At 72.5% G+C, this 56,321-nt stretch carries 48 protein-coding genes and 1 pseudogene (1 of these 49 running past the window's edge); 16 read left to right on the forward strand and 33 right to left on the reverse strand.

Features of this window, described 5'->3' with window-relative positions; translation table 11 throughout:
- Positions 1-123 precede the first annotated feature (123 nt).
- From AC07BF_RS12885 to AC07BF_RS12905, 5 genes are all read right to left on the reverse strand, one after another.
- Positions 124-474, reverse strand: coding sequence for a hypothetical protein (locus tag AC07BF_RS12885; protein ID WP_363629543.1), 351 nt, complete (start codon positions 472-474; stop codon positions 124-126).
- A 14-nt stretch (positions 475-488) separates the two neighbouring features.
- Positions 489-1,751: a sensor histidine kinase gene (locus AC07BF_RS12890; RefSeq protein WP_363629545.1), complete on the reverse strand. Its 1,263-nt coding sequence runs from the start codon at positions 1,749-1,751 to the stop codon at positions 489-491.
- Between the two features lie 8 nt (positions 1,752-1,759).
- Positions 1,760-2,482, reverse strand: coding sequence for an ABC transporter permease (locus AC07BF_RS12895; RefSeq protein ID WP_363585413.1), 723 nt, complete (start codon positions 2,480-2,482; stop codon positions 1,760-1,762).
- Positions 2,479-3,426, reverse strand: a complete 948-nt coding sequence (locus AC07BF_RS12900; protein WP_478333357.1) for an ABC transporter ATP-binding protein — start codon at positions 3,424-3,426, stop codon at positions 2,479-2,481. The genes AC07BF_RS12895 and AC07BF_RS12900 overlap by 4 nt, the downstream gene beginning before the upstream one ends.
- A gap of 205 nt (positions 3,427-3,631) precedes the next feature.
- Positions 3,632-5,785: a S9 family peptidase gene (locus tag AC07BF_RS12905; RefSeq protein WP_363585415.1), complete on the reverse strand. Its 2,154-nt coding sequence runs from the start codon at positions 5,783-5,785 to the stop codon at positions 3,632-3,634.
- Between the two features lie 311 nt (positions 5,786-6,096).
- On the opposite strand from AC07BF_RS12905, the gene AC07BF_RS12910 reads away from it, so the two are divergent.
- The 5 genes from AC07BF_RS12910 to AC07BF_RS12930 all read left to right on the forward strand — a co-directional run bounded on the left by AC07BF_RS12910 (position 6,097) and on the right by AC07BF_RS12930 (position 12,094).
- A complete protein-coding gene (locus AC07BF_RS12910; protein WP_063347949.1) occupies positions 6,097-6,291 on the forward strand; it encodes a DUF2304 family protein in 195 nt (64 codons plus the stop codon).
- 31 nt (positions 6,292-6,322) lie between these two features.
- Complete coding sequence (gene mshB, locus AC07BF_RS12915; protein WP_478333358.1) at positions 6,323-7,264, forward strand: N-acetyl-1-D-myo-inositol-2-amino-2-deoxy-alpha-D-glucopyranoside deacetylase; 942 nt, start codon at positions 6,323-6,325, stop codon at positions 7,262-7,264.
- Complete coding sequence (locus AC07BF_RS12920) at positions 7,261-7,722, forward strand: DUF6113 family protein (protein ID WP_363585417.1); 462 nt, start codon at positions 7,261-7,263, stop codon at positions 7,720-7,722. Before mshB ends, AC07BF_RS12920 begins: the two co-directional genes overlap by 4 nt.
- A gap of 237 nt (positions 7,723-7,959) precedes the next feature.
- Positions 7,960-10,260 carry a peptidoglycan binding domain-containing protein gene (locus AC07BF_RS12925; protein ID WP_478333359.1) on the forward strand — a complete coding sequence of 767 codons (2,301 nt, stop codon included), beginning with the start codon at positions 7,960-7,962 and terminating at the stop codon, positions 10,258-10,260.
- A gap of 121 nt (positions 10,261-10,381) precedes the next feature.
- Complete coding sequence (locus tag AC07BF_RS12930) at positions 10,382-12,094, forward strand: ABC transporter family substrate-binding protein (RefSeq protein ID WP_371517235.1); 1,713 nt, start codon at positions 10,382-10,384, stop codon at positions 12,092-12,094.
- 23 nt (positions 12,095-12,117) lie between these two features.
- Here AC07BF_RS12930 and AC07BF_RS12935 read toward each other — a convergent pair whose 3' ends face one another.
- From AC07BF_RS12935 to AC07BF_RS13025, 19 genes are all read right to left on the reverse strand, one after another.
- Entirely contained in the window at positions 12,118-13,167 is a 1,050-nt protein-coding gene (locus AC07BF_RS12935; protein ID WP_478333360.1) for an ABC transporter ATP-binding protein, read from the reverse strand.
- Positions 13,168-13,325: 158 nt separating this feature from the next.
- On the reverse strand, positions 13,326-14,510 hold the full coding sequence (locus tag AC07BF_RS12940) for an ABC transporter ATP-binding protein (RefSeq protein WP_478333361.1): 1,185 nt from the start codon (positions 14,508-14,510) through the stop codon (positions 13,326-13,328).
- The gene (locus AC07BF_RS12945) at positions 14,500-15,552 is read right to left on the reverse strand and encodes an ABC transporter ATP-binding protein (RefSeq protein WP_363621425.1); all 1,053 of its coding nucleotides are present in this window, start codon (positions 15,550-15,552) and stop codon (positions 14,500-14,502) included. Before AC07BF_RS12945 ends, AC07BF_RS12940 begins: the two co-directional genes overlap by 11 nt.
- A 16-nt stretch (positions 15,553-15,568) precedes the next feature.
- Positions 15,569-16,483, reverse strand: coding sequence for an ABC transporter permease (locus AC07BF_RS12950; protein WP_363585478.1), 915 nt, complete (start codon positions 16,481-16,483; stop codon positions 15,569-15,571).
- A gap of 76 nt (positions 16,484-16,559) precedes the next feature.
- On the reverse strand, positions 16,560-17,486 hold the full coding sequence (locus AC07BF_RS12955; RefSeq protein WP_363585423.1) for an ABC transporter permease: 927 nt from the start codon (positions 17,484-17,486) through the stop codon (positions 16,560-16,562).
- 117 nt (positions 17,487-17,603) lie between these two features.
- The gene (locus AC07BF_RS12960) at positions 17,604-19,229 is read right to left on the reverse strand and encodes a peptide ABC transporter substrate-binding protein (RefSeq protein ID WP_363621423.1); all 1,626 of its coding nucleotides are present in this window, start codon (positions 19,227-19,229) and stop codon (positions 17,604-17,606) included.
- 172 nt (positions 19,230-19,401) lie between these two features.
- Positions 19,402-20,418: an ABC transporter ATP-binding protein gene (locus AC07BF_RS12965; RefSeq protein ID WP_478317338.1), complete on the reverse strand. Its 1,017-nt coding sequence runs from the start codon at positions 20,416-20,418 to the stop codon at positions 19,402-19,404.
- Complete coding sequence (locus tag AC07BF_RS12970) at positions 20,411-21,463, reverse strand: ABC transporter ATP-binding protein (RefSeq protein ID WP_478317339.1); 1,053 nt, start codon at positions 21,461-21,463, stop codon at positions 20,411-20,413. The genes AC07BF_RS12965 and AC07BF_RS12970 overlap by 8 nt, the downstream gene beginning before the upstream one ends.
- Before the next feature lie 19 nt (positions 21,464-21,482).
- Positions 21,483-22,427 (reverse strand): ABC transporter permease, encoded by a 945-nt coding sequence (locus AC07BF_RS12975; RefSeq protein WP_478317340.1) that lies wholly within the window; start codon positions 22,425-22,427, stop codon positions 21,483-21,485.
- Positions 22,420-23,346 carry an ABC transporter permease gene (locus tag AC07BF_RS12980; protein ID WP_478317341.1) on the reverse strand — a complete coding sequence of 309 codons (927 nt, stop codon included), beginning with the start codon at positions 23,344-23,346 and terminating at the stop codon, positions 22,420-22,422. Before AC07BF_RS12980 ends, AC07BF_RS12975 begins: the two co-directional genes overlap by 8 nt.
- A 140-nt stretch (positions 23,347-23,486) precedes the next feature.
- A complete protein-coding gene (locus AC07BF_RS12985) occupies positions 23,487-25,124 on the reverse strand; it encodes a peptide ABC transporter substrate-binding protein (protein WP_478317342.1) in 1,638 nt (545 codons plus the stop codon).
- A gap of 429 nt (positions 25,125-25,553) precedes the next feature.
- Positions 25,554-27,458 carry a translational GTPase TypA gene (gene typA, locus AC07BF_RS12990; protein ID WP_063347962.1) on the reverse strand — a complete coding sequence of 635 codons (1,905 nt, stop codon included), beginning with the start codon at positions 27,456-27,458 and terminating at the stop codon, positions 25,554-25,556.
- 273 nt (positions 27,459-27,731) lie between these two features.
- Positions 27,732-29,579, reverse strand: a complete 1,848-nt coding sequence (locus AC07BF_RS12995; RefSeq protein WP_363629560.1) for an ABC transporter family substrate-binding protein — start codon at positions 29,577-29,579, stop codon at positions 27,732-27,734.
- Positions 29,580-29,671: 92 nt separating this feature from the next.
- Positions 29,672-32,281 (reverse strand): SpoIIE family protein phosphatase, encoded by a 2,610-nt coding sequence (locus AC07BF_RS13000; RefSeq protein WP_400328365.1) that lies wholly within the window; start codon positions 32,279-32,281, stop codon positions 29,672-29,674.
- Between the two features lie 254 nt (positions 32,282-32,535).
- Complete coding sequence (locus tag AC07BF_RS13005; RefSeq protein WP_478333362.1) at positions 32,536-35,289, reverse strand: SpoIIE family protein phosphatase; 2,754 nt, start codon at positions 35,287-35,289, stop codon at positions 32,536-32,538.
- A gap of 179 nt (positions 35,290-35,468) precedes the next feature.
- The gene (locus AC07BF_RS13010; RefSeq protein WP_400988991.1) at positions 35,469-35,885 is read right to left on the reverse strand and encodes an NUDIX domain-containing protein; all 417 of its coding nucleotides are present in this window, start codon (positions 35,883-35,885) and stop codon (positions 35,469-35,471) included.
- A gap of 10 nt (positions 35,886-35,895) precedes the next feature.
- Positions 35,896-36,078, reverse strand: a complete 183-nt coding sequence (locus AC07BF_RS13015; protein WP_363585430.1) for an SPOR domain-containing protein — start codon at positions 36,076-36,078, stop codon at positions 35,896-35,898.
- Positions 36,079-36,223: 145 nt separating this feature from the next.
- A complete protein-coding gene (locus tag AC07BF_RS13020; protein ID WP_400988989.1) occupies positions 36,224-37,660 on the reverse strand; it encodes a DUF4190 domain-containing protein in 1,437 nt (478 codons plus the stop codon).
- Between the two features lie 220 nt (positions 37,661-37,880).
- A complete protein-coding gene (locus AC07BF_RS13025) occupies positions 37,881-38,699 on the reverse strand; it encodes a methyltransferase domain-containing protein (RefSeq protein ID WP_363621405.1) in 819 nt (272 codons plus the stop codon).
- Between the two features lie 159 nt (positions 38,700-38,858).
- Between AC07BF_RS13025 and AC07BF_RS13030 the strand changes: the two are divergent.
- The 3 genes and pseudogenes from AC07BF_RS13030 (at position 38,859) to AC07BF_RS13040 (ending at position 41,063) form a co-directional block, all read left to right on the forward strand.
- Positions 38,859-40,006, forward strand: a pseudogene (locus AC07BF_RS13030) (dihydrofolate reductase family protein).
- Positions 40,007-40,063: 57 nt separating this feature from the next.
- Positions 40,064-40,729 carry an HAD-IA family hydrolase gene (locus tag AC07BF_RS13035; protein ID WP_363629566.1) on the forward strand — a complete coding sequence of 222 codons (666 nt, stop codon included), beginning with the start codon at positions 40,064-40,066 and terminating at the stop codon, positions 40,727-40,729.
- Positions 40,730-40,787: 58 nt separating this feature from the next.
- A complete protein-coding gene (locus AC07BF_RS13040; RefSeq protein ID WP_478333363.1) occupies positions 40,788-41,063 on the forward strand; it encodes a type II toxin-antitoxin system Phd/YefM family antitoxin in 276 nt (91 codons plus the stop codon).
- On the opposite strand, the gene ychF is transcribed toward AC07BF_RS13040, so the two are convergent.
- Positions 41,053-42,126: a redox-regulated ATPase YchF gene (gene ychF, locus AC07BF_RS13045; protein ID WP_363621373.1), complete on the reverse strand. Its 1,074-nt coding sequence runs from the start codon at positions 42,124-42,126 to the stop codon at positions 41,053-41,055. The two genes, AC07BF_RS13040 and ychF, sit on opposite strands and share 11 nt — an antisense overlap.
- Before the next feature lie 254 nt (positions 42,127-42,380).
- Here ychF and AC07BF_RS13050 point away from each other — a divergent pair, with 254 nt between their 5' ends.
- Positions 42,381-43,016 (forward strand): DUF6542 domain-containing protein, encoded by a 636-nt coding sequence (locus AC07BF_RS13050; RefSeq protein WP_363621372.1) that lies wholly within the window; start codon positions 42,381-42,383, stop codon positions 43,014-43,016.
- A 22-nt stretch (positions 43,017-43,038) separates the two neighbouring features.
- On the opposite strand, the gene ppgK is transcribed toward AC07BF_RS13050, so the two are convergent.
- A complete protein-coding gene (ppgK, locus tag AC07BF_RS13055) occupies positions 43,039-43,785 on the reverse strand; it encodes a polyphosphate--glucose phosphotransferase (protein ID WP_400809815.1) in 747 nt (248 codons plus the stop codon).
- 156 nt (positions 43,786-43,941) lie between these two features.
- Complete coding sequence (locus AC07BF_RS13060; protein ID WP_363585438.1) at positions 43,942-44,916, reverse strand: 4-hydroxy-3-methylbut-2-enyl diphosphate reductase; 975 nt, start codon at positions 44,914-44,916, stop codon at positions 43,942-43,944.
- A gap of 87 nt (positions 44,917-45,003) precedes the next feature.
- Here AC07BF_RS13060 and AC07BF_RS13065 point away from each other — a divergent pair, with 87 nt between their 5' ends.
- On the forward strand, positions 45,004-46,368 hold the full coding sequence (locus AC07BF_RS13065) for an APC family permease (protein ID WP_478333364.1): 1,365 nt from the start codon (positions 45,004-45,006) through the stop codon (positions 46,366-46,368).
- Positions 46,369-46,421: 53 nt separating this feature from the next.
- Positions 46,422-47,642: an exodeoxyribonuclease VII large subunit gene (gene xseA / locus AC07BF_RS13070; RefSeq protein ID WP_363629572.1), complete on the forward strand. Its 1,221-nt coding sequence runs from the start codon at positions 46,422-46,424 to the stop codon at positions 47,640-47,642.
- Positions 47,643-47,711: 69 nt separating this feature from the next.
- Here xseA and AC07BF_RS13075 read toward each other — a convergent pair whose 3' ends face one another.
- Complete coding sequence (locus tag AC07BF_RS13075) at positions 47,712-48,206, reverse strand: GNAT family N-acetyltransferase (RefSeq protein WP_363585441.1); 495 nt, start codon at positions 48,204-48,206, stop codon at positions 47,712-47,714.
- Between the two features lie 163 nt (positions 48,207-48,369).
- On the opposite strand from AC07BF_RS13075, the gene AC07BF_RS13080 reads away from it, so the two are divergent.
- Together AC07BF_RS13080 and AC07BF_RS13085 are read left to right on the forward strand one after the other, a co-directional pair.
- Entirely contained in the window at positions 48,370-48,627 is a 258-nt protein-coding gene (locus AC07BF_RS13080; protein ID WP_363585442.1) for an exodeoxyribonuclease VII small subunit, read from the forward strand.
- 113 nt (positions 48,628-48,740) lie between these two features.
- Positions 48,741-49,343, forward strand: a complete 603-nt coding sequence (locus AC07BF_RS13085; protein ID WP_363585443.1) for a malonic semialdehyde reductase — start codon at positions 48,741-48,743, stop codon at positions 49,341-49,343.
- 153 nt (positions 49,344-49,496) lie between these two features.
- Here the strand turns inward: AC07BF_RS13085 and AC07BF_RS13090 are convergent, their stop codons facing one another.
- Positions 49,497-50,051, reverse strand: coding sequence for a DUF4245 domain-containing protein (locus AC07BF_RS13090; protein WP_363629574.1), 555 nt, complete (start codon positions 50,049-50,051; stop codon positions 49,497-49,499).
- 197 nt (positions 50,052-50,248) lie between these two features.
- Between AC07BF_RS13090 and glpX the strand changes: the two genes are divergently transcribed.
- Positions 50,249-51,289 (forward strand): class II fructose-bisphosphatase, encoded by a 1,041-nt coding sequence (gene glpX, locus AC07BF_RS13095; protein WP_063347979.1) that lies wholly within the window; start codon positions 50,249-50,251, stop codon positions 51,287-51,289.
- A gap of 87 nt (positions 51,290-51,376) precedes the next feature.
- On the opposite strand, the gene AC07BF_RS13100 is transcribed toward glpX, so the two are convergent.
- Positions 51,377-51,760, reverse strand: coding sequence for a WhiB family transcriptional regulator (locus AC07BF_RS13100; RefSeq protein ID WP_371522692.1), 384 nt, complete (start codon positions 51,758-51,760; stop codon positions 51,377-51,379).
- Positions 51,761-52,073: 313 nt separating this feature from the next.
- Positions 52,074-52,799: a DUF1707 SHOCT-like domain-containing protein gene (locus AC07BF_RS13105; RefSeq protein WP_400809888.1), complete on the reverse strand. Its 726-nt coding sequence runs from the start codon at positions 52,797-52,799 to the stop codon at positions 52,074-52,076.
- Between the two features lie 205 nt (positions 52,800-53,004).
- Between AC07BF_RS13105 and AC07BF_RS13110 the strand changes: the two genes are divergently transcribed.
- The gene (locus AC07BF_RS13110; RefSeq protein ID WP_063347981.1) at positions 53,005-54,672 is read left to right on the forward strand and encodes a fumarate hydratase; all 1,668 of its coding nucleotides are present in this window, start codon (positions 53,005-53,007) and stop codon (positions 54,670-54,672) included.
- A gap of 66 nt (positions 54,673-54,738) precedes the next feature.
- On the opposite strand, the gene AC07BF_RS13115 is transcribed toward AC07BF_RS13110, so the two are convergent.
- Positions 54,739-55,497: a GntR family transcriptional regulator gene (locus AC07BF_RS13115; protein ID WP_363585445.1), complete on the reverse strand. Its 759-nt coding sequence runs from the start codon at positions 55,495-55,497 to the stop codon at positions 54,739-54,741.
- Positions 55,498-55,694: 197 nt separating this feature from the next.
- Here AC07BF_RS13115 and AC07BF_RS13120 point away from each other — a divergent pair, with 197 nt between their 5' ends.
- Positions 55,695-55,913 (forward strand): hypothetical protein, encoded by a 219-nt coding sequence (locus AC07BF_RS13120; protein ID WP_350879954.1) that lies wholly within the window; start codon positions 55,695-55,697, stop codon positions 55,911-55,913.
- Positions 55,914-56,159: 246 nt separating this feature from the next.
- On the opposite strand, the gene AC07BF_RS13125 is transcribed toward AC07BF_RS13120, so the two are convergent.
- A protein-coding gene (locus AC07BF_RS13125; RefSeq protein WP_478333365.1) for a hypothetical protein crosses the window boundary here: on the reverse strand, positions 56,160-56,321 show its 3' portion. Its footprint extends 123 nt past the window's final position; 162 of the gene's 285 nt are visible here — the last part of the coding sequence; its start codon lies off the right edge, out of view; its stop codon occupies positions 56,160-56,162.

Genomic DNA, 56,321 nt, shown 5'->3' on the forward strand with positions numbered 1-56,321 from the left:
GCCGGGCGGACTTCGGAGTCATGTCGCCCCACTCCTCCTCGATCCTGCGCACGCACCCCTCCCGCCACCCCCCCCCCCCCCCCCCCCCCCCCCCCCCCCCCCCCCCCCCCCCCCGGACGCGGGTCAGAGCCAGCGCTGCGCGGCCTCGACACTGTCGGAGCCACTGGTGTTGAAGGCGATGGCGGCCTGCGGGGCGTGGCGGCGGACGAGGTTGACGACGAGCTCGAAGAAGGGCAGGGCGGGTTCGGGCTTGCGGATGCCGCCGCCGATGACGACGACGTCCCAGTCCCGGTCGGCGAGGGCGGCGGTGATCGCGGGCCCGGCCGTCTCGTCGGGCGCGACCAGGGCCATCTCCGCGTCGATGCCGTGGTCGGCGAAGCGGGCGAGTTCGGCGTCGAGGACGGCCCGCAGGCCGTCGCCGTCCATGCCGGGGACGGTGTGCGGGTCGAAACCGAGGATGAGTGCGGTAGCCATGCCGGGGAGGACGGTCAACCCGACCGGCCGGGTTCCGTGCCGGCCGGCGCGGTGACCGTCCGCAGCGGGACGAAGGCCCGGAGCCGGAAGCCCCGGCCCCGCTCGCCCGGCCCGGCCTCCAGCCGCCCGCCGACCAGGGCCAGCCGCTCCTCCAGGCCCGAAAGCCCGTTGCCCGGCTGGGACTTGCCCGGTCCGCGCCCGTTGTCGGCGATCTCCAGGACGGCGTAGCGCTCGCCGCCGCCCTCCCAGCTCTCGTCGGCCGTGACGGTGCAGACGGTGGCGCCCTCGCCGTGCCGGACGATGTTGGTGACGGCCTCGCGCAGTGCCCAGGCCAGCGCGCCCGCCTCCTCGTCGGCAAGCCCCGGCCAGGTGTCGGCCAGTTCCGGCGCGGCCTCCAGCCTGACCTGTGCGGCGGCCAGCGCGGTGCGGGCGGCGGCGAGTTCGACCGGCAGGGTGGGGCGGCGGAAACCGGTCACCGCCTCCCGGACGTCGATCAGCGACTGCCGGGCGACCTGCTCGATGTCGGCGACCTGCGCCCGCGCCGCCTCGTCCTTGCCGGCGTCCATGAACCGCCCGGCCAGTTCGCTCTTCAGCGTGATCAGCGACAGCGAGTGCCCGAGCAGGTCGTGCAGGTCGCGGGAGAGGCGCAGCCGTTCCTCGGAGGCGGCCAGGTGGGCGACGGCGGCGCGGGCCTCGCGCAGTTCCTTCATGGTGGCGACCAGCCGCTGCATGCCGGTCATCGCGGCGCCGGCGAGGAAGGAGGTGAGGGCCAGGGTGGGGATGGTGTCGCCGCCGGCGTGGCTCAGCACGCCGACGGTGGCGGTGAGCGCGGCCATGGCGGCGACACCGGGCAGCGCGTAGCGCACCGGCAGGATCACGGCGACGCACACCGAGGCGTAGGTGAAGAGGGTCAGGAAGGCCTCACCGAGGACGAAGGCCGAGACGCTCGCGAGCACGACCATCATCGCGACGATCAGCCGACAGGCCCGGGGCCGCATCCCGACCATCGAGCGGAAGATCACCAGCAGGACGTAGCTGCCGACGAAGACCGCCAGGCAGAGCCAGCCGAACACCCGGGCGGCCGTCCCGTGCCCGCCGTGCAGCAGGTTGCCCACCGGGTAGGCCAGGTAGATCGTCCACAGCAGCATCCAGCTGACCTTGACCAGCAGCTGCCGCCTGGTCTCGATCGGCGAGCCCGGGACGGTCATGAACGACGTGCGCGCCGGACCCGCCTCCGGCTGCTCGTCGGATCGGCGGGTCTGGCGCGGCTCGGTCATGCCGGTCATCATGCCTGGCGGGTGTCGCGGCGGTACAGCGCCGCCGCGGCGACGACGAACACCGCGAGGAAGGCGGCCAGCCCGGCGACCGCGCCGGTGTCCAGGGAGTGCCCGGGCTGGGTGAACGCGGCCAGCTGGTTGTACAGGTATACCGGGTTGAACCGGGCGAACTTCTCCAGCGAGCCGCTCACCGGGAACCACGTCCCGCCGAACAGCGCCATCACCATGTAGGTGATCATCACGATGGTCTGCACCGAGTCCGGCGCCGCCGCGTACCCGAGCGCGACCCCGAGCGCCGCGAACACGAAGCTGCCCAGCCACAGCGCCGCCGCCAGACCGGCCCACTGCGCCGCACCGAGCGACACGCCCTGGACCGCGCCGAGCGCGAAGACCACCAGGATCGCCGGCAGCGTGGTCACCGAGCTCGCGGCGATCTTGCCGAGGGTGTACGCCCGGCCGGGCAGCGCGGTGAGCCGCAGCTGGCGCACCCAGCCGCTCTTGCGCTCCAGCGAGATCCGCTGCGCGCTGCCGGTGAGCACCGCGCCGACCGCGCCGAAGGTGGCCATCGAGACCATGAAGTAGGTCTTCGCCGACAGGCCGCCGGCCAGTGGGGAGGAGCCGTAGGCGTGGGTGAAGAAGAAGTACATCAGCGCCGGGAAGGCGATGGTGAAGACCAGGTAGCGCCGGTTGCGGAAGGTCCGCAGGATCTCCAGCCGGATCAGGGTGGTCATCGCACGGTCTCCTTCGCGTCCTCGCGCTGGTCCTGCGCGCCGGTGATGGTCAGGAAGGCCTGTTCCAGGCCGAGGCCGGTGACTTCCAGCCCGCGCGGGTACAGGCCCGCCCGGTAGAGCCCGGCGACGCTGGCGTCGGCGTCCGCGGTGCGGATCCGGACGGTCCGCACGCCCGGCACCCGGGCGGTGACGTCCAGGGACTGCACGCCCGGCAGCAGGCGCAGCACGCCTTCGTCGAACTCCCCGTCCGCGTCGTGGAGTTCGAAGGCGACCCGACGGGCTCCGGCGCGCGCCTTGATCTCGGCGGAGCTGCCGTCGGCGATCAGCCGGCCCCGGTGCAGGACGAGGACGCGGTCGGCGATCGAGTCCGCCTCCTCCAGGTAGTGGGTGGCGAACAGCACCGTGCGCCCGGCGTCGGCCTGCGCCCGCATGCTCGCCCAGAACGCCTGCCGGACGGTGACGTCCATGCCGGTGGTGGGCTCGTCCAGCACGATCAGGTCGCTGTCTCCCGCGATCGCGAGCGCGAAGCGGACCCGCTGTTCCTGGCCGCCGGACAGCTTGTCCGCCCGGCGCTCGGCCAGTTCGGTGATCCCGGCGTCGGCCAGCACCTCCTCGACCGACCGGCCGCGCGGGTGCACGTCGCGGGCGAGCTCGACCAGTTCGCGGACCTTGACGTCGGCCATCAGCCCGCCGCTCTGCAGCATCGCGCCGACCCGGCCGGCCGCGATCGCCTCCCGCGGGGTGCCGCCGAACAGCGTGACGCTGCCCTGGTCGGGCTGGCGCAGGCCGAGCAGCAGGTCAAGGCTGCTGGACTTGCCGGCGCCGTTCGGGCCGAGCAGGGCGACGGTCTCGCCCGGGCGCAGCACGAGGTTGAGGTCGTCCACGGCGCACACCCGCCCGTAGCTCTTGCCGACGCCGCGGAAGGCGGCCACTTCGGTGCTCATCGTCCCGTTCTTCTCCCCTGGTGGTGTCGCGCCCGTGGTCGCGATCGGTGTCGCGATCGGTGTCGTTCGCACCACCTCAGAGTCCCGTGCGGGCGGGGTGCGGCGGCAGTGTCCGCCGTCGTGCCTTCGGTATGACGGATGTCATGGCTGCGGGCGGTGCCCGGGTCAGGGGTACCGGCCGCACGACCGCAGGTCAGGCTGGGTGTCAGAGGCCCAGCGCGCGCTTCACGAAGTCGACCTGGAGCAGCAGCAGGTTCTCCGCGACCTCCTCCTGCGGCGTCATGTGCGTGACACCGGACAGCGGCAGCACGGTGTGCGGGCGGCCGGCCGCGAGCAGCGCGGAGGACAGCCGCAGGGTGTGCGCGGCGACCACGTTGTCGTCCGCCAGGCCGTGGATGATCATCAGCGGCCGCTCCAGCCCGGCGGCGTAGCCGGTCAGCGAGTTGGCCGCGTACACCTCGGGCCGCTCGGCCGGGTGGCCGAGGTAGCGCTCGGTGTAGTGGGTGTCGTACAGCTCCCAGTCGGTCACCGGCGCGCCGGCGACGGCCGCGTGGAAGACGTCGGGGCGGCGCAGCACGGCGAGCGCGGAGAGGTAGCCGCCGTACGACCAGCCGCGGATGGCGACCCGGCCGAGGTCCAGCGGGAACTCCTCGGCGAGCGCCTGCAACGCGTCGGCCTGGTCGTCGAGGGTGGCCCCGGCGAAGTCGAAGGCGATGGACTTCTCCCAGGCCGGGCTGCGGCCGGGGGTGCCGCGCCCGTCGGCGACGACCACGGCGAAGCCCTGGTCGGCGAACCACTGCGAGTTGAGGTGCGGGTTGTGCGCCTGGACGACGCGCTGGCCGTGCGGGCCGCCGTACGGGTCCATCAGGACGGGCAGCAGGCCGTCCCGCTCGCGGTCGTAGCCGGTGGGCAGGAAGACCGCGGCCGGGATGCGGCGCTCGCCGGCGAAGCGGAACACCGGGCGGGCGGTGATGACCGGGGTCTCGGCGTAGGAGGCGATGGTGGCGACGTCGTCGACGACCACGCCTTCGGGCAGGTCGCGGGCGACCTGGACGAGGGTGCCGGGCAGGTCGGGCTCGGCGGTGGCGCGCACGGTGATCCCGCCCGCGTGCACGGCGCTGGTGACGGAGGTGAACGGACGGCCGTTGGCGGACTCCCAGCCGAGCCGCTTGCCGTCGTGGCTGATCCGGCCGACGGCGATCCAGCCGGGCTCGGGGTCGGTCTCCGCGGCGCCGCCGGAGGCGGTGAACAGCACCTCGGCGTCGGTGACGGCGACCACCGAGCGCAGGTGCAGGTCGGCCCCGGTGACGGCCTGGTCGCCGATCACCAGCGCCCGCACGCCGCCCTCGTCGGAGATCCGGACCAGCTTGCCGTCCGGGGTCCAGGCCGGGACGCCCTGGAACAGCTCCAGCCAGGCGTCGTCGCGCTCCTCGAACAGCACCTCGGTGGCGCCGGTGGCCACGTCGAGGCCGAGGACCAGCTGGCTGCGCTGGTCGCGGGCCTGGACGAGCAGCAGCGGCACGCCGCCCGCGGACCAGTGCACCCGGGCGAGGTACGGGAAGGCCGTGCGGTCCCAGACCACCTCGGTGCGGCCGCCGTCCAGGTCGAGCACCCAGAGGCCGACCTCGGCGTCGGCGGTGCCGGCGGCCGGGTAGGCGACCTCGGCGGGCTCGCGCTGCGGGTTGGCCGGGTCGGCGATCCACCAGCGGCGCACCGGGGTGTCGTCGGCGCGCTCGACCAGCAGCCGGTCGCCGTCGGGGGACCACCAGAAGCCCCGGTCGCGGCTCATCTCCTCCTGGGCGATGAACTCGGCCTGCCCCCAGGTGACGTTCGGGCCGTCGGGCTCGGCGAGCACCCGGTCGGCGGTGCCGTCGGCGCGGGTGAGGCGCAGTTCGCCGGCGGTGTTGGCGTAGGCGACGTGGCTGCCGTCCGGGGAGACCCGCGGGTCCAGCAGCGGGCCCTGGGCGGGCAGTTCAGCGGTGGCGCCGGTGGCCAGGTCGGCGGTGAACAGCCGGCCGGAGAGGGCGAAGGCGGCCAGCCGGCCGGCCGCGTCCAGGGCGTAGCCGACGATGCCGGCCGAGCCTTCGCGGCTGCGCTCGCGGCGGGCCTTCTCGGCGGGCGAGAGGTCCTCCTCGCCGCCGCCGAGCAGCACGGCCGGGTCGGCGGCGATCCGCTCCTCGCCGGTGGCGGTGTCGAGGGTCCAGAGCAGGTTGGCCCGGTCGCCGCCCGATCGGGAGCGCAGGAAGACGACCCGCGAGCCGTCCGGTGCGACGGAGAAGGAGCGGGGCGCGCCGACGGTGTAGCGCAGGGTCCGCGCGTACTGCCGGGGGAAGGTGTCCGCAGGGGTGTGGGAGGTCATGGCACCAGACCCTACGACGCCGTACTCCCGCTGCCGGGCGCCGGTGATCACTCGTTCGGAGCATCGTTCCCGAGTACGCCCCAAAGGCGCCCATACCCCCTCCGACCGGCCCATGCGCCCTACGAGTGCCTCCGTACCCCGGCGTGTGGAGACTCACCGAATGTAATGCTCCCCTTACTCATCGGGTATGACTGGTCGGGCGAGTGATCGTCGGGCCCGTCCCGGCCACGGTCGCCCGACCGCAAGTCCCGTACGGTCCCACCGTCACCCTCCCCAGGGGGTGGCGCACCCGAGAAGGGGTGTGAGCCGACATGGCTTTGTCCGTCTCCGCAGCCATGCTGATGCTGGTCATCGTGGTGGTACTGATCCGCCGCTCCGGGCTGAAGCTCGCGCACGCGATCATCTGCGCGCTGCTCGGCTTCTACCTGGCGTCCAGCTCGATCGCGCCGTCGATCAGCCAGGTCACCAGCAACCTCGCCGGGATGATCAACGGCCTGAAGCTCTGACCCCGCCACGGCGGTCGTTAGGCTTCCTCCCATGACCGCGACTACCGGCCGCCGCCTGCTCCTGGTGCACGCCCACCCCGACGACGAGTCGATCGGCAACGGCGCCACCATGGCCCGGTACGCCGCCGAGGGCGCCCAGGTCACCCTGGTGACCTGCACCCTCGGCGAGGGCGGCGAGGTGATCCCGCCCGGGCTGGCCCATCTGACGGCCGATCGGGAAGGCACCCTCGGCGCGTACCGGATCGGCGAGCTGACCGCGGCGATGCGCGCGCTCGGCGTCACCGACCTCCGCTTCCTCGGCGGCCCTGGCCGCTACCGCGACTCCGGGATGATGGGCCTGCCCGACAACGACGTGCCCGGCTGCTTCTGGCGGGCCGACCTCGACGAGGCGGCCGGCCACCTGGTCGCGGTGGTCCGCGAGGTCCGGCCGCAGGTGCTGGTCACCTACGACGAGAACGGCGGCTACGGGCACCCGGACCACATCCAGGCGCACCGGGTCGCGATGCGCGCGTACGAGCTGGCGGCCGATCCGGCGCACCGCCCGGAGCTGGGCCCGGCCTGGCGGATCGCCAAGGTGTACTGGAACCGGATGCCCCGCTCGGTGATCGAGGCCGGGCTCGCCGAGACCGCCGCCCGGGCGTCCTTCCCCGGGACGGCCCGGCCCGCCGACGTTCCCGGGGTGGTGGCCGACGAGGTGGTCACCACCGTGCTGGACGGCTCCGCGTACGCCGGGCGCAAGGCCGCCGCGATGGCCGCGCACGCCACTCAGATCACCGTGGACGGCGCCTTCTTCGCGCTCTCCAACGACCTCGGCCAGCCGCTGGTCGCCACCGAGTACTACCAGCTGGTACGCGGCCAGGCCGGGCCGGAGCGGCCCGAGGACGACCTGTTCGCGGGGCTGTCGCCCGCCGCCGACCCGCTGCCCACCGCCACCGCCACCGCCACCGCCACCGCCGAGGAGAGCGTCCGATGACCGAGCCCGCCGCCGCCCGGCCGCCGCGCCGCTCGTTCCCGGCGGCCGTCCTCGGCACCCGCGGGGAACGGCTGGCCGAGCCTCAGCCCCCGCGCGCCGCCCGGATCGCGGCCTACGTCCTGTTCTTCCTGCTGGGTGTCGCGGTGTCGGTCTGCGGATCCTTCGTGCAGGCCTTGTGGCCGCCCGTGGGGGTCCTGCTGGCGCTCGCGGCGACCGGCGCCACCTTCTACGGCGGCCTACGGGTCACCGGCACCCGGCTGGGCGCGGCACTGCCCGCGGCCGGCTGGTTCATGGCGATGCTGCTGGTGATCGTGCCCCGGCCGGAGGGCGACAACGTGCTGTGGTCCAACGCCACCTCGCTCGGCTGGCTGTTCGGCGGCTCGGTCCTGGGCGTGATCTGCGCCACCCTGCCGACCCGCGGCAGCTGGTTCCCGGGCGTGCCCGGCCCGCCGCGCTGAACCCGCCCGCGGGGCACGTACGCACCGCGCACGACGCGCAGTCAGGAGCGCGCGGCCGTACTCTCATACCGGAGGAACCGGACGTATCAGGATCTGTCCGAAGCCGTTCGCCGCTCTGTTCTTCCCAGTATGGTGGTCCCGCAGAACGCCGTACCCGACCGCCGCCCGCCCAGGCCCGGCGACCACGAACCGCGGTCGCGCCGCACGGCCCGCCCGCGAACCCGGAGCAGAGCAGCATTGAGCAGCCGCGAATCTGACAACGCCCACCCGACGCCCCGGCGTACGGGTCCGGACGCCTACCCGTCGGGCACCCCGCCCTACGGCACACCGGGGCTCCCGGGCGGCGACCGGGCCGGTGCCGCCCAGGGCGCCGCGTCGGGCGGCGAGGACGACGGCCCGAAGACCGAGACCACCCTGACGACCCGGGTCCGGATCAACATCCCCGGGTCGCGCCCGATCCCGCCGGTCGTGGTCCGCAGCACCGTCAAGAACGAGGACGGCCCAGGCGAGGAGGCCCCGGCGGCCGTCCCCGAGCCGGGCGGCCCGCGGCACCGGTCCGCGCCCTCCTCCCCCGTCCTCGGGGTGATGGAGGGCGGCGCCCGCACGGCCACCCCGCCGGAACTGCCGCCGGAGTGGCAGGTCCCGCCGATCCCGCCGGCGACGTCCGAGGCCGAGTCCACCGGCGCCTGGTTCCGGCCCCGGCAGAAGAAGGCCGAGCCGGCGCCGACCGCCGTACCGGCCGGTGCCCCGAACACCCCGGGCGCGCCGGAGGCCCCGGCCGCGCCCGCCGCCGCCGAGCCCCGGCCGACGGCCGCCCCGGCCCCCGGCGCCCGCCCGAACGGTGCCCGCCCCGCCCAGGGCGCGGCCCGTCCGAACGGCCGACCGGTGCCCGCCCAGGCCCAGGCCCCGAACCCGGCCCCGAATCCGAACGGTGCGCAGGCCCCGGCGGAGGAGCCCGGCGTGTACGAGGCCGCCTCCCCCTTCGCGCCGCCCACCGCCGACCCGTTCGCCCCGATGGCGCCCCCGGCCGGAGCCCGCGGCCGGCGCGACGACCGCCCGCAGCAGGACGCCCAGCAGAACGGCGGCCGGCGCAACGGCCGGCAGTCCGACGGACGGCCGCAGCAGGGCCCGCGCCCGGGCGCCCGCCCGCAGGGCCCGGCGGCCGGCGCGACGGACCCGGAGGACACCTCGGTCGACGGCTTCGAGCCGATCCGCGAGGGCACCCCGCCGCCCGCCGCCATACCGGGCCTGCCGCAGAACGGCGCCGCGCACGGCGGCGAAGCCCGCCCGCAGCCCGGCCTGTTCGCCTCGGCCCCGGCCGGTGCCGACCCGTTCGCCGCCCAGCGCCCCGCCGCACCGGGCCAGGACGCCTTCGCCCACCCGGCCCCCGGCGGGCTCTTCCCCGGCGCCCCCGGTACCGCCCCCGGGCACCCGCAGCAGCCCGGACCGGACCCGGAGGCCACCGAGTTCACCCCGCTGCCGACCCCCGCCCCGGGCCCCCGGCCCGCACCGCAGCCGGCCAGGACCGAGTCCGCGCCCGCGCCCGCGCCCGCCAAGACCAAGGGCAAGGCCAAGCCGAAGGCCAGCGCCGGCAAGAAGCTGGTCAAGCTGGGCGTGTACGGCGTCGGCTTCGTGCTGTTCCTCGGCGCCGCCGCGTACGGCACCGGCCTGATGCTCAACCAGTCCGACATCCCCAAGGGCACCGTGGTGCTCGGCACCGACATCGGCGGCAACAGCCGCGACCAGGCGATCCACCAGCTCGACGAGACCGTCGGCAAGACCGGCCAGCAGCCGCTCAAGCTGAAGGTCGGCGACCAGGCGCTGAACCTCGACCCGACCGTCGCCGGGCTGAGCTTCGACACCACGGGCACCGTGGACGGCCTCGCCCAGCACAGCTACAGCCCGGTCGACGTCATCAAGTCGCTGAAGGGCGGCACCAAGGCGGTCGCACCGGACGTCAAGGTGGACCGGGCCAAGCTCAAGGCCGCCCTGGACACCCTGGCCTCCGGCTCGGGCCAGGGCCTTCAGGAGGGCTACGTCAAGTTCGCCGACAACGGCGACCCGGTCGTGGTGCCCGGCCGGGCCGGCCAGGCCGTCGACTCGGCGAGCGCCCTCGACGTGGTCGAGCAGGCCTACCGCGACCGCGCCGCCGGCAAGCCCGAGCAGCCGATCGCGCTCGCCGTGACGGCCGCCCAGCCCAAGGTCTCCCCGCAGGCCCTGCAAGCCGCCGCGGACAGCCTCGGCAAGTCCGCGCTCAACGGCAACGTGTACGTCCTGGCCGGCGCCAAGAAGTGGATCTTCGGCAAGCAGGTCGCCGCCAAGACGCTCACGCTCGTCCCGGACGCCTCCGGCAAGATCGTGCCCAAGTGGGACCTCGACGCGCTGAACGGCCAGCTGGGCAGCGTGTTCGACAAGGTGAAGGTCAAGAAGAACGGCCAGAGCGCCGCGATCACCCCGCAGGACGTCGCGGACGCCGTCACCTCGCTGCTCGACAAGACCGGCGAGAAGGACCGCACCTTCAAGTTCACCGTCGCCTGAGCAACGACCGCACCGATCGGGGGGCGGGCCAGCATCCGGCCCGCCCCTCGACAACTCCCCCTCCCGGTCAGCAAGATGTGACGCCACACCTTCCGCCACAGCCACCTCGGGGAGCACGCCGATGAGCCGCCGCCTCCAGCACCGGACGGCTCTGCTCGCCGGTCTCACCGCCCTGTCGCTCTCACTGACGCTCTGTTCGTGCGCCTCCGGCCAGGGCGGCGCCGCCGCGGACGGGCCGTCCGCCACCGGGGCCCCCAAGCTCACCTCGATCGACGTCAACCCGCGCGAGCGCTCCCAGCTGCGCCAGGGCGGCACCCTGCACCTGGCGATCGCCCAGTTCTCCCGCCAGTGGTCGCCGATCCAGACCGACGGCAGCGAGTCCTCGACGATCAGCGTCAGCAAGCCGCTGCTGCCGACCTTCTTCCGCTCCGACGCGGCCGGCACCCAGACCGTCAACCCGGCCTACCTGCAAGACGCCCACGCGGAGCTGCGGGACGGCCGGCAGGTCGTCGTCTGGACGCTCAACCCGAAGGCCCACTGGTCCGACGGCACCCCGATCACCTGGCGCGACCTCGAAGCCAACTGGCGGGCGCTGAACGGGAAGGACCCGGCCTACCGGCCCGCCAGCAACACCGGCTTCGAACAGGTCTCCTCGGTCGAGCGGGGCAAGGACGACTTCCAGGCGGTGATGACCTTCGACCGGCCGTTCTCCGAGTGGCAGTCGATGTTCAACGGCGCCGCCAACGCCCCGCTGCTGCCCGCGAGCCGGCTCGCCACCCCGGAGCTGTTCAACTCCGCCTACCTGGACGCGATCCCGGTCACCGCCGGCCCGTTCAAGGTCGAACGGCTGGACCGCGCCGCCCAGACCATCACACTGGTCGCCGACCCCGCCTGGTGGGGCGACAAGCCGATGCTGGACCGGATCGTCTTCCACGCCATGCTGCCCAACGCCATGGCCCCCGCCTTCGCCAAGGGCGAGATCGACCTCTTCAACAACGGCCCGGACGTCGCCGGCTACCAGACCATCAAGAGCACCAAGGGCGCCGCCGTCCGCCGGGCCGGCGGGCCCGACTTCCGCCAGCTCACCCTCAACGCCCGCACCCCGGCGCTCAGCGACGCGACCGTCCGCCAGGCCGTCTTCCAGGCCATCAACCGGGACGCCGTCATCCGCTCCGACCTGAACGGCCTGGACTGGCCAGCCGCCCCGCTCAACAACCACCTGCTGGTCGCCAACCAGAACGCCTACCGGGACAACTCCCTCGGCCTCAGCCGCTACGACCCCGCCGAGGCCGCCCGCAAGCTGGACGCGGCCGGCTGGCGGCTCGACGGCGACGTCCGCAAGCGCAACGGCCGCGAGCTGAACCTGCGGATGGTCGTCCCGGCCGGCGTCACCCAGGCGCAGAGCGAGGCCGACAGCGCCACCAGGACGCTCAAGGACATCGGTGTCAAGGTCACCACGGTCACCTCCGCCGCCAACGAGTTCTTCGACAAGTACGTCAACCGCGGCGACTTCGACATCACCGCGTACTCGCTGCTCGGCACGCCCTTCCCGGCCAGCGGCAACCGCGCCGACTTCGTCCAGAACGGCGGCACCAACCACGTCGGCACGGGCAGCCCGGCGGTGGACGCCGCCCTCGACCGCGCCGCCGCCGCACCCGACGCGGCCACCGCCTCCGAGGCGATCAACCAGGCCGACGGCGAGCTGTGGAAGGTGGCCGGCGTGCTGCCGCTCTACCAGCGCCCGCAGCTGTACGGCGCCCGCGCCAACCTCGCCAACATCGGCGCCCAGGGGCTGTCCGACATCGTCTGGGAGAACGTCGGCTTCGAGCGGTAGGCGCCGGCGGCGCCCCGGCGCCCTCAGCCGTGCAGGGTCTCCCGCCAGAAGTGGCAGGCGCTGCGACGGCCCGGCAGCTCGGCGCCCTCGGCGTCCACCATCGGCACCAGCGGCGGGAGTTCGCTCAGGCAGCGGTCCTGCACCCGGTCGCAGCGCGGGTTGAACGCGCAGCCCTGCGGGATCTCCAGGAGGCTGGGCGGCAGGCCCTTGATGGCGTGGAGGTTCTGCCCCTTCTGGTCCAGCCGCGGGATCGAGTCGAGCAGTCCCCGGGTGTACGGGTGGGCGGGGCGCGCGTACAGGTCGCGCACCGGGGCCGTCTCGACGATCCGGCCCGCGTACATCACCGCGATCGTGTCCGCGACGTCGGCGACCACGCCGAGGTCGTGGGTGATCAGGATCAGCCCCATGTGGAACTCGTGCTGCAACTCGGCCAGCAGGTCCATCACCTGGGCCTGCACGGTGACGTCCAGCGCGGTGGTGGGCTCGTCCGCGATGATCAGGTCCGGCTCCATGGAGAGCGCCATGGCGATCATGATGCGCTGGCGCATGCCGCCGGAGAACTGGTGCGGGTAGTCGCCGACGCGCTGCCTGGCCGCCGGGATCCGCACCCGGTCCATCAGCTCGATGGCCCTCTCCCTGGCCTCCTTGCGGCTGGCGCCGCGGTGCACCTGGAACATCTCGCCGAGCTGGTACCCCACGCTGAGCACCGGGTTGAGCGAGGACAGCGCGTCCTGGAAGATCATCGCGATCTTCTGGCCCCGGACGAACCGCCGGGCCCTGGAGCCCATGGCCAGCAGGTCCTCGCCGCGGTAGAGGATCCGCCCGCCGGTGATCCGCCCGGGCGGCGTGTCCAGGATGCCCATGATCGCCTGCGCGGTCACCGACTTGCCCGAACCGGACTCACCCAGCACCGCCAGCGTCTCCCCGGCCGACACCGAGTAGCTCACCCCGTTGACAGCCCTGGCCACGCCGTCCCGGGTACGGAACTCGACGTGCAGGTCGTCGACCTCCAGCAGCGGGGTCCCGGGCACCAGGTTCTCCCGACCGCCGCCGATCACCTCCACCATGTCCATCCGAGCAGCCCTCCCCCAGCGCAGCGGCGAGCACCTGTACGCGCAGAGCAACTATCAACGACCCGACCCCACTTGCGGAATCGCGCGGCACGTCTCTTTTCCATCACAAGAAAGGGCGCACCCCCGGTGCGGGGGCGCGCCCTGGGTCTCGCGAGCCGCTAACCGGGCTCGGTACCGCCCTGCCCGATCTCGCGCTCCGCCGCGCTCTGCCCCATCTCGCGCTCCGCCGCGCTCTGCCCGATTTCGCGCTCCGCCGCGCTCTGCCCGATTTCGCGCTCCGCCGCGAAGTGACACGCCGAGTCGTGCCGGGCCGCCCCGCCCAGCCAGGACGGCGAGGCGAGCAGCGGGATCTCGGCCGCGCAGCGGTCCTGCGCCTTCCAGCAGCGGGTGCGGAAGCGGCAGCCGGACGGCGGGTTGGCCGGCGAGGGCACGTCCCCGGTGAGCACGATCCGGTCCCGCGACTCCCGGGCCGTCGGGTCCGGCACGGGGACGGCGGAGAGCAGCGCCTGGGTGTACGGGTGGGTGGCGTGGTCGTAGATCTCGGCATCGCTGCCGATCTCGACCATCTTGCCGAGGTACATCACGCCGACCCGGTCCGAGATGTGCCGGACGATGGAGAGGTCGTGCGCGATGAACATGTACGAGAGGTTGAACTCCCCCTGCAGCTTGTCCAGCAGGTTGATCACCTGCGCCTGCACCGACACGTCCAGCGCGGAGACCGGCTCGTCACAGATGATGATCTCCGGCCTGAGCGCCAACCCCCTTGCGATGCCGATGCGCTGGCGCTGCCCTCCGGAGAACTGGTGCGGATAGCGGTTGATGTACTCGGGGTTGAGCCCGACCACGTCCAGCAGGTCCTGGACGGCCTTGCGGCGGTCCCCCTTGGGCGCCACCTCGGGGTGGATCTCGAAGGGCTCCCCGATGATGTCGCCGACCGTCATGCGCGGGTTCAGCGAGGTGTACGGGTCCTGGAACACCATCTGGATGTTGCGGCGGACGGCCTTCAGCGCCGACCCGGACAGCCGGGAGATCTCCTCGCCCTTGTAGCGGACCGATCCCCCGGTGGCCGGCTCCAGGTTCATCAGCACCTTGGCCAGCGTGGACTTCCCGCAGCCGGACTCGCCGACGACGCCCAGCGTCTCGCCCTGCCTCAGGTCGAAGGAGATCCCGTCGACGGCCTTCACGGCGCCGACCTGCTTCCTGAACAGCACGCCCTTGGTCAGCGGGAAGTGCTTGACCAGGTCCCGGACTTCGAGGATCGGCTCGCCGCGCGGCACTTCCTGGGCGAAGGCGGCCTCCTCCGGCACCGCGGCACCCAGTGCGGTGGACCCGTTAGCGGCCATGGAGGGTCTCCTTCCAGAAGAAGCAGGCGCTGCCCCGCCCGGCCAGCGGGGCGCCGTCGTCCTCGGCGACCGGGTACAGCTCCGGCACCTCGGCCCGGCAGCGGTCCTGCGCCCGCGGGCAGCGCGGGTTGAAGGCGCAGCCCTGGGGGATCCGCAGCAGGTTGGGCGGCAGGCCCTTGATGGCGTAGAGCTCCTGGCCCTTCTGGTCCAGCCGCGGGATGGAGTCCAGCAGGCCGCGGGTGTACGGGTGCGCGGGGCGCGCGTACAGCTCGTGCACCGGGGCGGTCTCGACGATCCGGCCGGCGTACATCACGGCGATCTTGTCGGCGACGTCGGCGACCACGCCGAGGTCGTGGGTGATCAGGATCAGGCCCATGTTGTACTCCGCCTGGAGCTCCGCGAGCAGGTCCATCACCTGCGCCTGGACGGTGACGTCCAGCGCGGTGGTGGGCTCGTCCGCGATGATCAGGTCCGGTTCCAGGGCCAGCGCCATGGCGATCATGATGCGCTGGCGCATGCCGCCGGAGAACTGGTGCGGGTAGTCGTTCACCCGCTGCTTGGCCGCCGGGATCCGCACCCGGTCCATCAGTTCGACGGCCCTGTCCTTGGCCTCCTTGCGGGACGCCCCCCGGTGGGCGCGGAACATCTCGCCGAGCTGGAAGCCCACCGTCAGCACCGGGTTGAGCGAGGACAGCGCGTCCTGGAAGATCATCGCGATCTTCTGGCCGCGGATCCTGCGCCGCTCCTCGTTGCCCATCTTCAGCATGTCCCGACCGCGGAAGCGGATCTCCCCGCGCGGGATCCGGGCCGGCGGCATGTCCAGGATGCCCATGATCGCCTGCGCGGTCACCGACTTGCCCGAACCGGACTCGCCGAGCACCGCGAGCGTCTCCCCCGCCCGGACGCTGTAGTCGACCCCGTTGACCGCCTTGGCCACGCCGTCCCGGGTGACGAACTCGACGTGCAGGTCGCGGACGTCGAGCAGCGGCCCCTCGTACGACGCGGCCCGCTCGGACCTGCTGGCGTCCACAGCTGTACTCACGTTGCGCTCCCCTCGCTCAGCGAAGCTTCGGGTCGAGGGCGTCGCGCACCGCGTCGCCCAGCATGATGAAGGCCAGCACGGTGACGGAGAGCGCCACGGCCGGGAAGAACAGCACGTACGGCGCCGTCCGGATCACCTTCTGGGCGGAGGAGATGTCGATGCCCCAGGAGATGGTCGGGTCCTGCAGACCGATGCCGAGGAAGCTCAGCGTCGCCTCGGTGGCGATGTAGCCGCCGAGCGCGATGGTGGCGACGACGATCACGGGGGCGATCGCGTTCGGCAGGATGTGCCGGAACATCAGCCGCCCCGTACCGGCGCCGAGCGCCCGGCCGGCCACCACGTAGTCGGACTGTTTGACGGTCAGCACGGCGCCGCGCATGACGCGGGCGATCTGGGTCCAGCCGAGGAAGGCCAGCGCGATGACCACGCTCCACACCGTGCGGGTGGTGAAGGCGTTCAGCAGCACCAGGGCGCCGAGCAGCAGCGGGAGGCCGAAGAAGATGTCGGTGATCCGGGAGATCACCGCGTCGACGGCGCCGCCGAAGTAGCCGGCGACCATGCCGGCCAGTCCGCCGAGCACGGTGACCGACAGGGTCACGCAGATGCCGACGGTGATCGAGGCGCGGGCGCCGTACACCACCCGGGCGTAGATCGACCGGCCCTGCCCGTCGTAGCCGAACCAGCCGGCACCGAAGAAGTCCGTCCAGTCCGGCCGCCTGAGGTAGTCGTGGATCAGGTCGGCCTTGCGCGGGTCGGCGTCGGTGAACGCCCAGGGGAAGACCGCCATGACGACCAGCAGCAGGATCAGCACGGCGGAGATCAGGAAGATCGGCCGCCGGCGCAGGTCCCGCCAGGCGTCGCCCCAGAGGCTGCGGGCCTCCTCCCGCTTGGCCGGGTCGGGCTCGACCAGGGTCTCCTGCTCGACCGCCATGCCCTGCTCCCCGGCGTAGTCGAGGTGCGAGACCCCGGGCTTGGGGCGCGGCTCGTACGAGTTCTCGTCGTGGACGTCAGGCATAGCGGATCCTCGGGTCCAGGACCGCGTAGAGCAGGTCGACGAGCAGGCTGGCGACGAGGTAGACGATCACCAGGACGGTCACGATGCCGACCACGGTGGGGCCTTCCTTCTGGTTGATCGCCCGGTACAGGACGTTGCCGACGCCCTGCACGTTGAAGATGCCCTCGGTGACGATCGCCCCGCCCATCAGGGCGCCGAGGTCGGTGCCGAGGAAGGTGACCACCGGGATCAGCGAGTTGCGCAGCAGGTGGCGGGAGATGACGGTCCGCCGGGGCAGCCCCTTGGCGACCGCCGTGCGGATGTAGTCGGCCCGCAGGTTCTCGCCGATGGACGTCCGGGTGAGCCGGGCGACGTACGCGAGCGAGAGCGAGCCCAGCACGATCGCGGGCAGGATCAGCTGGGAGAGGTCGGTGGAGTCCTGCACCGTCGGGGTGACCCAGCCGAGGTTGGTGGCGAAGATCGTCTGCGCGATGTAGGCCAGCACGAAGACCGGGATCGAGATCACCACCAGGGTGAGGATCAGCACCAGGGTGTCCTGGACGCTGCCGCGCCGGAGGCCGGAGGCCATACCCAGGGCGAGGCCGAGGACCACTTCGAAGACGAAGGCCATCAACGCGAGCCGGATGGTGACCGGGAAGGCGGTCGCCATGATCTCGGAGACGGGGCGGCCGGTGAAGCTCGTCCCGAAGTCCCCCTGGAAGAGGTTCCCCATGTAGTGCAGGTACTGCTTCCAGACCGGCTGGTCCAGGAAGTACTTGTGCTTGATGCTGGCCACGATGGCCGGGTCGGCGGCCTTCTCGCCGAACAGCGCCGACACCGGGTCGCCCGGCAGCGTGTAGACCATCAGGAAGATCAGCAGCGTGGTGCCAAAGAACACCGGGATCATCTGCAGCACCCGCCGCAGCACGTAACTGCCCATCCGAGCCTCCTTCCTAGACGTGCCCTGGGTGCACGGCCGGCCGGGGACGGTCGGCCGGGAGGGCCGGGCCCCGCCCTCCGTGCGGGAAGGGCGGGGCCGGCGCGAGGGGTCGGGGGATCAGCCCTTGACCTCGACCTGGGTCCAGGCCGGGTTTCCGAAGGAGTCGAACTTCACGTTCTGCACCTTGGTCGAGTAACCCGAGTTGGTGCGGTAGTACCAGAGCGGGATAGCCGGCATCCCGCTCGGCAGCACCGCCTCGGCCTGCTGGTAGCCGGTCACCGTGTCGGCGACGCTGGCGGCCTCGTCGGCCTTGGTGGCCGCCTGGTCGAACTGCGGGTTGCTGTAGCCGAAGTCGTTGGACGCGGCGCCGGTGCGGTACACGTCGGACAGGAAGTTGGCGTTCAGCGGGTAGTCCTGCACCCAGCCGGTGCGGAAGGCGCCGTTGACCTGGTGCCCGGTGATCGCGGCGCGCGCGGTCTTGAAGTCGGGCTTCGGGTCGCCGAGGCACTCGACTCCGGTGCTCTGCCGGATCGAGTTGCAGACCGCGTCGACCCACTCCTTGTGGCCGCCGTCGGAGTTGTAGGTGATCAGCAGCTTGTTGCCGGGGACACCGCCGCCGTCGCTGATCAGCTGCTTGGCCTTGGCGGGGTCGAACTTGCAGAAGTCGCCGCAGGCGCCGTCCTTGTAGCCCTCGACGCCCTCGGCCACCCAGGCGGTGGCCGGCTTGCGGGAGTTCTGCAGCACCGTCTTGGTGATGGTGTCGCGGTCGATCGCCATGGACAGGCCCTGGCGCACCTTGGCCTTGTCGGGCGCGGCCCAGTCGGCCTGGTAGAGGGTGAAGCCGATGTTCTGGATGGCGCCCTGCGGGGCGTCGATCGCCCGGTCTCCGAGGTCGCTCTTGTACGTCGCCAGCGCGGACGGCGGCACCTGGTCCATCACGTCCAGGTTGCTGGACTGGAGGTCGGCGTAGGCGGCCTCGGACGTGGTGTACATCTTGAAGACGATGCCGCCGTTCTTCGGCTTGTCGACGCCCTGGTAGTCCGGGAAGGCCTTGGTGACGACCTCGGTGTTGTGGTTCCAGCTGACGAACTGGTAGGGGCCGTTGCCCACCGGCTTCTGCCCGTACCCGGTCGGGTCGTTGAAGAAGGCGTCCGGCAGCGGGGAGAAGGCGATGTAGCCGAGCTTGTACTCGAAGTACGAGACCTTGTTGCTGAGCTTGACGGTGAAGTGCAGGTCGTCGACCACGGTCAGGCCGGACATCTTGGTCGCGGTCGGCTGGCCGCTGCCGGGGTGGACGTCCTGGTACCCCTCGATGTCGGAGAACCAGGAGCTGTTGATCTGGTTGTTGCTGGTGGTCGCGCTCCAGTTCCAGGAGTCCACGAAGTTCTTGGCGTGCACCGGCGTGCCGTCGTGGAACTTCCAGCCGTCCTTCAGCGTGACGTCGAAGGTCTGGGAGTCGCTGGTGTCGATCTTGTCGGCGACCTGCATCCGGATCTTGGCGGTGGCGGGGTCGTAGTCGACCAGCCCCTTGAAGAGGTTCTGGATGATGCGACCACCACCGACCTCGTTCGCGTTGGCCGGCTGCAGCGGGTTCTGCGGCTCACTGCTCTGGTAGCTGAAGCTCTTGCTGCTGTCCGACGAGCTGTTGCTGCTTCCGCCGCCGCCGCTGCTGCACCCGGTGGCCACCAGGGCCACGGATGTCGCAGCGGCGAGGACCCAGCGAGCACGGGCGGCTACGGGCATGGAAGTCCCTCCTCGTGGTGTGTGTCGCATCACACCCCATGAGAAGCGCGCCCGGACGACGGCGCGAGTCAGGTGCACCCGGACGGGTGCACCGGACGCCCCGTGAGTTGACGGAACGACGGAAGGGCCCGCGGCGCGAAGCCACGGGCCCTTCCGGGGATGCCACAGGGAGTCAGGCGGCGGCCGGCTCCCGGACCTCGGCGAAGTGACAGGCCGACTCGTGCGCGGCCGGGCCCTTCAGCACCGAGGGCACCGCGAGCAGCGGGATCTCCTCGGCGCAACGGTCCTCCGCCTTCCAGCAGCGGGTGCGGAAGCGGCAGCCGGACGGCGGGTTGGCCGGCGAGGGGATGTCACCGGTCAGGATGATCCGATCGCGGTTCTCGCGCGCCGTCGGGTCCGGCACCGGCACCGCGGAGAGCAGCGCCTGGGTGTACGGGTGGGTGGCGTTGTCGTAGATCTGCTCGTCGGTGCCGATCTCGACCATCTTGCCGAGGTACATCACGCCGACGCGGTCGGAGATGTGCCGGACGATGGAGAGGTCGTGCGCGATGAACATGTACGACAGGCCGAAGTCGCCCTGCAGCTTCTCCAGCAGGTTGATCACCTGCGCCTGGACGGACACGTCCAGGGCGGAGACCGGCTCGTCGCAGATGATGATCTCGGGCTTGAGCGCGAGACCGCGGGCGATGCCGATGCGCTGGCGCTGGCCGCCGGAGAACTGGTGCGGGTACCGGTTGATGTACTCCGGGTTCAGACCCACGACGTCCAGCAGGTCCTGGACGGCCTTGCGGCGGTCGCCCTTGGGCGCCACCTCGGGGTGGATCTCGAAGGGCTCCCCGATGATGTCGCCGACCGTCATGCGCGGGTTCAGCGAGGTGTACGGGTCCTGGAACACCATCTGGATGTTCCGGCGGACGGCCTTGAGGGCCTGGCCGGACAGCTTGGAGATGTCCTCGCCCTTGAACAGCACCTGGCCGGAGGTCGCCCGCTCCAGGTTCATCAGCACCTTGGCCAGCGTGGACTTGCCACAGCCGGACTCGCCGACGATGCCGAGCGTCTCGCCCTTCGCCAGCGCGAAGGAGATGCCGTCGACCGCCTTGACCGCGCCGACCTGCTTCTTGAAGAGGATGCCCTGGTTCAGCGGGTAGTGCTTGACCAGGTCCCTGACCTCCAGGATGGGCTCAGCCATGGAGGGTCTCCTTCCAGAGGTGGCACGCGCTGCGGCGGCCGGTGAGCTCCTTGCCGTCCTTGTCGGTCACCTGGTGCAGCGCCGGGATCTCCGTGCGGCACAGGTCGGTGGCGACGTCACAGCGGGGGTTGAACGCGCAGCCGGCCGGGACCTTCAGCAGGTTCGGGGGCAGGCCCTTGATCGCGTACAGCTCCTGGCCCTTCTGGTCCAGGCGCGGGATGGAGCGGAGCAGGCCCTTGGTGTACGGGTGCGCCGGGTTGGCGTACAGGTCGTGCACCGGGGCGGTCTCGACGATCCGGCCGGCGTACATCACGGCGATCTTGTCCGCGACGTCGGCGACCACGCCGAGGTCGTGGGTGATCAGGATCAGGCCCATGTTGTACTCGGCCTGGAGCTCCGCGAGCAGGTCCATCACCTGCGCCTGGACGGTGACGTCCAGGGCGGTGGTGGGCTCGTCCGCGATGATCAGGTCGGGCTGCATGGAGAGCGCCATGGCGATCATGATGCGCTGGCGCATGCCGCCGGAGAACTGGTGCGGGTAGTCGCCGACGCGCTGCCTGGCGGCCGGGATGCGCACCCGGTCCATCAGCTCGATGGCCTTCTCCTTGGCGTCCTTCTTGGAAGCGCCCTGGTGCACCCGGAACATCTCGCCGAGCTGGTAGCCCACGCTGAGCACGGGGTTGAGCGAGGACAGCGCGTCCTGGAAGATCATCGCGATCTTCTGGCCGCGGATCCTGCGCCGCTCCTCGTTGCCCATCTTGAGCATGTCCTGGCCGCGGTACAGGATCTCGCCCTGCGTCACCTTGCCGGGCGGCATGTCCAGGATGCCCATGATGGTCTGGGCGGTCACGGACTTGCCGGAGCCGGACTCTCCGAGCACGGCGAGCGTCTCGCCCGCCGCGACGGAGTAGTTGACGCCGTTCACGGCCTTCGCGATGCCGTCCCGGGTGTGGAACTCCACGTGGAGGTTCTTGACCTCCAGCAGCGGGGTGCCAACTTCGAGTCGGCCGCTCTTCTGGTTGTTGTTCTCGATCACGGTGGTCATCGGGTCGTCACCTCTTCTCTCAGCGGAGCTTCGGGTCGAGGGCGTCGCGCACCGCGTCGCCGAGCATGATGAAGGCCAGAACCGTGAGGCTCAGCATTCCGGCGGGGAAGAACAGGGCGAACGGAGCGGTCCGGATCACCTTCTGGGCGGTGTTGATGTCGATGCCCCAGGAGATGGTCGGGTCCTGCAGACCGATGCCGAGGAAGCTCAGCGTCGCCTCGGTGGCGATGTAGCCGCCGAGCGCGATGGTGGCGACGACGATCACCGGGGCGACCGCGTTCGGCAGGATGTGCTTCCACAGGATCCGGCTGGTGCCGGCGCCGAGCGCCTTGGCCGCCGTCACGAAGTCGGACTGCTTGATGGTGATGACCGAACCACGCATGACACGGGTCATCTGGGTCCAGCCCAGGGCGACCAGTGCGAACACCACGCTCCAGATGGTGCGCGAGGTGAAGGCGTTGAGGATCACCAGGGCGCCGAGCAGCAGCGGGATGCCGAAGAAGATGTCGGTGACCCGGGAGATGAGCGTGTCGACCCAGCCACCGAAGTAGCCGGCCAGCATGCCGGTGATGCTGCCGAGGATGGTCACACCCGCGGTGACGCAGATGCCGACGACGACCGAGGCACGGGCCCCGTAGATCACCCGGGCGTAGATGCTGCGGCCCTGGAGGTCGTAGCCGAACCAGTCGGCCTGGAAGAAGTGGCTGTAGTTCGGCTTCGTCAGGTAGTGCGCGCGCAGGTCGCCGGCGCGCGGGTCCGCCGAAGTGAACAGCCCGGGGGCGATCGCGATGACGATCAGCAGCAGGATCAGCAGCGCGGAGATCACGAAGATCGGCTTGCGGCGCAGGTCGTGCCAGGCGTCGGAGCCGAGGCTGCGGGCCTTCTCGGGCTTGGCCGCCGCGGTGTCGGCGGCACGCTGGGCCGGGATCTCCTCGGCCGTCTTCTTCTCGGTCAGGTCAGGCATAACGGATCCTCGGGTCCAGGACCGCGTAAAGCAGGTCGACGATCAGGCCGGCGGCCAGGTACACGAGCACCAGGAAGGCCACGAAGCCGGAGACCGTCGTGCCCTCCTTCAGGTTGATCGCGTGGAAGAGCGCGTTACCGACACCCTTGACGTTGAAGATGCCCTCGGTGACGATCGCGCCGCCCATCAGGGCGCCGAGGTCGGTGCCGAGGAAGGTGACCACCGGGATCATCGAGTTGCGGAGCAGGTGGGTGCCGATCACCTTGCGCCGCGGCAGGCCCTTGGCCACCGCGGTGCGGACGTAGTCGGCCTTGATGTTCTCGGCTATGGAAGTACGGGTGAGGCGCGCCACGTACGCCAGCGACAGCGAGCCGAGCACGATGGCCGGCAGCATCAGCTGGGTGATGTCGTTCGAGTCCTGGACGGTCGGCGTGACCCACTTCAGGTCGTCCGCGAAGATCGTCTGGAAGATGAAGCCGAGCACCGGAACCGGGATCGAGATCAGCAGCAGGGTCATGACCAGGGTGCCCTTGTCGAACGCCTTGCCGCGGCGCAGACCGGCGAACAGGCCGACAGAGACGCCCAGCACGATCTCGATGATGAAGGCCAGCAGCGCCAGCCGGACCGTGACCGGCAGCGCCTCGGTGATCACGTCGAGCACCGGCCGTCCGGCCAGGGTGGTTCCGAAGTCACCGGTGAGCAGTTTCCCCATGTAATCGAAGTACTGCTCGTACCACGGCTTGTCGAAGCCCATCTGGTGGGTCAGCGCGGCGAGCTGGGCCGGGTCCGGCGCCTTGTCGCCCCACATCGCGGCCACCGGGTCACCCGGCAGCATGTGCACCATGACAAAGATGAGCAAGGTCGTTCCGAAGAAGACCGGGATCATCTGGAGCAGTCGCCTCGCGACAAAGCGCCCCATCGTGCCTCCATGTATGACTCTGCCGGGCCCGTCATCCCGGCCAGAGATAAGTCGGCGTGCCAACGGCCGGTGCCAGTCCTCGCCCTTGTGGGGATGGACGGGCACCGGCCGTTGTCACCGGGTCAGGCGGTGCCGACCGATTACTTCTTCTTGACCTCGACGTCGGTGTAGACCGGGTTGCCGAAGGAGTCGAACTTCACGTTCTGGACGTTGTTGGACCAGCCGGAGCTGGTCTTGTAGTACCAGAGCGGGATGGCCGGCATGTCCTTGGCCAGGACGGCCTCGGCCTGCTGGTAGAGCTCCGCGGTCTTCTCGACCGAGGTGGCCGCGTCGGCCTCCTTGGAGAGCTTGTCGAACTCCGGGCTGGAGTAGCCGGCGTCGTTCGCGGCGGCACCGGTGCCGTAGACGTCGCGCAGGAAGTTCGCGTTCAGCGGGTAGTCCTGCACCCAGCCGGTACGCATCATGCTCGACACCTGACGCTTGGTCACCAGGTCGCGCGAGGTCTTGAAGTCCGGCTTCGGGTCACCGAGGCACTCGACGCCGGTGGCCTGGCGGATCGAGTTGCAGACCGCGTCGACCCACTCCTTGTGACCGCCATCGGAGTTGTACAGGATGGTGATCTTGTTACCGGGGACACCGTTGCCCTCGGCGATGAGCTGCTTGGCCTTCGCCGGGTCGTACTTGCAGGCGTCGCCGCAGCTGCCGGCCTTGAAGCCCATGACGCCGGGCGCCACGAACGCGTCGGCGGGCTGACGCGTGCCGTTCAGCACGGTCTTGGTGATGGTGTCACGGTCGATGGCCATCGACAGGCCCTGGCGGACCTTGGCCTTCTCCGGAGCGCTCCAGTCGGCGTTGTACAGCGCGAAGGAGATGTTCTGGATGGCGCCCTGCGGCTGGTCGACCGCGCGCTTGCCCAGGTCGTCCTTGTACTTGGGCAGGTCGGTCGAGTCGACCTGGTCCAGGACGTCGAGGGTGTCCGACATCAGGTCCTTGTACGCGGCCTCACCGGAGGTGTAGTTCCGGAAGACGATGCCGCCGTTCTTGGCCTTGTTGACGCCCGCGTACTTGTCGTAGGCGGCCAGGGTGATGGCCTTGTTGTGCTCCCACGACACGAACTTGTACGGGCCGTTGCCGACCGGCTTCTGGCCGTAGCCCGCCGGGTCGGAGAAGAACCCGGTCGGCAGCGGGTAGAAGGCCGAGTAGCCGAGCTTGTACGTGAAGTACGAGACCGGGCTGGTCAGCTCGATGGTGAAGTGCGTGTCGTCGACGACCTTCAGACCGGACATGGTGTCGGCGGTCGGGTCACCCTTCTCCGGGTGAACGGCCTCGTAGCCGACGATGTCGGAGAACCAGTCCGAGTTGATCTGGTTGTTCTTGGTGTTCGCCGACCAGTTCCAGGAGTCCACGAAGGACTTGGCCGTCACCGGGGTGCCGTCGTGGAAGGTCCAACCGGACTTCAGCGTGACGGTGTAGTTCTTGGCGTCAGTGGTCTCGATCTTGTCGGCCACCTGGTTACGCAGGGCGCCAGTGGCGGGGTCGTAGTCGACGAGGCCCTGGAAGAGCTGCTTGACGATGCGGCCGCCCTGGTTCTCCATGGCGTTGGCCGGCTGCAGCGGACGCTGCGGCTCGCCGCTCTGGTAGCTGAACACGCCCTGGGCGTTGACCGCAGCGCCATCGGAGCTGCTCCCACCGGTGGAACCGCCACTGCTACAAGCAGTCGCGGCGAGGGCGACCGCAACAGCTGCGACAACCCACTTGGCCTGGCTCCCACCACGCATCGGTGTGCCTCCTGAATTCGACGTTGCAACGAGGAGGGCACTGCGGACGGGTGTTACCTGGCCCGCTGTGCCGTCCGCGCTCGTGGTTTCGGCGCGCACCCCTGCGCGTCACCCTTGACCCGAGCCTGACTGCACCCACTATCCGTCACGCACGGACACGAAAGTGACCAGTGACGATCTCAATTAGGTCACATGAACAGTCGGTAAGTTTCGAAAACCGGACATAAGAGACATAGCCAGACAGGCACCAAACGGACAGTCGTCATGAATGACGAACTGTCACGTTCGCTCAGCGGACACCTGGGAGTGATGAGCGCTATTCCGTTAATACGCCCGTCGACAACTTGGAGTAGTTGAAAAAGTTCGCCCCCCTCTCCATGGGAAAGGGGGGCGAAGCATTCCGGCCAAAGGCCGGTCAAGCCGTCCGGATCACGCCTTCTTGGCGCGCGAGGCGGTGCGGCCGCGGTCCTTCGCGTCGAGGACGACCTTACGGATGCGAACCGTCTCCGGGGTCACCTCGATGCACTCGTCCTCGCGGCAGAACTCCAGCGACTGCTCCAGCGAGAGCTTGCGCGGCGGGACGATCGACTCGGCCACGTCTGCGTTCGAGGAACGCATGTTGGTGAGCTTCTTCTCCTTGGTGATGTTGACGTCCATGTCGTCGGCGCGCGAGTTCTCGCCGACGATCATGCCCTCGTACACCTCGGTGCCCGGCTCGCAGAAGAGCACGCCGCGCTCCTGGAGGTTGGTCATCGCGAAGGCGGTGACCACGCCGGACCGGTCGGCGACCAGCGAACCGTTGTTGCGGGTGGTCAGGGTGCCGAACCACGGCTCGTGGCCCTCGTGGATCGAGTGCGCGATGCCGGTGCCGCGGGTGCTGGTGAGGAACTCGGTCCGGAAGCCGATCAGACCGCGGGACGGGACGACGAACTCCATCCGGACCCAGCCCGAGCCGTGGTTGGACATGTTGTCCATCCGGCCCTTGCGGACGCCCATGAGCTGCGTGACCGCGCCCATGTGCTCCTCCGGCACGTCCACCGTGAGGCGCTCGACCGGCTCGTGGGTCTTGCCGTTGACCTGCTTGGTGACGACCTGCGGCTTGCCGACGGTCAGCTCGAAGCCCTCGCGGCGCATGGTCTCGATCAGGATGGCCAGCGCCAGCTCACCGCGGCCCTGCACCTCCCAGGCGTCCGGGCGCTCGGTCTCCAGGACGCGCAGCGAGACGTTACCGATCAGCTCACGGTCCAGGCGGTCCTTCACCTGGCGGGCGGTGACCTTGCGGTCCACCTTGCCGCTGGACTTCGCGTCCGCGCCCTTGCCGCTGCCGCCACGGCCGACCAGCGGCGAGGTGTTGGTGCCGATGGTCATCGAGATGGCCGGCTCGTCCACCGTGATCAGCGGCAGCGCGATCGGGTTCTCCGGGTCGGCGAGGGTCTCGCCGATCATGATCTCGGAGATGCCGGCGACGGCGCAGATGTCACCCGGGCCCGCCACCTCGGCCGGCTTGCGGGTGAGCGCCTCGGTCATCAGCAGCTCGGAGATGCGGACGCTGGAGATGGTGCCGTCGCGCTTGATCCAGGCCACGGTCTGGCCCTTGCGCAGCTCGCCCTGCTCGACGCGCAGCAGCGCGATGCGGCCGAGGAAGTTGTCGGCGTCGAGGTTGGTGACGTGGGCCTGGAGCGGCGCGTCAGCCTCGTACGTCGGGGCCGGGACGTGCTCCAGCAGGGTGGAGAAGAACGGCTCCAGGCTGGTGCTGTCGGCCGGGACGGTGCCGTTCTCCGGCTTGGTCAGCGAGGCGACGCCGTCACGGGCACAGGCGTAGACGATCGGGAACTCGATCTGGTCCTCGTCGGCGTCCAGGTCCAGGAACAGGTCGTAGGTCTCGTTGATGACCTCGTCGATCCGGGAGTCCGGGCGGTCCGTCTTGTTGATGCAGAGGATGACGGGCAGCCGGGCGGTGAGCGCCTTGCGGAGCACGAAGCGCGTCTGCGGCAGCGGGCCCTCGGAGGCGTCGACCAGCAGGACGACCGCGTCCACCATCGACAGACCGCGCTCGACCTCGCCACCGAAGTCGGCGTGGCCCGGGGTGTCGATGATGTTGATGGTGATGGGCGCGCCACCATCCTTCGGGTGGTACTTGACGGCGGTGTTCTTCGCGAGAATGGTGATGCCCTTCTCGCGCTCCAGGTCGTTGGAGTCCATCATCCGGTCGTCCAGGTGCTGGTGGGCGGCGAAGGCGCCGGCCTGCTTCAGCATGGCGTCGACCAGAGTGGTCTTGCCGTGGTCGACGTGGGCGACGATAGCGACGTTGCGGATGTCGTTGCGCGTGGGCATGCCTAGCTGATTCTCCTGGAATCGTGGGTTACGGCGCCCGGCCGCGAGACGCCGACCAGCGATCCCTGCTGGATCGCCGCCGCCCGTTCCGCCTGCTACTACCGGTCCACCCGCCGTGGCAACGGACATGCCCCGGCTTCCTCCTATCGTACGGGGAAGCGCCCAGGTGAGCAGAAACGGGCAGGTCGGGCGGGATCAAGATCACAGGCAGGCCACCCGTTCGTCACCCGCTGTTCGCTCCCCGACCGGCTCCGGCGGGCCCGGGGAACGGGCTCAAGCGCTCCACCCCACGTCCTGGAAGCGCGGCCAGCCGTACCCCCAGACCCCGGCGCCCGCGACGCCCGCCCGGACGCCGACCAGCTCGGGCCGCTGGTAGAGCGGCACCGAGTGGCCGAGCTGCCAGATCCGCACGTCCGCCTCCTGGAGCAGGCGGAGCCGGGCGGCCGGGTCGAGCTCGGCGGTGGCGCGGTCGAAGAGCCGGTCGATCTCCTCGGTTCCGCTGCGGGCGTAGTTGCTGCCGGGGTCGAGGGTGCCGTCGGCGTCGGGCCGGGGCTTGGCGTAGACGGGCCGCTGCTCGCTCGCCGGGCTGGTGCCGGCGGGCCAGGAGAACAGGGCGAGGTCGTACTCCCCGGCGGCCAGCTGGTCCTGGACGAAGGTGTCGGCGGACGCGGTCACGGCCTTCACCTCGACACCGGACTCGCCGAGGTCGGCGGTGAGCGCGTCGGCGGTCCGCTTGGCGGTCGCGGAGCCGGCCGGGACGAGCAGGGTGAGGGTGAGCTCCTTGTCGTCCTTGGTGCGGGTGCCGCCGGTGTCGGGCCGCTTCCAGCCCGCCTCGTCGAACAGCCGGGCGGCGTCGGCCGGGCCGGCGGCCGCACTGTTGTCGCGGTAGCCGTCCTGGTCGCCGGCGAGCAGGTGGCTGCCCAGCGGGGCGCCGGGCAGGCCGAGCGGGGTGAGCGCGGCGTCGGCGATCCGCCGCCGGTCGACGGCGCGGGTCAGGGCGAGCCGCAGGGCCGGGTCGGCGAGCGGGCCGTGGGCGGAGTTGAGGGTGAGCTGGGTGAGCGAGGCGCCGACGGCCCGGTGCACGATGACGCCGTGCAGTCCCTCGGCCCGCCGCAGGGCCAGCGCCGCGGCCTCGGGTGCGGCGGGCGGGGGCGCCGCCTCGGCGGTCGGCGTATCGGAGGCGCCCGGGGTGGCGGTCGGTGTGGCGGAGGCGGTGGGCGTGGCGGAGGCGGCCGGGGCGGGGGCGGGCACCGCCTGGTCCACCGCCGCGGTGAGCGGGGCGATGTCCAGCCGGTTCTGGTCGAGCGCGTCCAGCCGGCCCTCCGGCGGCGCGGCGATGAACTCGATCCGGTCGGTCTTCGGCTGGTCCCCCCACCACCGCGGGTTGCGGGCGAGGACGACCTGCCCGCCTGCGGCGTCGTACCCGGAGACGGTGTACGGCCCGGCGCTCAGGTGCTCTCCGCCGGTCAGCGCCCGGTTGAACGCGGCCGGGGTGGCCGTCTCGGCCGCCGGGTAGAGCGGGCCGAACAGCGAGCGCCATTCGGCGTACGGGCGCCGGAAGGTGACCCGGACTTCGTGCGGGTCGGCGCCCTGGGCGATCGCGTCGATGGCGTCGTACCCGGCCGGGCGTCCGCCCTGGTAGGTCGGGTCGAGGCCGGAGAGGGCGGCCCGCTGGGCGGTCAGGTCGGCGGCCGTGAGCGGGGTGCCGTCGCTCCAGACCGCGCGCGGGTTGAGCCGGTAGGTGACGACCTGCGGCTGCTGCCCTGGCGGGGTGGACTCGGCGCCGGCCAGGTAGTCCGGGTCGGGGACGAGCCGGCCGTGCCCGTCGGGCCGGAACAGCGAGGGGTAGAGGGCGTGCGCGAGCAGTGCCGAGTCGGCGGTCGCGTCACCCTGGTAGACGTTGAGCGTGGCCGGGACGCCGTCCACGGCCCAGCGCAGCCTGCCGCCGCCCCGGACGGCGGTGCGGTCCGCGGCCCGGACGTCCCCGGTGCCGGAGGTGGGGTCGGCCGAGGCCGGCGCGGGGTCGGGGGTACGGGCCGGATCCGGGCCGTCGGAGCAGCCGCCGAGGCCGGCGGCGAGCAGCAGCGCGACGGCTGCGGAGGTGAGCTGGCGGACGCGCATGGCGGCCATGGAACGCCGTCCGGGCGCCCGGGCCCGGGCCGACACGGCGAACCGCCCGCCGACTGCACCCGGACGGCCGAACCGCGACCGGCCTAGAGGCCCAGCTCGAACCAGACGATCTTGCCCTTGGGCGTCCGCCGGCTGCCCCAGCGCTCGGCCAGCAGGCTGACCAGTTGCAGGCCGCGCCCGCCCTCGTCGGTCTCCTGGGCGCGCCGCTGCCGGGGCTGGGCGTAGCCGTCGTCCCAGACCTCGCAGACCAGGCCGCGATCGCGCAGCAGCCGCAGCCGGATCTCGCCCCGGCCGTGCTTGAGCGCGTTGGTGACCAGTTCGCTGACCAGCAGCTCGGTGGTGTCCACGAGCTCCTCCAGGCCGCGGGTCAGCAGCCAGCTGCAGGCCAGCTCGCGGGCCTTGGCGACGGAGGTGGGCTCGGGCGGCAGGAACCAGTTGCCGACGGCGTCCTCGGGGAAGGCGTGCACCTTGGCCATCAGCAGGGCGATGTCGTCCTCGCCGTGGTGCGGGTTGAGCTCGCCGAGGACGTGCTCGCAGAGTTCTTCGAGGCCCTTGCCCTTGGCCGACAGCGCGGTGCGGAAGCCGCGCAGGCCCTCGTCCAGCTGGTGCTTGCGGCTCTCCACCAGGCCGTCCGTGTAGAGGCCGAGGATGGCGCCGTCCGGGAGGGTCAGCTCGACCTCCTCGAAGGGCTCGCCGCCGACGCCGAGCGGCAGGCCGGGCGGGACGTCGAGCATCCGGGCGGGCTCGCCGGGGCTGAGCAGGACGGGCGGCAGGTGGCCGGCGTTGGCGATCCAGCAGCGCCGGGTGACGGCGTCGTAGACCGCGTAGACGCAGGTGGCCAGGTAGACCTCGCGGGCCTCCTCGTCGGCGGCGGAGGTGAGCCGGCCGTACGGGGTGGGCGGGCCGGCCGGCACGGTGTCGCCGCCGAGGCCGCGGGCGATCTCGTCGAGGGCGGTGAGCACCTCGCCGGGCTCCAGGTCGAGCATGGCGAGGGTGCGGACGGCGGTGCGCAGCTGGCCCATGGCGACGGCGGCGCGCAGGCCGCGCCCCATCACGTCGCCGATGACCAGGGCGGTGCGGTTGCCGGGCAGCGGGATGACGTCGAACCAGTCTCCGCCGACCTCGGTGTTGTTGTTGCTGGGCAGGTAGCGGCAGGCGATCTCCAGGCCGCTGGCGGCCGGGTTGCCCGGGGGCAGCAGGCTGCGCTGGAGGATCAGGGCGCGCTCGTGCTCGCGGCGGTAGAGCCGGGCGTTGTCGATACAGACGGCGGCGCGGGCGACGAGTTCCTCGGCGATGGCGACGTCGCGGGCGTCGAAGGGCTCGCTGCCGATCGCGCGGGAGAGCTGGACGAGGCCGAGCACCTGGTCGCGGGCGACCAGCGGGACGATCAGGGTGGAGCGCAGCAGCGGGTCGGGCCCGGGCTCGGGGACGACGCTGCGGCCGGTGCGCAGCGCCCGGGCGTGCGGGGAGCGTCGCGGGTAACAGAGGGTGCCGCCGGCCTCGGCGATGGGCAGGCCGGTGACCGAGCCGAGCACCGAGGAGGCGCCGCCGATGACGCTGGAGACGGCGACCCGGCGCAGTTCGCCGCTGCCGTCGGTGAGCACGGTGTCGCCGAGCCGGCCGGCGCTGGGCACGGTCTCGCCGGAGAGCAGCGCGGTGTACAGGTCGACGGTGGCGAGGTCGCAGAACGGCGGGACGACGACGTCGAGCAGTTCCTTGGCGGTGGTCTCCAGGTCGAGGGTGGAGCCGATGTGCGCGCTGGCCTCGTTGAGCAGGGCGAGGTTGCGGCGGACGCCGTCGGCCTCGCGCTCGGCGACGTGCCGGCTGGTGACGTCGGAGACCTGCCCGGCGACGCCGATCGGCTGTCCGGCCGCGCCGTTGAGGCGGTACAGCGAGACGGCCCAGAGCCGGTTGCCCTCGCGGGTGGGGACGGCGCCGTGGAAACGCAGGTCGAAGACGGGCTCGCCGGTGGCGAGGACCTTGCGCAGGGCGGCGGTGAGGCGGTCGGCCTCGGACGGCGGGAAGAGGTCGTGCGGGGTGAGGCCTTCGAGGTCGGTGGGGGCCAGGCCCATGCCGGAGGCGAAGGCGTCGTTGACCCGCTGGAGGCGCAGCCGGTCGTCGAACAGGATGAAGCCGGTGGGCGTCTGCCCGAAGACGGCCTCGGAGGCGGCGAGGTCGGTCTCGACCCGGCGCAGCCGGCCGAGGTCGACGGCCAGGCAGGTGGCGCCGGCGGTGGGCAGGGCGCTGTCGGGCATCAGGTAGAGCTCGGCGAGGCCCTCGCCGCCGACGGCGTCCCGGTAGGGGGTGGTGCCGACCCACTCCTCGCCGGCCAGGGCGCGTTCCAGCCGGGCGCGTCCGCGCTGCCAGAGCTCGCGGGGGACGAAGGTGGTGATCGGGTCGGCGCCGACGGCGTCGGGGGCGGGGACGCCGAAGAACTCGGCGGCGCGCTCGCTCCACTGGCTGATCCGGCCGTCGGGGCCGATGGTGAAGGTGGCGACCCGGATGTAGTCGTAGATCGACCCGGGGCCGCCCGCGCCCCACGGGTGGTCCGCGGCCCCGGGGTGGTGACCGAGGCCCACGGGGCCTGCGCCGGGCGGGTCCGCCGGCGCGGGCAGGTGCGGTGAACCGGCCTGCCCGGGCACGACAGCATGACCGCTGCTGCTCGGCGCGTTCCGCGCCGGGGTGCTGTTCAACGGACCGACCCCTCCAACCCGCGACCGTCCGGATGTCGAGAAGACCGAGTATTCATCATCGAGGGGTACGTTCACACGCCCTCAACATCACAACATCAGATCGGGCGAAGGTTTTTGTCCTACCGCCCGCGCAACCACAATGCCACGTCCGCGCCCCCTTCCGGGCTGCGCGCTCCCCCCGGCCACCTGCTGGCATATGCGGTCCCGCCCTCCTCGCCCCCGCTCGGGCTCGCGCCCCCGACCCGCTGCGCTCCCTATGACTCCTCGGGCTCACTACCCGGCAGCGCCTGCTCGAACCAGACCACCTTGCCGATGCCCTCGGCCCGGGCACCCCAGTGCAGCGCCAGGCGGCGGACCAGTTCCAGGCCCCGGCCGCCCTCGTCGGCCTCGGCCGCGTGCCGCTCCCGGGGCGGCTCGGGCAGCGGGTCGGAGATCTCGACCAGCAGCGTCTCGCCGAGCGTCAGCCGCACGCCGATGGGGGCGCTGGCGTACCGGACGGCGTTCGTGACCAGCTCGCTGACCAGCAGCTCCGCGGTGTCGGTGAGCTCCTCGACGCCCCACTCGGCGAGCGTGGAGCGGACCAGCCGGCGGGCCCGGGAGACGGCGGTGGGCTCGGCGGGCAGGGTCCAGCCGGCCGTCGGGGTACCGGCCTGGCCGTGGCCGAGCCGGGCCAGCAGCAGCGCGACGTCGTCCGGCTCGCGGCCCTGCTCCATGGTGTCGAGCACGGCCTCGCAGGCGGCCTGGATGGAGGCGTGCGGCTCCTGGAGCACGGTGACCAGCCGACCGAGGCCGACGTCGAGGTCCTTGTCCCGGGACTCGACCAGGCCGTCGGTGCAGAGGGCGAGCAGGCTGCCCTCGGGGATCTTCAGCTCGACGGATTCGAACGGGACGCCGCCGACGCCGAGCGGGGCGCCGGAGGGCAGGTCGAGGATCCGGCCGGCGCCGCCGCGCAGCGGGCCGCCGGTCCGGGTCGGCTCCCCGCCATCCTCGCCCGGCACCACCAGGACGGGCGGGATGTGCCCGGCCTTGGCGACGGTCAGTCTGGCCGTCCCCGGGTCGAACACCGCGTAGACGCAGGTGGCGAGCAGCGCCTCGTCCGGGCCCTGGGCCAGGTCGTCGGCCAGCTCGTGGACGTGCCGCAGCAGGACGTCCGGCGGCAGGTCGAGGGCGGCCAGCACCCGGACGGCGGTGCGCAGCCGCCCCATGGTGGCGGCGGCCCGCAGGCCGTGGCCCATCACGTCGCCGACCACCAGCGCGGTGCGGTCGCCGGGCAGCGGGATGACGTCGAACCAGTCTCCGCCGACCTCGGCGCCGCTGCTGCCGGGCACGTACCGGTAGGCGACCTCGACGCCGGTGGGCTGCGGGACCTGCTGCGGGAGCAGGGTGCGCTGGAGGGTGAGCGCGGCGGTGCGCTCGCGGGCGTACAGCCGGGCGTTGTCCAGCGAGCTGCCGGCCCGGTCGGCCAGCTCGACGGTGAAGGCCAGGTCGTCCCGGTCGAAGCCCTCCCGGTAGCCGCCCCGGCTGACCAGCAGCAGACCGATCACGATGCCGCGGGCGCGCAGCGGGACGACCAGCATGGAGTGCACGCCCAGGTCGTGGGCGGCCTGCGTCTTCGGGTCGCCGGGGTACGTCACGTCGTCGAGCTGGTCCGCGCCGGAGAGCAGTTCGGGGACGCCGGTGCGCAGCACCCGGCCGCAGGCGGAGTCCTCGGCGAAGGTGATCCGGGCGCCGCGGCGGAGCATCACCTCGACCTCGGGGCCGTCCTGGACGGAGGCGGTGCCGAGCTGGAGCAGCGAGGTGCGGCGGTCGTGGCCGTGCCGGGGCAGGTCGTCACCGTGCGCGACGGCCTGCAGCAGGATCACCGCGGAGTGGTCGGTGAGCCGGGGGACGACGGAGCTGGCGAGCTCCTGGGCGATCCGGGCGGCGTCGAGCAGGTCGCCGACCCGGGAGCCGAACTCGTTGAGCAGCGAGAGCCGGCGCCGGGCGTGCTCGACCTTGGCGACGGCGCGGTAGCGCTCGGTCACGTCCATCACGGTGCCGGAGATGCCGAGCACCCGGCCGGAGCGGTCGGTCATCCGGCTGTAGGAGATCGAGCGGTAGCCGGAGCGGGCGGTGACCGGGGAGGCGAGGGTGACGTCGATGACCGGCTCGCCGGTGGCCAGCACCTGGCGCTGGATCGCGGTGACCTCGTCGGCGGCCCGCTCGGGCAGGGTCTCGCCGGTGGTCCGGCCGACGTGGTCCGCCAGGGCGACGCCGTTCATCTCGGCCAGGGTCTGGTTGACGGCGGTGTAGCGCAGCTCGGTGTCCATGATCGCGATGCCCAGCGGGGACTGCTCGAACAGCGCGTCACGGACGGCGAGGTCGCGCTCGACGGCCCGGACGGCGGCCGCCTCGGCCATGTTGACCTGGAGGAACGGGGTGCCGTCGCCGTCCACCAGGAGGGAGATCCTGGCGTCCACCGCGATCGGCACGCCGTCCCGGTCGCGCAGTTCGGCGTTGCCGGCCCAGCGGCCGTGGCGCAGGGTGTCCTGGATCGCGGCCCGGATCCGGCCGACCTGCTCCTGGTCGGGGATCAGCTCGTCGATCCGGCGGCCGACCAGCAGCTCGTTCGGCCAGCCGAGCAGTTCCTCGGCGGCCGGGCTCCAGAGCACCACCCGGCCCGCGGTGTCCAGGATCGCGATGGCGACCTTCAGCATGTCGAGCAGGCTGCCCTCGGCCGGCACGCCGGGGCCGTACGGGGCGTCGGACGGCCCACCGGGGAACGGCCGGGCGGGCCGGCTGCGCAGGCCGGGCTGGGGGCCCGGGTCGGAGACGGGGACGGCCAGGGTCGGCGCCGGCTGGTCGGGCCGCGGGGCTTCGGGGGCATCGGCGGCGTCCCGCCGACGGCGGCCGGCCGGTGGCTGCGGGGCGGCGGGCCGGGCGCCCCGGCGCAGCCGGGCGCGGGCGGCTGCGCTCCCCGCGGCGCCTGTCCGCGGTGCTCCTCCGCCGCCGTTCCCGGTACTCGACACCGACGGGGCCTCCGGCTCTGGTCGGGATCGGCGTCGCCGGCTGGGACGGCTCACCGATGGTGACGAATAGTGCCGAAAAGTGACATACCCAGCAGAACCCAGGCTATCCCGGCCGCCGGGTCGTCTTGTCTGATTGACCTACCCCGTACCCCGCGCGTCGCACACCGGCTCAGGCCGCCCTATGCATGGAGCAACCGGGCGACGTGCGGCAGGACGTCGCGGTCGTGCTCGATCCAGTCGACGCTGTCCAGCTCGGCCGGGCCGAGCCAGCGCAGCTCGTCGTGGTCCTCCAGTGGACGGGGGTCGCCGGCCAGCAGCTCGGCCGCCCAGAAGCGCAGCTCCAGACCCGGCCGGACGCTCCACGCGCCCGGCAGCCGCTCCAGCGCCCGCGCCCGGACGCCCAGCTCCTCCAGCAGCTCCCGCTCCAGCGCCTGCGCCTCGGTCTCGCCGGGTTCGACCTTCCCGCCCGGGAACTCCCAGCGCCCAGCCACCGCCGCGGGCGCGCTGCGCCGGGCGGCGAGCACCCGGCCCCCGTGGATAAGGGCGCCGCCGACGACGATCCGGGGCTCGACGGGGTTCTCGCTCGCCTTGTCCATGGGCCCGACCTTAGGTCCTGTCCGGCCCCGCGCCGTCCGCAGCGGCGGCCTCGGCCTCGACCCAGTACAGCTGCTTGTGGCCGCGGGCCTCGAACTCGACCGCCAGCCGCTCCGCCGCGACGCGGTCGAGCCCGGCCGCGACCAGGAAGCGGTTGCCGTTGTCGTCCTGCCGCATCACCCGAAAGGCGCTCATGGCGGGGAGCGTATCCCCGGCCTGCGTGGGGGTCGGGCCGGGGATCCGCCCCCACGACGCTACGGGCGGCTCGCTACCGGCAGGTACGGGTGCGGTTAACGGCGGGTAACCCGGCCGCGCCCGGCGGCCCGGACCCGTCGGCAGCTCAGACCTGGAGGTCGGGCACCTGCTCGCCGGTGGACAGGCCGAGCCCGCGCCGGATCTCGATGCTGAGCGGCACCGACTTGGTCACCAGCGCCCGGGCCCGCCGGACGTCGCCCTCCAGGTCGTCGCCGGAGGCCGCCGCGTCCCAGGCGGTGGCGGCCGCCTCCTGGGCCGCGGCCAGCTTGCGGACCGCCGGCTTGACCTCGGCCGGCCACGCCGCCGACGCCTTGTTCAGCGCCGCGGCCTCCGCGTGGGAGGCGGTGGACATCCGCCGGGCCCAGGTCCGGTACTCGGACGACGCGTCCGCGAAGCCCTTGCTCGGCTGCTCCGCGTAGGCGTCGTTGAAGCCCCGGACGGCCTCCAGGTAGGCCAGCTGGGCGGGGTTCAGGCTGCCCCGGTCGGTGCGGACCGTCCCCAGGTGCTCGCCGTCGCGGTCCTCGAACGCGCAGGTGACGTAGCGGTCACCGGACCTCCAGTTGCCCCGGGTCGGGTAGAGGTAGACGTCGTCCATGCCGTCCGGGATCGCCCACTGGTCGAGGGCGTAGTCGTCGAGCACCGTGCGGCACAGTTCGGCGGCCCGCAGGCGGACCGTCGCCTCGCCCGGGTAGGACGGGCCGTCGCCCGCCGGGATCCGGGCGGTGCCGGCCACCTCGCCGTGGTGCGGGACCGAGCACGGCACCCGGCGGACCCAGTAGAGCGTCTCGTCGCCGCCCTCGGGGTCGGCCCGGCTGCCGTTGTCGGGGGTGTTGTAGCAGTCCCCGGACTTCAGCGCGGCCCACGGGACGGACCCGGCCGGAGCCTTCGTGGACTGGCCGAACCGGCCGCCATCGGGGGACTCGAAGGTCGAACCGGACACGACGAGCGACAGCAGCACCGTGCCGACCACGCCGAGCACCAGCCCGGTCACCGCCATGCCGAAGCCGCGCTCCTTGCGGCGGTTGATCTGGACCAGCGCGATGATGCCGAACACCAGGGCCACCGGCGCCGCCACGACCAGGCCGGTCACCAGGGCGGCGACCGCGAAGCCGTTGGTGACGGGGGCGGGCCGGGGGTAGGGGAAGCCGGGCTGGAGGCCGGACTGCGCGGCGGGCGGCACCGACGCCCAGCCGCCGGCGGGCAGCGGCGGGGGCGGGGGCTGCGGCGGGGCCTGCGACCGGGACTGCGACGGCAGGGGCGCGGCCCACGGGTTGGCGGGCGCGGGCGGGAGGGGCGGCACGGGCGGGGCGGGCGCGGACGGGGCGGCGGGGCCGGGCTGTCCGGGTACCGTGACCGGCTCGGGCTGCCCGGCCTGCGCCTGCTGCTCCGGCTGGTCCGCCCGCTCCGACTGCCCCGCCCGCTCGGCCCGCTTCGCCGGCGCGGCCTCGTGGGCCGGTGTGCGGGGATCGGCCGCAGGCGACTCCGGCCCCGGCGCGGGCGGTTCGGACGCAGGCTTGGACACGTGGACTCCCCCGGCCCGCCGGTACGGGCATCGACTCGGCAGCTCGACTCGTCGGCTCGCCCCCTCCAGCAACGGGCCGGACGGGCCCGAACGGCCCCGGTACGAGCGGACGCGCGACTTTACCCGATCTTTCCGAACGCCCGCGCGACCGTTTCGCCCGCCCCGCCGCCCATCCCGCCGCCCGGCCTCGCCCTCGGCCCGTCGCCGGCCCGGCCCCCGGTCAGCCGCGCGCCAGGATCTCGCCGTGCAGCATGGAGAACCAGCCGTCCCCGGCGGCGCTCCACTCCTGCCAGCCGGCCGCGATGCGCGCCAGTTCGGCCTGGTCCGCGAAGCCCCGCTCCACCGCCGTCCGGCCGATGGCGGAGCCGGTCACCCGGTCCGCCCACATCCCGCCCCACCAGGCGCGCTGCTCGGGCGTCGCGTACGTCCAGGTGGTGGCGGTCGCGGCGATGTCGGTGAAGCCCGCCGCCCGCGCCCAGGACAGCAGCCGCCGCCCGGCGTCCGGCTCACCGCCGTTGGCGCGGGCGATCCGCTCGTACAGCTCCAGCCAGCGGTCCAGCGCGGGCGCCTCGGGGAACCAGGTCATCGACGCGTAGTCGACGTCCCGGGCCGCGACCACACCGCCCGGCGCCGCGACCCGGCGCATCTCGCGCAGCGCGGCCACCGGGTCGGCCACGTGCTGCAACACCTGGTGAGCGTGCACCACGTCGAACTCGCCCTCTCGATAGGGCAGTTCGTGGACATCGGCGACCTCGAACACGACGTTGGACAGGCCCCGGCCGGCCACGTACGCGGCGGCCTGCTCCAGCACCTCGGCGGAGGTGTCCACTGCCACCACGCGACCGCCCGGGCCGACCAGCTCGGCCAGGTCGGCGGTGATCGTGCCGGGCCCGCAGCCGATGTCCAGCAGCGCCTGCCCGGGGCGCAGTTCGGGCAGCAGGTAGGCGGCCGAGTCGGCCGCCGTCCGGGAGCGGTGCGAGCGCAGCACGGCCTCCTGGTAGCCGTGGGTGTAGACGGTGGCGGGCTGCTGTCCGGTCATGGTGTCCCCCTGGGGAGTGGTCGGTTTCCGCGACGCCTTCGACGCTAGTGGACGTTCCGCATTCCGAGAAGATTCGTCTCACCTGTCGATCACCCCGCGACCGCGCCACCCCCGGCGGCCGTACCGTGGGGCGCACCCGAGAGAACGGTCCCCCCGCCCATGCCCGGCCAGCGCCCCTTCGTCCTGCTGAGCGCCGCGATGTCCCTCGACGGCCACCTCGACGACGCCTCCCCCGACCGCCTGCTGCTCTCCAACCGGGCCGACTTCGACCGGGTCGACGCCGAACGCGCGGCCGCCGACGCCGTCCTGGTCGGCGGCAACACGCTGCGCGCCGACAATCCGCGCCTGCTGGTCAACGACCCCGCACGCCGGGCCGCCCGGCTCGCGGACGGCCGCGCCGAGTACCCGCTGAAGGTGACGCTCAGCGCGAGCGGCGCGCTCGACGCCGACCTGCGCTTCTGGCACACCGGCGGCGCCCGGCTCGCCTACACCACGGACGCCGGCGCGACCGTGCTGCGGCCCCGCCTGGACGGGCTGGCCGAGGTGGTCGCGCTCGGCGGCGCGGTGGACCTCGGCGCGGTGCTGGACGACCTGGGCGCGCGCGGGGTGCGCCGGCTGATGGTCGAGGGCGGCGGCGGCGTGCACACCCAGTTCCTGGCCCAGGGCCTGGCGGACGAGCTCCAGCTGGCGGTCGCCCCGCTACTGGTCGGCCAGGCCGAGGCGCCGCGGTTCGTCCGCCCGGCCGCGTTCCCGGGCGGCCCGGCCCGGCGGATGCGCCTGCTGGAGGCACGTACGGTGGACGACGTCGTCCTGCTCAGGTACGCCCCGAAGGAGCCCGCCCCGTGACCGGAGCCCGTCCCGTGACCGCCGACCTCGACCACCTGCGCCGGGCCGTCGAACTCTCCCGCCGCTGCCCGCCGTCCGCGACGGCCTTCTCGGTCGGCGCGGTGATCGTCGGCGCCGACGGCGAGGTGCTGGCGGAGGGCTACAGCCGGGAGGGCGACGCGCACGACCACGCCGAGGAGGCGGCCCTCGGCAAGCTGCCGACCGGCGACCCGCGGCTGCGCGGGGCGACCGTCTACAGCTCGCTCGAACCGTGCGGACAGCGCGCCTCGCGGCCGGCGCCGTGCGCCCGGCTGCTGATCGCGGCGGGCGTGCCGCGGGTGGTGGTGGCCTGGCGCGAGCCGGACCTGTTCGTCACCGACTGCCAGGGCACGGCCCTGCTGGCGGCGGCCGGGGTCGAGGTGGTGGAGCTGCCGGAGCTCGCCGAGGCGGCCCGCGCGGTCAACGCCCACCTGCTCGGCTGATCTTTTGTATCATCAGGGAACAAAGAGCTCGTCCTTCCTTGCCCGAGGAGCAGCCCCATGCCCGCCACACCCCTCCAGCTGACCGCTCGCGCCCTCCTCCTGGACATGGACGGCACCCTGGTCAACTCCGACGCCGTGGTGGAGCGCTGCTGGCACCGCTGGGCCGAGCAGCACGGACTCGACCCCGTCGCCGTGCTGGCCGTCGCCCACGGCCGCCAGGGCCACGCGACGATGGCCGAACTGCTGCCCGACCGCCCGGTGGAACTCAACCTCGCCGACAACCGGCGGATGCTCGCCGCCGAGCGCGCCGACACCGACGGCGTCGTCCCGATCCCCGGCGCCGGCGCCTTCCTCGCCGCCCTGGACGGCCTGCCGCACGCCCTGGTCACCTCCGCCGACGAACCGCTCGCCCGGGTCCGGATGGGCGCCGCCGGCCTGCCGATGCCGCCCGTCCTGGTGACCGCCGAGTCCGTCGGCGCCAGCAAGCCCGACCCGGAGGGCTTCCTCAAGGGCGCCGCCGCCCTCGGCTTCGCCCCCGCCGACTGCCTCGCCTTCGAGGACTCCGACGCCGGCATCACGGCCGCCCGCGCCGCCGGCATCCGCGTCGTCGGCATCGGCCCCCGCGCCGCCGCCCACCGGCCGGACGCCCACGCCGACACCCTCGACGACGTCACCGTGACCACCGCACCGGACGGCACCCTGACCGTCACCGTCCGCCCCTGACCGGGGCGGCGACCCGGTCACCCTTGTCACCGCACGAGTCAGACGTAGGAGTCGAGCCATGAAGACGACGACCTACTCGGACTCCCGCGCGCACTACGCCGAGGTACTGAACGCGGTCACGGACGACCGCGAGGAGATCGTGATCACTCGCGCCGGACACGAACCGGTGGTCACAGTCTCACTGGAGGACCACCAGCCCCTCAAGGAGACCGCCTACCTGCTGCGCAGCCGCACGGTGACACGGAAGGGGGCGGGCTCGACAGAGCCCGGCCCCTTCCGGTCCGCACATTCGACCAACCGGTCAACTCGCGGCAAGCAGACGGCTACACGTTGAAGCGGAACTCCACCACGTCGCCGTCCTGCATGATGTATTCCTTGCCCTCGATGCGGGCCTTGCCCTTGGAGCGGGCCTCGGCGATGGAGCCGGTCTCGACCAGGTCGGCGAAGGAGATCACCTCGGCCTTGATGAAGCCCTTCTGGAAGTCGGTGTGGATGACTCCGGCGGCCTCGGGGGCGGTGGCGCCCTTCTTGATGGTCCAGGCGCGGGTCTCCTTGGGGCCTGCGGTGAGGTAGGTCTGCAGGCCGAGGGTGTCGAAGCCGACCCGGGCGAGGGTGGCGAGGCCGGGCTCCTCCTGGCCCATCGACTGGAGCAGCTCCAGGGCCTCGGCGTCGTCGAGCTCGATCAGCTCGGACTCGATCTTGGCGTTGAGGAAGATCGCCTCGGCCGGGGCGACCAGCTCGCGCTGGACGTTCTTGAAGTCCTCGTCGGCCAGCTCGGCCTCGTCCACGTTGAAGACGTAGAGGAAGGGCTTCGCGGTCAGCAGGTGGAGGTCGCGGATCGGGGTGGTGTCGAAGCCGGCCTCGAAGAGGGTCTTGCCGGTCTCCAGGACCGCCTGCGCGGCCTCGGCGGCGGCCAGCACGGGGGCGGTCTCCTTCTTCAGGCGCGCCTCCTTCTGGAGCCGCGGCAGGACCTTCTCGACGGTCTGGAGGTCGGCCAGGATCAGCTCGGTGTGGATGGTCTCGATGTCGTCCTTGGGCGACACCTTGCCGTCCACGTGCACCACGTCCGGGTCGGTGAAGGCGCGCACGACCTGGCAGATCGCGTCCGACTCGCGGATGTTGGCGAGGAACTTGTTGCCCAGTCCCTCGCCCTCGCTGGCGCCGCGCACGATGCCGGCGATGTCGACGAAGTCGACGGTGGCCGGGAGGATCCGCTGGGAGCCGAAGATCTCGGCGAGCTTGGCCAGCCGCGTGTCCGGGACGCCGACGACGCCGACGTTCGGCTCGATGGTGGCGAACGGGTAGTTGGCCGCCAGCACGTCGTTCTTGGTCAGGGCGTTGAACAGGGTCGACTTGCCGACGTTCGGCAGGCCGACGATTCCGATCGTGAGCGACATGAAGCGCAGTCCCGTGGGCTTGGAGGAGTTGGGTCGGCCCCGTGCGGGCCGACCCCCAAGTCTACGGGCAGCGCCTCACGCCCCGGTCGCCGCCGGGAGGGGCTCCAGGAACTCCGGCCGGCCGCCCGGGCGGCTGGGCCGGACAGGTCAGGCCGCTGAACGACGATCACATCAGCCCTCCGCCAGGAGACACGGGGCAAGACCTGAACGGTCCATTACACAGTGTGGCGATGATCGGACCGTACGTTGGGCGGGTGGAGCAGAGCATCCGTACCCAGCCGCCAGGGCCCAGACGCCGACCGCCGAACGGCGCGGCCGGGGCCGCCGTCCCCGGGCCCGGCCGGGCTCCCGAGACCGCCGGAGCCCCCGCCGCCGCCCCCGCCGCCCGGCTACGCCCGGTAGCCGGGCCGCCCGCCGCCACCACCGCCCGCCCGGCCACCCCCAGGCTGCGGTTGCGGCTGCCGCTGCGCGGACGCGCCGAGGCCCCGCTGTACGGGCGGCGCCGGACCGGACGGCCGACCCGGCTGACCGCCATCGGCACGGGCGTGGCCGCCGTGCTGGCGACCCTCGCCGTCGCGGGCCTGGACCGGCTGCTGTTCGACGGCCTCGGCTGGCTGTTCGGCCTCGGCTACCTGGCCGTCTGCTTCCAGCTGGCCGTCCGGGTGCGCTACGTCGACCTGCTGGCCGCACCGATCAGCGGGCCGATCGCCTTCGCGCTGGCGCTGCTGCTGCTCGGGCCGGTCACCTCCTCGGGCGTCACCGCCCAGGTGGTGGCGCTGGCGACCGGGCTGGCGCTGCGGGCCGGCTGGCTGTTCTCCGGCACCGGGCTGGCCGCGCTGATCGTGCTCGCCCGGTTCGTGGCCCAGCGCCGGATCCAGCGCTCCCGCTGAGCGGTGCCTCGGGCGGGCGGCCTCAGCCCGCCGCCCGGGCCGCCGCCATGGCGGCGCCGACGATGCCCGCGTCGTTGCGCAGCTCGGCCGGCACCACCCGCGCCTCCCGCTCCCGCAGCAGCGGCAGGAACTTCTCGTGCTTGCGGCTCACCCCGCCGCCGATCACGACCAGCTGCGGCGAGAACAGCATCTCGACCAGGTCCAGGTACTCGTCGACCCGCCCGGCCCACTGCTCCCAGGTCAGCCCGTGCCGTTCCTTGGCGGCCGAGGAGGCCCGGCGCTCGGCGTCCTTGCCGCGCAGTTCCAGGTGGCCCAGCTCGGTGTTGGGCACCAGCACGCCGTCCACGAAGAGCGCGCTGCCGATGCCGGTGCCGAAGGTGAGCACCAGCACCACGCCCGACTGGTCGCGCCCGGCGCCGTGCACGGTCTCGGCGAGCCCGGCCGCGTCGGCGTCGTTGAGCACGGTCGCGGGCAGGTCGAGCGCCTCGCGGAACAGGCCCGCGGCGTCCAGGCCGATCCAGCCCTTGTCCACGTTGGCGGCGGTTCTGGTCCGGCCGCCGACCACCACGCCGGGGAAGGTGAGCCCGACCGGGCCCTGGTGGTCGAACTGGCGGACCACCTCGCGGACGGCGCCGACCACGGCCTCGGGGGCGGACGGCTGCGGGGTGAGCACCTTGTACCGCTCCTGGGCCAGCACGCCCCGGGCGAGGTCGACCGGGGCGCCCTTGATGCCCGAACCGCCGATGTCCACGCCGAATACCGCCGCCATCACGTCCACCCTCCGCCGGGGCCGCGGACCGCTTGTCCACAGCCTGTGCACAAAACTACGAGAGGGCACGGGTGGACGCACAGCAGAAAACCCGGCAACCCCGAGGGGGTGCCGGGCTCTGCGCGAAAGGACCCGGGAGCGGTCCCGGGACCGGCCCTACAGCTTGCCCGCCGCCTCGGCGCGCAGGTCGCGGCGCAGCTCCTTGGGCAGCGAGAAGGTCAGGTGCTCCTCGGCGGTCTTGACCGTCTCGACCGTGTCGTAGCCGCGCGCGGCCAGCCACTCCAGCACGCCCTCGACCAGGATCTCCGGGACGGAGGCGCCGCTGGTCAGGCCGACCGTGCCGACGCCCTCCAGCCAGGCCTCCTGGAGCTCCTCGGCGAAGTCCACCAGGTGGGCGGCCTTGGCGCCGTACTCCAGGCCGACCTCGACCAGGCGGACGGAGTTGGAGGAGTTCTTGGAGCCGACCACGATCAGCAGGTCGGTCTCGGGGGCCATCTGCTTGACCGCGACCTGGCGGTTCTGGGTGGCGTAGCAGATGTCGTCGCTGGGCGGGCTGACCAGCGCCGGGAAGCGCTTCTTCAGCTCGCCGACGGTGGCCATGGTCTCGTCCACCGACAGGGTGGTCTGGGACAGCCAGACGACCCTGGACTCGTCCCGGACCCGCACGTTGGCGACGTCCTCGGCACCGTCCACCAGGTGGATCCGGTCCGGGGCCTCGCCCATCGTCCCGACGACCTCCTCGTGGCCCTCGTGGCCCACCAGCAGGATGTCGAAGCCCTCGTCGGCGAAGCGCACGGCCTCCTTGTGCACCTTGGTGACCAGCGGGCAGGTGGCGTCGATGGTGGCCAGCCGGCCGGCCTTCGCCTCGTCGTGGACGGACGGCGCGACGCCGTGCGCGGAGAAGACCACGATCGAGCCCTCGGGCACCTCCTCCGTCTCGTCGACGAAGATCGCGCCCTTCTTCTCCAGGGTCTGCACCACGTACTTGTTGTGGACGATCTGCTTGCGGACGTAGATGGGCGCCCCGTACTGCTCCAGGGCCTTCTCCACGGCGATCACGGCGCGGTCTACACCCGCGCAGTAGCCCCGGGGGGCGGCGAGCAGGACACGGCGCGGCGCGGTGTTGGACATGGCTCCATCGTACGGGCGGCGCCGAGCCGCGCCGACGGGAGGCGCTTTCCGGACAGACCCGGTCGCCGGTGCTCAAATGTGGTGTCTATGAGCTCTGCGAACGGGCAAACGGAACCGGGCGGCCTGCGCCGCAGCCTGAGCGTCCGCGACCTGATGGTCTACGGCCTGCTGTTCATCGCCCCGATGGCGCCGGTCGGCGTGTTCGGCGTCCTGGACGCCAGGAGCCACGGCGCCGTCGCCACCGTCTACCTGGCCGCGACCGTCGCGATGGGCTTCACCGCCTTCTCGTACGCCCAGATGGTGCGCGCGGTGCCGCAGACCGGCTCGGTTTTCGCCTACGCGCGGGCCGGGCTGGGCGAGGGGCCCGGGTTCATCGCCGGCTGGATGGCGATGCTCGACTACCTGCTGATCCCGGCGGTCGCCTACCTGTTCTCCGGGATCGCGCTGAACTCGCTGGTGCCCGGGGTCTCCCGCTGGGTCTGGACGGCGCTCGCGGTGGTGCTGACCACCGCGCTCAACCTGATCGGCGTACGGACGGCGGCCGTGGTCGGTTTCGCGGTGCTCGCCCTGGAGATCGCGGTGCTGGCGGTGTTCGTCGCCGCGGCCGTGGTGGCGCTGCTCCAGGGCGGCGCCCGGCGCGGCTGGGACACCCCGTTCACCGCCGTCGGCGCCTTCTCGCTGACCGCGGTGATCTCGGCCGTGTCCGTCGCGGTGCTCTCCTACCTGGGCTTCGACGCGATCGCCACCTTCGTCGAGGAGGCGGTCGGCGCCTCGGCGGCGGTGGCCCGGGCCGTGCTCTGGTGCCTGGCACTGGCCGGGGTGCTGTTCGTCGCCCAGACCTACCTGGCGGCACTGCTGGAACCCCTGGGCCCGCAGCAGCTGGCGGCCGACCCGGCGGCGCAGGGCTCGGCCTTCTACGACACGGTGGAGAGCGGGGTCGGGCACTGGCTGCACGTCCTGGTGGCGGCCAGCAAGGCGATCGGCGCGGCCTTCGCGGCGCTGGCCGGGCAGGCGGCGGCCGGGCGGCTGGTCTACGCGATGGGCCGGGAGGGGCGGCTGCCGCGCGTCCTCGGCACGGTCGACCCGGCCACCGCGGTGCCGCGCCGGGCGCTGCTGGCGGCCGCGGTGATCACGATGGCCGCGGCGGTCTGGGCGGCCGACCGGGACGACGGGCTGGACCAGCTGACCTCGGTGGCCAACGTCGGCGCGCTGACCGCCTTCGCGCTGCTGCACGCCTCGGTGATCGGCTGGTACACGGTGCGGCACGGCTCCCGGGACCGGGTGCGGCACCTGCTCGTCCCGGCCCTGGGGATCGTGGTGATCGCGGCGGTGGTCTACGAGGCCTCGACGACCGCGCAGCTCGTCGGGCTGATCTGGCTGGCGGTCGGGCTGGTGGTGCTGGGCGTCCAGGGCTCCCCCGCTCCGGGCGGCCCTGTCGGCGGGCGCCGCTAGCCTCGCGTACACGGCCGACACCAGCTCCCCGGACAGGCCCTAACCTCGTACGCATGGCCAACACCAGCTCCCCCGAAGCCCCGATCCCGGTCGGCAAGGTCTCCGCGCTGATCGGTGGCTGGATCGACCGGCTCGGCGCGGTCTGGGTGGAGGGGCAGATCACCCAGCTCAGCCGCCGGCCGGGGGCGGGCGTGGTGTTCCTGACCCTGCGCGACCCGCAGGCGGACGTGTCGCTCACGGTGACCTGCTTCCGCTCGGTGTTCGACCAGGTCGCGGAGGTGGTGCAGGAGGGCGCGCGGGTCGTCGTGCACGCCAAGCCGGAGTGGTACGCGGCGCGCGGGCAGCTGTCGCTGCGGGCCTCGGAGATCCGGCCGGTCGGGCTGGGCGAGCTGCTGGCCCGGCTGGAGCAGCTGAAGCGGCGGCTCGCCGGGGAGGGCCTGTTCGCGGCCGAGCGCAAGCGGCCGCTGCCGTTCCTGCCGCAGTGCGTGGGGCTGGTCACCGGGCGCGGCTCGGCGGCCGAGCGGGACGTGCTGGAGAACGCCCGACGGCGCTGGCCGGCCGTCCGCTTCGAGGTGCGCAACGTCCCGGTGCAGGGGGTCAGCGCGGTGGAGCGGGTGAGCGCGGCCGTCCGGGAGCTGGACGAGCACCCCGAGGTGGACGTGATCATCGTGGCCCGCGGCGGTGGCAGCGTCGAGGACCTGCTGCCGTTCTCGGACGAGGGGCTGGTGCGGCTGGTCGCGGACGCCCGTACGCCGGTGGTCAGCGCGATCGGCCACGAGCCGGACCAGCCGCTGCTGGACTTCGTCGCCGACCTGCGCGCCTCCACCCCGACCGACGCCGCCAAACGGGTGGTTCCGGACGTCGGCGAGGAGCTGGCCAAGGTCCGCCTGCTGCGGGACCGTGCCCGGCGGCACGTCCTCGGCCGGGTCGAGCGCGAGCAGCACGGGCTGGACGGCGTGCGCAGCCGCCCCGCGCTGGCCGCTCCGCACCGGATGCTGGACGGGCGCGGCCAGGAGGTCACCGCGCTGCTGGAGCGGGCCCGGCGCACCCTGCGGCACCGGCTGGACCACGCGCAGAGCGACCTCGGGCACACCCTCGCCCGGGTGGTCGCGCTGTCCCCGGCGGCCACCCTGGAGCGCGGCTACGCGGTGCTCCAGCGGACGGACGGCACGGTGGTGACCGACCCGGCGCAGGTCACGGCCGGCGAGGGGCTGCGCGCCCGGGTCGCGGGCGGGGCCTTCGACGTCGCGGTGGCGGACGGCCAGGGCTCGTAGGAACGCCCGGCGTCGCGGTGGCGGACGGCCAGGGCTCGTAGGAACGCCCGGCGTCACGGTGGACGACGGTCAGGCCTCGTAGGAGCGCTGCCGGGAGAGTGCGCGGGAGTGCTCGCCGAAGCCGAGGCTGCGGTAGAGCGCCTCGCCGCCACTGCTGGCGTGCAGGTCGATCCGGCCGACCCGCTGGTCGTCGAACCAGTCCAGCAGCGCCTCGGTGCAGGCCCGGGCGTAGCCGCGCAGCCGGTGGCCGGGGTCGGTGCAGATGTTGAAGACGAAGCCGAACCGGCCGTCCGGGTTTCCCGGCGCGGGCAGCCGGTGCTCCAGCGTGCCGACCGCGCAGGCGGCGAGCCGGCCGGGCCGCCGCGGATCGTCCACCACGAAGGACGGCATGGTCAGTTCCCCGGCCGGGGCGGCGAGGCGCTCGCGCAGTATCCGCTCGGCGGTGGCCTGCCAGGGCCCCGGCCCGGTCAGGCCGGCCATGCTGGGCATCGCCTCGAACATCAGGTTGCGCAGCCGGACGAGCTCGGAGGCGTCGGCCGGGGCGGCGGGTCGGACCGTGATCATGCGGCGGAGGGTAGCGCCGCCGGCCGGCCGGTTGCATCCGATTTCGCCGCTGCCTCCACCGCTGCCTTCGCCCGCCGCCTTCGCCCTGCCGCTTTCACCCCGCCACGGCCGTTGTGTCGGTGCTGCGCGGGCTCTGTCGGCTCCAGCCCCTACGCTGGCACGCATGGCAGAGCAGCAGGAGCAGCAGGACGCGGCGGCACCGACCCCGGACGACGCGCTGGGCTACGAGCACGCCCGGGACGCGCTGCTGGAGGTGGTCCGGCAGCTGGAGAACGGCGGGACGTCGCTGGAGGAGTCGCTGGCGCTGTGGGAGCGCGGCGAGCAGCTGGCGAAGGTGTGCCAGCGCTGGCTGGACGGCGCCCGGGCCCGGCTGGACGCGGCGCTGGCCGCCGAGGAGGACGGGGCCGCGGGCGGGCAGTGACGCGGCTCACAGTAGGCCGGGGAATCGTTGAAACTTCATCCATGTTGAGATGGTCTGACCGGCCACGGCCGGTCAATCCGACGAACCCCCTCCCGCATGAGGTGCAGACAAGCATGACCACCGACGCCCTGGTACTCGACGCCGCCGCTCAGGACCTGCTGTTCCGCGAGGCCCGCACCGCGAACACCTTCACCGACGAGCCGGTGACCGAGGAGCAGGTCCAGGCCATCTACGAGCTGGTCAAGTACGGCCCGACCGCCTTCAACCAGCAGCCGCTGCGCGTCGTCCTGGTCCGCTCGACCGAGGGCCGCGAGCGCCTCGTCCAGCACCTGGCGGACGGCAACAAGGCCAAGACCAGCACCGCCCCGCTGGTCGCCATCCTCGCCGCGGACAACGAGTTCCACGAGGAGCTGCCGACCCAGTTCCCGCACTTCCCGCAGGCCAAGGACGTGTTCTTCTCCGAGCGCACCGTCCGCGAGCGCTCCGCCTCGCTGAACGGCGCGCTGCAGGCCGCCTACTTCATCATCGGCGTGCGCGCCGCCGGCCTGGCCGCCGGCCCGATGACCGGCTACGACGCCGAGGGCATCAACAAGGAGTTCTTCGGCGACGGCGAGCACTCGGTGCTGGCCGTGGTCAACATCGGCAAGCCGGGCGACGACGCGTGGTTCCCGCGCTCGCCGCGCCTGGAGTACGACCAGGTCGTCACCACGGTCTGATCCGCCGCACGCGCGAGGGCCCGCACCGGTTCGTCCGGTGCGGGCCCTCTCCGTATGCGCACGGGGGCGTTCGGGGTCGTACGGGCGCGTCCGCGGGGCGTTCGCGGGGGCGTACGGGGCCGTTCCCCCCGGGGGTGACCCGGGGGGCACGGGCTACTTGAGCGCCTGGGCCAGCTCGGCCAGTTCCTCGTAGGAGGCGGTGCCGGTGAGCACGGTGGTCGCGTCACCGGTCTGCACGGTCAGGGCGCGGGACTTCTCGCCCTGCACCCGCTCCCAGGTGCGCCCGGCGACCTCCGAGGTGCCGTCCGGCTTGCCGCCCGCGATCTTGTCGGCCAGCAGCGCGTCGCGGGGGACGTCGCTCTGCTCGACCGCCGCGTACTGGCCGGACGGCGTGACGAAGCCCAGGTGCCAGGCGTTGCCCTTGCCCTTGCTGATCGCGGCCGGCTGGTAGCCGACCGAGGTGGCCCGCCACTGGTCGGACAGCCCGTCCGGGGAGAGCAGCGGGTACGGCGCGCCGCGCTTCGCGGAGGCCGCCGCCACCTTGTACTCGACCACGTGCACCGGGTCGCTGTTCGCGTCGTGCGGAAGGAACAGGTACCCGATCCAGACCACGGCGCCGACCGCCAGCATCGACAGGACCATGTCCCGTACGGTCTCCCGGCCCCTCATGCGTTTGCTCTCTCCAGCCACCCCCACATGGTGACTCATCCCTACGGCGGTACGGCCACCCGGGGTGCCCGCGTACGGGTGAAGCGGGACGAACCGACCTGGTCGGGCGCCGGGTGGCGACCCGCGCCACAGACAGTCATCTCATAGGCAGATACGATCGCAGGACCCTCACCACGGCGTTCGACCAGGCAGTAGTCGGGCGCTTACTGGCCGTCGCGTACAGAGAGGTAACGACGATGACCACGCAGTACCCGAACCACCTTCCCAGCGCCCTGGAGGTCGCGCCCGAGGCTCCGGACCGGAACCTCGCGCTCGAACTCGTCCGGGTCACCGAGGCGGCCGCGATGGCCGCCGGCCGGTGGGTCGGCCGTGGCGACAAGAACGGCGCGGACGGCGCCGCCGTCAAGGCGATGCGCACCCTCGTCTCGACCGTCTCGATGAACGGCGTGGTCGTCATCGGGGAGGGCGAGAAGGACGAAGCCCCGATGCTCTACAACGGCGAGCGGGTCGGCGACGGCACCGGCGCCGAGTGCGACGTCGCGGTCGACCCGGTCGACGGCACCACGCTCACCGCCAAGGGCATGAACAACGCCGTCGCCGTCCTGGCCGTCGCCGACCGCGGCACCATGTTCGACCCCAGCGCCGTGTTCTACATGGACAAGCTGGTGGCCGGCCCCGAGGCCGCCGAGTTCGTCGACATCACCGCCCCCGCGGCCGTCAACATCCGCCGGGTCGCCAAGGCCAAGGGCAGCGCCGTCGAGGACGTCACCGTCGTCGTCCTCGACCGCCCGCGCCACGACGGCCTGGTCCGGGAGATCCGCGAAGCGGGCGCCCGGATCAAGTTCATCTCCGACGGCGACGTGGCCGGCGCCATCATGGCCGCCCGCGAGGGCACCGGCGTCGATCTGCTGATGGGCATCGGCGGCACCCCAGAGGGCATCATCGCGGCCTGCGCCATGAAGTGCATGGGCGGCGTCATCCAGGGCCGGCTGTGGCCCAAGGACGACGCCGAGCGGCAGAAGGCCCTCGACGCCGGCCACGACCTGGACCGGGTGCTCACCACCGACGACCTGGTCAGCGGCGAGAACGTGTTCTTCGTCGCCACCGGCATCACCGACGGCGAGCTGCTGCGCGGCGTGCACTACCGCCAGGAGACCGCCACCACCAGCTCGCTGGTGATGCGCTCCAAGAGCGGCACGATCCGCGAGATCAACTCCGTCCACAAGCTGTCGAAGCTGCGGGCCTACAGCGCGATCGACTTCGACCGCGCCAACTGACACCGGGCGACCGCACCCGCGGCCTCGGCGGAATCCCCCTCCGCCGAGGCCGCGGCGCGTCCGGCCCGGGGCACACCCGGAGCCCCGTCAGCCCGCTATCCGCCGCTGCCCCGCGACCACCCGGGTCGCCTCGCGCAGCTCCGACTCCCGGCGGCGGCGACGGGCCAGCACCACCCGGCGCTCGGCGGCCGTCAGCCCACCCCAGACCCCGTACGGCTCCGGCTGCGCCAGCGCGTGCTCGCGGCACTCCAGCAGCACCGGACACCGGGCGCACACCTGCTTCGCCTGCTCCTCGCGCGACAGCCGGGCCGCCGTCGGCTCCTTCGAGGGCGCGAAGAACAGCCCCACCTCGTCCCGCCGGCAGGCCGCGCCGGTGTGCCAGGGGCTGTCCTCGCCCGAGGACGCGCCCTGGGCGGCGGTCTGGGGGCCCTGGCCGCCCGGGGGGTGCGGCTGCGGACTGCGCTCCAGCAACTGCGCGGCGGCGACGGGCGAGGTGGTGCGGGACTCGATCGGATGCAGCACGGCCGTACTCCTGACGAGACTCTCGGACACGGGGAAGCTCGCTCCCCTGCCCGGCTGCGAGCCCCCGCTGTCCAACCCCGAGTCGGCCGCTGGGCCGCCTCCGGTGCGCAGCCGTACAAGAAGCGATGTGCGGAAGGAACTACCCCGCCCGCCCGCGATTCATGCACACTGCACGCAATCGACTACGGAGCGCACCGGAGACAACGCGGAACGCCCGGCCGGGAGTTGATCCCCGACCGGGCGTTCGACCCGCCAACCCCGGCTACTCGGTGCCGAGTTGCTTGCGCACCCACTCCTTGAGCTTCTTGCCCCGGCGCGGCTTGGCCTCGCAACCGCCGAACACCGCGACGCCCTTGACCCGGACCACCGGCGCGTACGGGTCCGCCGCCGTCTGCTCCTTGACGTCGAATCCGCCGAAGATGCCGACGCCGCCGCCGTGCAGGCTCACGTTCTCCGGCACCCGGATCTCGACGCCGCCGAACAGCGCCGTCACCTCGATCTCCACCTCGGGCGACTCGAACACGGCGTCGGTCAGGTCGATCTCCACCCCGCCGAACGCCGCGAACGCCTTCAGGTGCGACCCCACCCGCCAGCGGCCCTTGCGGGACGAGCCGCCGAAGATCGCCACCATCGACGGCGACTCCTGGCGCGCGGGCGGCAGCGCCGGCGTCACCGCCCGCGGCGCCGGGGCCTCCAGCGGCGGCTTCTCGAACGACAGCGGCCGGTGGCCCGGCAGGTCCCTGGTCAGCGGCACCAGATCGCCGAAGGTCTTGGCGGCGTACGCGGCCCCGATCCGGTCCGCGTGCTCGTCCGCGTCCAGCCGGCCCTCGGCGTAGGCGTCCCGCAGCAGCTCCGCGATCCGCTCGCGGTCGGCGTCCGACACCCGCATCTCCGCCTGCGCCACCGGGGCGTGCGACGGCTGGGTCTTCTGCTCCGGCAGCGGCCGGAGTTGCGGCTGCGGCTCGGGCCGGCTCTCGGGCTTGGTCATCGGTACGGGCGCCGGCACGGACGGCTGCCCCGGATCGTCCTGCGACGGCGAGTTGTCCACGGCCCAAGACTAGTCGCTCGTACGTGCGGCCGAGTGAGCCCGGTCACGCAGGCTGCCCTGTCCGCGTGCGACGCGGAGCCGGGTCCTACCCTTGAGGGTGCTTCGCCGACGCAGCCGGACCACTGGAAACCTAAGGACCGCCCCCATGGCTCCCACGCCAGACTTCGAGTACAGCGACCTGCTCCCCCTGGGCGCTGACCCGACCCCGTACCGCAAGCTGACCTCCGAGGGTGTCTCCACCTTCGAGGCCGGCGGTCGCACCTTCCTCCAGGTCGAGCCCGAGGCGCTGCGGCTGCTCACCGCCGAGGCGATGCACGACATCTCGCACTACCTGCGCCCCGCCCACCTCGCCCAGCTGCGCCGCATCCTGGACGACCCGGAGGCCAGCCCGAACGACCGCTTCGTCGCGCTCGACCTGCTGAAGAACGTCAACATCTCGGCCGGCGGCATCCTGCCGATGTGCCAGGACACCGGCACCGCCATCGTCATGGGCAAGCGCGGCCAGAACGTGCTCACCGAGGGCGGCGACGAGTCGGCCATCGCGCGCGGCGTCTTCGACGCGTACACCAAGCTCAACCTGCGCTACTCCCAGATGGCCCCGGTGACCATGTGGGACGAGAAGAACACCGGCAACAACCTGCCGGCCCAGATCGAGCTGTACGCCACCGACGGCGGCGCGTACAAGTTCCTCTTCATGGCCAAGGGCGGCGGCTCCGCCAACAAGTCCTACCTGTACCAGGAGACCAAGGCCATCCTGAACGAGGCGAGCATGCTCTCGTTCCTGGAGCAGAAGATCCGCTCCCTCGGCACCGCCGCCTGCCCGCCGTACCACCTGGCGATCGTGATCGGCGGCACCAGCGCCGAGTTCGCGCTCAAGACCGCCAAGTACGCGTCCGCGCACTACCTGGACAACCTGCCGACCTCCGGCGACGCCAAGACCGGCCACGGCTTCCGCGACCTGGAGCTGGAGGCGAAGGTCACCGAGCTGACCCAGAAGATCGGCATCGGCGCCCAGTTCGGCGGCAAGTACTTCTGCCACGACGTGCGGGTCGTCCGCCTGCCGCGCCACGGCGCCTCGCTGCCGGTCGCCATGGCCGTCTCCTGCTCCGCCGACCGCCAGGCGCTCGGCAAGATCACCGCCGAGGGCGTCTTCCTGGAGCAGTTGGAGACCGATCCGGCCAAGTACCTGCCGGACACCACCGACGAGCACCTGGACGACGACGTCGTGCGCGTCGACCTCGACCAGCCGATGTCCGCGATCCGCGCCGAGCTGTCCAAGTACCCGGTCAAGACCCGGCTCTCGCTCACCGGCACCCTGGTCGTCGCCCGCGACATCGCCCACGCCAAGATCAAGGAGCGCCTGGACGCCGGCGAGGGCATGCCCAAGTACCTCCAGGACCACCCCGTCTACTACGCCGGCCCGGCCAAGACCCCCGAGGGCTACGCCTCCGGCTCCTTCGGCCCCACCACCGCCGGCCGGATGGACTCCTACGTCGACCAGTTCCAGGCCGCCGGCGGCTCCATGGTCATGCTCGCCAAGGGCAACCGCAGCAAGCAGGTCACCGACGCCTGCGCCGCCCACGGCGGCTTCTACCTCGGCTCCATCGGCGGCCCCGCCGCCCGTCTCGCCCAGGACTGCATCAAGAAGGTCGAGGTCCTGGAGTACGCCGAGCTCGGCATGGAGGCCGTCTGGCGCATCGAGGTCGAGGACTTCCCGGCCTTCATCGTGGTCGACGACAAGGGCAACGACTTCTTCCGCGAGACCACCGAGGGCCCGCTGATCACCAGCCTCCGGGTCCGCTCCAAGGAGTAGCCGCGCCGCGTTCGTCGACCGCCCCGGCCGCGTCCGTCGCGACCGGGGCGGCCGCGTTGCGCGTGCTCACGCGTCGAAGTCGTACTCCAGGACGTAGGAGGCGGCGTCGAGGATCATCTCGTTGAGCTCGACGACCTGGCCGTCGTCGGCGAAGGCGGTGCGGCAGATCAGGATGACCGGGGTGCCCGCCGACAGCTCCAGGCGGGCGGCCTCGTCCGCGCCGGGCATCCGGGAGCGGACCTCCTCGCGGAAGTGGACGGGCTTCGCGCCGATCTCGGCCAGCCGGGCGTAGGTGCCGCCCGGGCCGGTGTCCTCGCGGGTGATGGCCGTACCGGCGACCAGGCCGGCCGGCAGGTAGGAGGTCGACAGCAGCACCGGCTTGCCGTCCAGCACGAAGCGGCGGTGCCGTACGCACATCGACGCGCCCGGATCCACTCCCAGCACCCGGGCGACGTGCTCCGGCGCGCCCCGTTCGGTGACGGACACCTGGTCGACCACCAGCAGGCGGTTGTCGATGTCCGCCGACCATATGGACCGGCCCGAGCCCCACTGCCCCTGCGCCAGCCGCTGGATCCCGCGCCGGCGCAGCGGCCGGAAGTCCCGGACGAAGACCCCCGCTCCCCGGCGCGCCTCGGCGATGCCCTCGCTCTGCAGCACGCCGAGCGCCTGGCGGGCGGTCATCCGGGCCACGCCGTACTCGTCCATGAGGTCGTTCTCGCCCGGCAGCCGGTCACCCGCGCGGTACCGGCCGTCGTCGATGGCCGCCTTCAGCGTGTCGGCGATCCGTTGGTACTTGGGCTGTTTGTCGCCACTGCTGCCGGTCATCGCCGCTCCCTCTCCCTCGGACAAATCGTAGGCGCGCCCACGGCCGACGGTAAGCCGATACGACCATTGACATCTCTAGAGATATTAGCTTCTCTAGAGATGCTGGGTAGTCGCCGAGCACCACACACACGGACAGCGACCAGGGCGCGGCCCCCACCCGGCGCCGCACCCGCACCAGAACAGCGAGGAGCAGTGCGGTGAGCACCCGTCAGCGCGACTCCGCGGCCTACCGGCCGCACGTGGGTGAACTCGTCCTCGACCGGAGGACCGGACGCACCGGCATCTACATGGACACCATCGGCGGGGAACACTACCTGCGCCCCGAGGGCGGCGGCCGCGAATGGACCGCCGAACCCGGACGGGTCTCGCCCGTTCCCGGGCCCCGCGATTCAGCCGAATACGATCTTCCGCGCTAATTGCGGCAAAAAGCACGCAAACAGCAACATTCCCACCCGCAATCCCCCCGAGTGAATCCGGAATTCCGGAACGCCCCGCACCCACCGTCGGGCACGTTACGGATATCACCGGTCACCATGAGTGCATCACGGGCGGGATTCGGCCACCGGGCGGGCACCGGTGCCGAATGGAGCACGCCCAAAACCCACAGCGCCCCCGTGCCCGGACCGGGACACGGGGGGCACGGGGCCTTCGGCCGGACCGGCTTACGGGTGGCCGGAGATCATGCCTTCCGGCTCGTACCGCTTGCCCGGCCCGGCCGTGGCCGGCGCGACGGGCTCCACCACGTGCGCGGCCTCGTCCCCGAACAGGTCGTTCTCTATCGCCGCCTTCTGCGCGTCGGACGGCGCGGTGTACTCGGTCGTGTT

The sequence above is a fragment of the Kitasatospora sp. NPDC043950 genome, assembly GCF_056435345.1.

What these genes read in the sequence shown, in the direction of transcription:
- AC07BF_RS13090 (WP_363629574.1), bottom strand. Translation starts at nt 50,051, where the DNA reads ATGAGTCACCATGTGGGGGTGGCTGGAGAGAGCAAACGCATGAGGGGC.
- mshB (WP_478333358.1), top strand. Translation starts at nt 6,323, where the DNA reads ATGACCGCGACTACCGGCCGCCGCCTGCTCCTGGTGCACGCCCACCCC.
- AC07BF_RS12950 (WP_363585478.1), bottom strand. Translation starts at nt 16,483, where the DNA reads ATGGCGGTCGAGCAGGAGACCCTGGTCGAGCCCGACCCGGCCAAGCGG.
- AC07BF_RS13105 (WP_400809888.1), bottom strand. Translation starts at nt 52,799, where the DNA reads ATGACCAAGCCCGAGAGCCGGCCCGAGCCGCAGCCGCAACTCCGGCCG.
- AC07BF_RS12895 (WP_363585413.1), bottom strand. Translation starts at nt 2,482, where the DNA reads ATGACCACCCTGATCCGGCTGGAGATCCTGCGGACCTTCCGCAACCGG.
- AC07BF_RS13010 (WP_400988991.1), bottom strand. Translation starts at nt 35,885, where the DNA reads ATGGACAAGGCGAGCGAGAACCCCGTCGAGCCCCGGATCGTCGTCGGC.
- glpX (WP_063347979.1), top strand. Translation starts at nt 50,249, where the DNA reads ATGACCACGCAGTACCCGAACCACCTTCCCAGCGCCCTGGAGGTCGCG.
- AC07BF_RS13025 (WP_363621405.1), bottom strand. Translation starts at nt 38,699, where the DNA reads ATGACCGGACAGCAGCCCGCCACCGTCTACACCCACGGCTACCAGGAG.
- AC07BF_RS12905 (WP_363585415.1), bottom strand. Translation starts at nt 5,785, where the DNA reads ATGACCTCCCACACCCCTGCGGACACCTTCCCCCGGCAGTACGCGCGG.
- AC07BF_RS12965 (WP_478317338.1), bottom strand. Translation starts at nt 20,418, where the DNA reads ATGGCTGAGCCCATCCTGGAGGTCAGGGACCTGGTCAAGCACTACCCG.
- AC07BF_RS12935 (WP_478333360.1), bottom strand. Translation starts at nt 13,167, where the DNA reads ATGGACATGGTGGAGGTGATCGGCGGCGGTCGGGAGAACCTGGTGCCC.
- AC07BF_RS12900 (WP_478333357.1), bottom strand. Translation starts at nt 3,426, where the DNA reads ATGAGCACCGAAGTGGCCGCCTTCCGCGGCGTCGGCAAGAGCTACGGG.
- AC07BF_RS13080 (WP_363585442.1), top strand. Translation starts at nt 48,370, where the DNA reads ATGGCAGAGCAGCAGGAGCAGCAGGACGCGGCGGCACCGACCCCGGAC.
- AC07BF_RS12920 (WP_363585417.1), top strand. Translation starts at nt 7,261, where the DNA reads ATGACCGAGCCCGCCGCCGCCCGGCCGCCGCGCCGCTCGTTCCCGGCG.
- AC07BF_RS12980 (WP_478317341.1), bottom strand. Translation starts at nt 23,346, where the DNA reads ATGGGGCGCTTTGTCGCGAGGCGACTGCTCCAGATGATCCCGGTCTTC.
- AC07BF_RS12940 (WP_478333361.1), bottom strand. Translation starts at nt 14,510, where the DNA reads ATGGCCGCTAACGGGTCCACCGCACTGGGTGCCGCGGTGCCGGAGGAG.
- typA (WP_063347962.1), bottom strand. Translation starts at nt 27,458, where the DNA reads ATGCCCACGCGCAACGACATCCGCAACGTCGCTATCGTCGCCCACGTC.
- AC07BF_RS12885 (WP_363629543.1), bottom strand. Translation starts at nt 474, where the DNA reads ATGGCTACCGCACTCATCCTCGGTTTCGACCCGCACACCGTCCCCGGC.
- AC07BF_RS12930 (WP_371517235.1), top strand. Translation starts at nt 10,382, where the DNA reads ATGAGCCGCCGCCTCCAGCACCGGACGGCTCTGCTCGCCGGTCTCACC.
- AC07BF_RS13110 (WP_063347981.1), top strand. Translation starts at nt 53,005, where the DNA reads ATGGCTCCCACGCCAGACTTCGAGTACAGCGACCTGCTCCCCCTGGGC.
- AC07BF_RS13065 (WP_478333364.1), top strand. Translation starts at nt 45,004, where the DNA reads ATGAGCTCTGCGAACGGGCAAACGGAACCGGGCGGCCTGCGCCGCAGC.
- AC07BF_RS12955 (WP_363585423.1), bottom strand. Translation starts at nt 17,486, where the DNA reads ATGGGCAGTTACGTGCTGCGGCGGGTGCTGCAGATGATCCCGGTGTTC.
- AC07BF_RS13015 (WP_363585430.1), bottom strand. Translation starts at nt 36,078, where the DNA reads ATGAGCGCCTTTCGGGTGATGCGGCAGGACGACAACGGCAACCGCTTC.
- AC07BF_RS13075 (WP_363585441.1), bottom strand. Translation starts at nt 48,206, where the DNA reads ATGATCACGGTCCGACCCGCCGCCCCGGCCGACGCCTCCGAGCTCGTC.
- xseA (WP_363629572.1), top strand. Translation starts at nt 46,422, where the DNA reads ATGGCCAACACCAGCTCCCCCGAAGCCCCGATCCCGGTCGGCAAGGTC.
- AC07BF_RS12960 (WP_363621423.1), bottom strand. Translation starts at nt 19,229, where the DNA reads ATGCCCGTAGCCGCCCGTGCTCGCTGGGTCCTCGCCGCTGCGACATCC.
- AC07BF_RS12910 (WP_063347949.1), top strand. Translation starts at nt 6,097, where the DNA reads ATGGCTTTGTCCGTCTCCGCAGCCATGCTGATGCTGGTCATCGTGGTG.
- ychF (WP_363621373.1), bottom strand. Translation starts at nt 42,126, where the DNA reads ATGTCGCTCACGATCGGAATCGTCGGCCTGCCGAACGTCGGCAAGTCG.
- AC07BF_RS12975 (WP_478317340.1), bottom strand. Translation starts at nt 22,427, where the DNA reads ATGCCTGACCTGACCGAGAAGAAGACGGCCGAGGAGATCCCGGCCCAG.
- AC07BF_RS13040 (WP_478333363.1), top strand. Translation starts at nt 40,788, where the DNA reads ATGAAGACGACGACCTACTCGGACTCCCGCGCGCACTACGCCGAGGTA.
- AC07BF_RS12985 (WP_478317342.1), bottom strand. Translation starts at nt 25,124, where the DNA reads ATGCGTGGTGGGAGCCAGGCCAAGTGGGTTGTCGCAGCTGTTGCGGTC.
- AC07BF_RS13115 (WP_363585445.1), bottom strand. Translation starts at nt 55,497, where the DNA reads ATGACCGGCAGCAGTGGCGACAAACAGCCCAAGTACCAACGGATCGCC.
- AC07BF_RS13060 (WP_363585438.1), bottom strand. Translation starts at nt 44,916, where the DNA reads ATGTCCAACACCGCGCCGCGCCGTGTCCTGCTCGCCGCCCCCCGGGGC.
- AC07BF_RS12970 (WP_478317339.1), bottom strand. Translation starts at nt 21,463, where the DNA reads ATGACCACCGTGATCGAGAACAACAACCAGAAGAGCGGCCGACTCGAA.
- AC07BF_RS12995 (WP_363629560.1), bottom strand. Translation starts at nt 29,579, where the DNA reads ATGCGCGTCCGCCAGCTCACCTCCGCAGCCGTCGCGCTGCTGCTCGCC.
- AC07BF_RS13035 (WP_363629566.1), top strand. Translation starts at nt 40,064, where the DNA reads ATGCCCGCCACACCCCTCCAGCTGACCGCTCGCGCCCTCCTCCTGGAC.
- AC07BF_RS13085 (WP_363585443.1), top strand. Translation starts at nt 48,741, where the DNA reads ATGACCACCGACGCCCTGGTACTCGACGCCGCCGCTCAGGACCTGCTG.
- AC07BF_RS12890 (WP_363629545.1), bottom strand. Translation starts at nt 1,751, where the DNA reads ATGACCGAGCCGCGCCAGACCCGCCGATCCGACGAGCAGCCGGAGGCG.
- ppgK (WP_400809815.1), bottom strand. Translation starts at nt 43,785, where the DNA reads ATGGCGGCGGTATTCGGCGTGGACATCGGCGGTTCGGGCATCAAGGGC.